Source organism: Caballeronia humi, from assembly GCF_001544475.1.
Taxonomy (GTDB): Bacteria; Pseudomonadota; Gammaproteobacteria; order Burkholderiales; family Burkholderiaceae; genus Caballeronia; species Caballeronia humi.
On record NZ_FCNW02000003.1, the window covers coordinates 56,579 to 114,249 of the forward strand.

43 protein-coding genes and 1 pseudogene (2 of these 44 running past the window's edge) are annotated in these 57,671 nt (G+C 65.2%); 24 read left to right on the forward strand and 20 right to left on the reverse strand.

From position 1 onward, the window contains the following. The 3 genes from purD to upp form a co-directional block, all read right to left on the reverse strand. A protein-coding gene (purD, locus tag AWB65_RS04925; protein ID WP_087666088.1) for a phosphoribosylamine--glycine ligase crosses the window boundary here: on the reverse strand, positions 1-292 show its beginning. It extends 998 nt beyond the left edge of the window; the window shows 292 of its 1,290 coding nt (coding positions 1-292); its start codon is at positions 290-292; its stop codon lies off the left edge, out of view. A 210-nt stretch (positions 293-502) separates the two neighbouring features. Then, positions 503-1,231 (reverse strand): YebC/PmpR family DNA-binding transcriptional regulator, encoded by a 729-nt coding sequence (locus tag AWB65_RS04930; protein WP_087666089.1) that lies wholly within the window; start codon positions 1,229-1,231, stop codon positions 503-505. A 378-nt stretch (positions 1,232-1,609) separates the two neighbouring features. Further along, positions 1,610-2,263 (reverse strand): uracil phosphoribosyltransferase, encoded by a 654-nt coding sequence (gene upp, locus AWB65_RS04935; protein ID WP_087656353.1) that lies wholly within the window; start codon positions 2,261-2,263, stop codon positions 1,610-1,612. Positions 2,264-2,542: 279 nt separating this feature from the next. Here upp and AWB65_RS04940 point away from each other — a divergent pair, with 279 nt between their 5' ends. The 5 genes from AWB65_RS04940 to kdpE all read left to right on the forward strand — a co-directional run bounded on the left by AWB65_RS04940 (position 2,543) and on the right by kdpE (position 8,708). Then, positions 2,543-3,322 carry an SDR family oxidoreductase gene (locus AWB65_RS04940; RefSeq protein ID WP_087666090.1) on the forward strand — a complete coding sequence of 260 codons (780 nt, stop codon included), beginning with the start codon at positions 2,543-2,545 and terminating at the stop codon, positions 3,320-3,322. 39 nt (positions 3,323-3,361) lie between these two features. Next, positions 3,362-3,751, forward strand: a complete 390-nt coding sequence (locus AWB65_RS04945; RefSeq protein WP_087656355.1) for a methylglyoxal synthase — start codon at positions 3,362-3,364, stop codon at positions 3,749-3,751. Positions 3,752-3,782: 31 nt separating this feature from the next. Then, positions 3,783-4,757, forward strand: coding sequence for a quinone oxidoreductase family protein (locus AWB65_RS04950; RefSeq protein WP_087666091.1), 975 nt, complete (start codon positions 3,783-3,785; stop codon positions 4,755-4,757). 445 nt (positions 4,758-5,202) lie between these two features. Further along, positions 5,203-8,013: a DUF4118 domain-containing protein gene (locus AWB65_RS04955; protein ID WP_087666092.1), complete on the forward strand. Its 2,811-nt coding sequence runs from the start codon at positions 5,203-5,205 to the stop codon at positions 8,011-8,013. Next, positions 8,010-8,708: a two-component system response regulator KdpE gene (gene kdpE, locus AWB65_RS04960; protein WP_087666093.1), complete on the forward strand. Its 699-nt coding sequence runs from the start codon at positions 8,010-8,012 to the stop codon at positions 8,706-8,708. The genes AWB65_RS04955 and kdpE overlap by 4 nt, the downstream gene beginning before the upstream one ends. Here kdpE and AWB65_RS04965 read toward each other — a convergent pair. The 8 genes from AWB65_RS04965 to AWB65_RS05000 all read right to left on the reverse strand — a co-directional run bounded on the left by AWB65_RS04965 (position 8,705) and on the right by AWB65_RS05000 (position 21,967). Beyond that, on the reverse strand, positions 8,705-9,355 hold the full coding sequence (locus AWB65_RS04965; RefSeq protein ID WP_087666094.1) for an SDR family oxidoreductase: 651 nt from the start codon (positions 9,353-9,355) through the stop codon (positions 8,705-8,707). The two genes, kdpE and AWB65_RS04965, sit on opposite strands and share 4 nt — an antisense overlap. Positions 9,356-9,426: 71 nt before the next feature. Then, positions 9,427-12,732 carry an efflux RND transporter permease subunit gene (locus tag AWB65_RS04970; protein WP_087666095.1) on the reverse strand — a complete coding sequence of 1,102 codons (3,306 nt, stop codon included), beginning with the start codon at positions 12,730-12,732 and terminating at the stop codon, positions 9,427-9,429. 4 nt (positions 12,733-12,736) lie between these two features. Further along, on the reverse strand, positions 12,737-15,856 hold the full coding sequence (locus AWB65_RS04975) for an MdtB/MuxB family multidrug efflux RND transporter permease subunit (RefSeq protein ID WP_087666096.1): 3,120 nt from the start codon (positions 15,854-15,856) through the stop codon (positions 12,737-12,739). A 19-nt stretch (positions 15,857-15,875) separates the two neighbouring features. Then, positions 15,876-17,246 carry an MdtA/MuxA family multidrug efflux RND transporter periplasmic adaptor subunit gene (locus AWB65_RS04980; protein ID WP_087666097.1) on the reverse strand — a complete coding sequence of 457 codons (1,371 nt, stop codon included), beginning with the start codon at positions 17,244-17,246 and terminating at the stop codon, positions 15,876-15,878. A gap of 335 nt (positions 17,247-17,581) precedes the next feature. Continuing rightward, positions 17,582-18,412, reverse strand: a complete 831-nt coding sequence (locus tag AWB65_RS04985; RefSeq protein WP_087666098.1) for an IclR family transcriptional regulator — start codon at positions 18,410-18,412, stop codon at positions 17,582-17,584. A gap of 478 nt (positions 18,413-18,890) precedes the next feature. Continuing rightward, positions 18,891-20,576 carry an L-lactate permease gene (locus tag AWB65_RS04990; protein WP_087666099.1) on the reverse strand — a complete coding sequence of 562 codons (1,686 nt, stop codon included), beginning with the start codon at positions 20,574-20,576 and terminating at the stop codon, positions 18,891-18,893. Positions 20,577-20,914: 338 nt separating this feature from the next. Continuing rightward, positions 20,915-21,223, reverse strand: coding sequence for a hypothetical protein (locus tag AWB65_RS04995; protein WP_087666100.1), 309 nt, complete (start codon positions 21,221-21,223; stop codon positions 20,915-20,917). A 162-nt stretch (positions 21,224-21,385) separates the two neighbouring features. After that, positions 21,386-21,967, reverse strand: a complete 582-nt coding sequence (locus AWB65_RS05000; RefSeq protein ID WP_087666101.1) for a DJ-1/PfpI family protein — start codon at positions 21,965-21,967, stop codon at positions 21,386-21,388. 243 nt (positions 21,968-22,210) lie between these two features. On the opposite strand from AWB65_RS05000, the gene AWB65_RS05005 reads away from it, so the two are divergent. Then, positions 22,211-22,651, forward strand: a complete 441-nt coding sequence (locus AWB65_RS05005) for a BCAL1086 family glycoprotein (protein WP_235007508.1) — start codon at positions 22,211-22,213, stop codon at positions 22,649-22,651. A gap of 128 nt (positions 22,652-22,779) precedes the next feature. After that, the gene (locus tag AWB65_RS05010) at positions 22,780-25,407 is read left to right on the forward strand and encodes a mechanosensitive ion channel family protein (protein ID WP_087666102.1); all 2,628 of its coding nucleotides are present in this window, start codon (positions 22,780-22,782) and stop codon (positions 25,405-25,407) included. Between the two features lie 9 nt (positions 25,408-25,416). On the opposite strand, the gene AWB65_RS05015 is transcribed toward AWB65_RS05010, so the two are convergent. Then, positions 25,417-25,944 carry a cysteine dioxygenase family protein gene (locus tag AWB65_RS05015; protein ID WP_235007509.1) on the reverse strand — a complete coding sequence of 176 codons (528 nt, stop codon included), beginning with the start codon at positions 25,942-25,944 and terminating at the stop codon, positions 25,417-25,419. A gap of 124 nt (positions 25,945-26,068) precedes the next feature. Between AWB65_RS05015 and AWB65_RS05020 the strand changes: the two genes are divergently transcribed. Further along, positions 26,069-26,554 (forward strand): Lrp/AsnC family transcriptional regulator, encoded by a 486-nt coding sequence (locus AWB65_RS05020; RefSeq protein WP_087656369.1) that lies wholly within the window; start codon positions 26,069-26,071, stop codon positions 26,552-26,554. Positions 26,555-26,648: 94 nt separating this feature from the next. After that, positions 26,649-26,840: a hypothetical protein gene (locus AWB65_RS05025; RefSeq protein ID WP_235007510.1), complete on the forward strand. Its 192-nt coding sequence runs from the start codon at positions 26,649-26,651 to the stop codon at positions 26,838-26,840. A 9-nt stretch (positions 26,841-26,849) separates the two neighbouring features. Here the strand turns inward: AWB65_RS05025 and AWB65_RS05030 are convergent, their stop codons facing one another. Continuing rightward, positions 26,850-29,375 carry an FUSC family protein gene (locus AWB65_RS05030; protein WP_087666105.1) on the reverse strand — a complete coding sequence of 842 codons (2,526 nt, stop codon included), beginning with the start codon at positions 29,373-29,375 and terminating at the stop codon, positions 26,850-26,852. Positions 29,376-29,586: 211 nt separating this feature from the next. Between AWB65_RS05030 and recC the strand changes: the two genes are divergently transcribed. From recC to AWB65_RS36635, 6 genes and pseudogenes are all read left to right on the forward strand, one after another. Next, positions 29,587-32,997, forward strand: a complete 3,411-nt coding sequence (recC, locus tag AWB65_RS05035; protein ID WP_087666106.1) for an exodeoxyribonuclease V subunit gamma — start codon at positions 29,587-29,589, stop codon at positions 32,995-32,997. Further along, the gene (gene recB, locus AWB65_RS05040; protein ID WP_087666107.1) at positions 32,994-36,683 is read left to right on the forward strand and encodes an exodeoxyribonuclease V subunit beta; all 3,690 of its coding nucleotides are present in this window, start codon (positions 32,994-32,996) and stop codon (positions 36,681-36,683) included. The genes recC and recB overlap by 4 nt, the downstream gene beginning before the upstream one ends. Next, on the forward strand, positions 36,680-38,818 hold the full coding sequence (locus tag AWB65_RS05045) for an AAA family ATPase (RefSeq protein WP_235007511.1): 2,139 nt from the start codon (positions 36,680-36,682) through the stop codon (positions 38,816-38,818). Before recB ends, AWB65_RS05045 begins: the two co-directional genes overlap by 4 nt. A 211-nt stretch (positions 38,819-39,029) precedes the next feature. Beyond that, entirely contained in the window at positions 39,030-39,437 is a 408-nt protein-coding gene (gene arfB / locus AWB65_RS05055) for an alternative ribosome rescue aminoacyl-tRNA hydrolase ArfB (protein WP_087656375.1), read from the forward strand. A 162-nt stretch (positions 39,438-39,599) separates the two neighbouring features. Further along, positions 39,600-39,656 (forward strand): annotated as a pseudogene (locus AWB65_RS36845) (hypothetical protein); the annotation flags it as partial. A gap of 222 nt (positions 39,657-39,878) precedes the next feature. Then, positions 39,879-40,382: an OmpA family protein gene (locus AWB65_RS36635; RefSeq protein ID WP_200821664.1), complete on the forward strand. Its 504-nt coding sequence runs from the start codon at positions 39,879-39,881 to the stop codon at positions 40,380-40,382. Between the two features lie 50 nt (positions 40,383-40,432). Here AWB65_RS36635 and AWB65_RS05065 read toward each other — a convergent pair whose 3' ends face one another. Further along, positions 40,433-41,707 carry a DUF3443 domain-containing protein gene (locus AWB65_RS05065; RefSeq protein ID WP_087666109.1) on the reverse strand — a complete coding sequence of 425 codons (1,275 nt, stop codon included), beginning with the start codon at positions 41,705-41,707 and terminating at the stop codon, positions 40,433-40,435. Between the two features lie 10 nt (positions 41,708-41,717). Continuing rightward, on the reverse strand, positions 41,718-42,179 hold the full coding sequence (locus tag AWB65_RS05070) for a DUF2844 domain-containing protein (protein ID WP_087666110.1): 462 nt from the start codon (positions 42,177-42,179) through the stop codon (positions 41,718-41,720). Positions 42,180-42,628: 449 nt separating this feature from the next. Between AWB65_RS05070 and bamC the strand changes: the two genes are divergently transcribed. Together bamC and AWB65_RS05080 are read left to right on the forward strand one after the other, a co-directional pair. Beyond that, complete coding sequence (gene bamC, locus AWB65_RS05075) at positions 42,629-43,837, forward strand: NlpB/DapX family lipoprotein (RefSeq protein ID WP_087666111.1); 1,209 nt, start codon at positions 42,629-42,631, stop codon at positions 43,835-43,837. A 446-nt stretch (positions 43,838-44,283) separates the two neighbouring features. After that, on the forward strand, positions 44,284-44,571 hold the full coding sequence (locus AWB65_RS05080; RefSeq protein ID WP_087666315.1) for a putative quinol monooxygenase: 288 nt from the start codon (positions 44,284-44,286) through the stop codon (positions 44,569-44,571). A 3-nt stretch (positions 44,572-44,574) separates the two neighbouring features. Here the strand turns inward: AWB65_RS05080 and AWB65_RS05085 are convergent, their stop codons facing one another. The 3 genes from AWB65_RS05085 to AWB65_RS05095 all read right to left on the reverse strand — a co-directional run bounded on the left by AWB65_RS05085 (position 44,575) and on the right by AWB65_RS05095 (position 46,170). After that, on the reverse strand, positions 44,575-44,835 hold the full coding sequence (locus AWB65_RS05085) for a DNA-binding protein (protein WP_087632160.1): 261 nt from the start codon (positions 44,833-44,835) through the stop codon (positions 44,575-44,577). A gap of 194 nt (positions 44,836-45,029) precedes the next feature. Then, positions 45,030-45,266: a hypothetical protein gene (locus tag AWB65_RS05090; protein WP_087666112.1), complete on the reverse strand. Its 237-nt coding sequence runs from the start codon at positions 45,264-45,266 to the stop codon at positions 45,030-45,032. A gap of 271 nt (positions 45,267-45,537) precedes the next feature. Beyond that, positions 45,538-46,170: a YdcF family protein gene (locus AWB65_RS05095; protein WP_235007512.1), complete on the reverse strand. Its 633-nt coding sequence runs from the start codon at positions 46,168-46,170 to the stop codon at positions 45,538-45,540. A 368-nt stretch (positions 46,171-46,538) separates the two neighbouring features. On the opposite strand from AWB65_RS05095, the gene AWB65_RS05100 reads away from it, so the two are divergent. Further along, a complete protein-coding gene (locus AWB65_RS05100; protein WP_087656384.1) occupies positions 46,539-46,850 on the forward strand; it encodes a hypothetical protein in 312 nt (103 codons plus the stop codon). Between the two features lie 305 nt (positions 46,851-47,155). Here the strand turns inward: AWB65_RS05100 and AWB65_RS05105 are convergent, their stop codons facing one another. Together AWB65_RS05105 and AWB65_RS05110 are read right to left on the reverse strand one after the other, a co-directional pair. Then, positions 47,156-47,413: a hypothetical protein gene (locus tag AWB65_RS05105; protein ID WP_087666113.1), complete on the reverse strand. Its 258-nt coding sequence runs from the start codon at positions 47,411-47,413 to the stop codon at positions 47,156-47,158. Between the two features lie 284 nt (positions 47,414-47,697). After that, positions 47,698-48,099, reverse strand: a complete 402-nt coding sequence (locus AWB65_RS05110) for a transposase (protein WP_087646514.1) — start codon at positions 48,097-48,099, stop codon at positions 47,698-47,700. A gap of 471 nt (positions 48,100-48,570) precedes the next feature. Between AWB65_RS05110 and AWB65_RS05115 the strand changes: the two genes are divergently transcribed. From AWB65_RS05115 to infB, 6 genes are all read left to right on the forward strand, one after another. Continuing rightward, positions 48,571-49,797, forward strand: coding sequence for a pyridoxal phosphate-dependent aminotransferase (locus tag AWB65_RS05115; RefSeq protein ID WP_087666114.1), 1,227 nt, complete (start codon positions 48,571-48,573; stop codon positions 49,795-49,797). A 396-nt stretch (positions 49,798-50,193) separates the two neighbouring features. Then, positions 50,194-51,120 carry an SMC-Scp complex subunit ScpB gene (gene scpB / locus AWB65_RS05120; RefSeq protein ID WP_087666115.1) on the forward strand — a complete coding sequence of 309 codons (927 nt, stop codon included), beginning with the start codon at positions 50,194-50,196 and terminating at the stop codon, positions 51,118-51,120. 122 nt (positions 51,121-51,242) lie between these two features. Then, on the forward strand, positions 51,243-53,126 hold the full coding sequence (rluB, locus tag AWB65_RS05125) for a 23S rRNA pseudouridine(2605) synthase RluB (protein ID WP_087666116.1): 1,884 nt from the start codon (positions 51,243-51,245) through the stop codon (positions 53,124-53,126). A 378-nt stretch (positions 53,127-53,504) separates the two neighbouring features. Next, positions 53,505-53,963 (forward strand): ribosome maturation factor RimP, encoded by a 459-nt coding sequence (rimP, locus tag AWB65_RS05130; RefSeq protein WP_087656389.1) that lies wholly within the window; start codon positions 53,505-53,507, stop codon positions 53,961-53,963. Next, complete coding sequence (gene nusA / locus AWB65_RS05135; protein ID WP_087666117.1) at positions 53,960-55,435, forward strand: transcription termination factor NusA; 1,476 nt, start codon at positions 53,960-53,962, stop codon at positions 55,433-55,435. The genes rimP and nusA overlap by 4 nt, the downstream gene beginning before the upstream one ends. Before the next feature lie 93 nt (positions 55,436-55,528). Continuing rightward, positions 55,529-57,671 carry the 5' portion of a translation initiation factor IF-2 gene (gene infB / locus AWB65_RS05140; protein WP_087666118.1) on the forward strand. It continues 821 nt past the right edge of the window, so only the first 2,143 of its 2,964 coding nucleotides appear in the window; the start codon lies at positions 55,529-55,531; the stop codon falls past the right edge of the window.

A 57,671-nucleotide genomic window follows, 5' to 3' on the forward strand; every position in this document is an offset into this window, starting at 1 on the left:
GCGCGGCTTCCTTCGTCGGGCCGAATATCTTCAGGCCGCGCGAGCGGAACAGGTTGACGATGCCCGCCGCGAGCGGCGCTTCGGGGCCGACGACCGTCAGCGACACGTGCTCGGCCTCGACGAAATCCGCGAGGGCGGCCGGATCGGTGATGTCGATGTTGCGCAGGCGCTCGTCCTGCGCGGTGCCGCCGTTGCCGGGCGCCACGTAGACGATCTGGACGCGCGGCGACTGCGCGAGCTTCCAGGCGAGAGCATGTTCGCGACCGCCGGAACCGACGACGAGTAACTTCATTTGAATCCCCGAAATACTTAAAAAGCCAGTGGCGGCGTCGCGCGAGTCGACGGTGCGGGTTGCTGCCGTTGGTGCTGGAACAAGGTTAATTGAGAAGGCGGCTCGCGCGAGTGTCTGCGGCGTCACGCACCTTCCGGCAACAATTTCCGTCTCACGCGATCCGGGTCAGTTCGGACAAGCGAAACCCGTTCCATGCGCGCGCAAGCGCCATTACGCGTCGTTGATCGCCGCGTTTGTATAGACTTCCTGCACGTCGTCGAGATTTTCGAGCGCATCGAGCAGTTTTTGCATTTTCGCCGCTTCGTCGCCGCTGAATTCGACTTCCGTCTGCGGCTTCATCGTGACTTCGGCGAGTTCCGCCTTGAAGCCGGCGCCTTCCAGCGCGCTTTTCACCTTCGGGAAATCGTTCGCCGGGCAGATCACTTCGATGCTGCCGTCGTCGTTCGTCACGACGTCGTCCGCGCCCGCTTCGAGCGCCGCGTCCATCAGCTTGTCTTCCGGCGTGCCGGGCGCGAACAGGAACTGGCCGACGTGATCGAACATGAACGACACCGAGCCATCCGTGCCCATATTGCCGCCGAACTTCGAGAAGGCGTGCCGCACTTCCGCCACCGTGCGCGTGCGGTTGTCCGTCATCGTGTCGACGATGATCGCCGCGCCGCCGATGCCATAGCCTTCATAGCGGATTTCCTCGTAGTTCGCGCCGTCGACGCCGCCGGTGCCGCGCTGGATCGCGCGGTTGATGTTGTCCTTCGGCATGTTGGCGTCGTACGCCTTGTCGACGGCGAGCCGCAGGCGCGGGTTCGTGTCGGCGTCGCCGCCGCCCATGCGGGCCGCGACCTGGATTTCCTTGATGAGACGCGTCCAGACCTTGCCGCGCTTCGCATCGGCCGCTGCTTTTTTATGCTTGATGTTGGCCCATTTCGAATGACCCGCCATTACCTTTTCTCCGTCCCGCGCGCAGGGTCGATGAACCGCGCGCCTTGTTTCAATGTGTCCGCCCGGCTGATGCGACCGGCTGATGCGACCGGCTTGGGCAAGCGACGATCGATGCGTGCTTTTTGCCTGGGTTTTGCCCGCTTTTGCCTCGGCGGTGCTGCTTCCCGCTTGGTTGGCGGCGTTTCCGGCAGGACTGATACCTGTGCGGAACGCCTGCGGCCGCGAGATTGAGCAGAAGGAAATTTTATCACGGCGCCCGATGCCGAAAGGCGCCGCCAGCCGCGAAAAACGGCTGCGGACAATCGGAAAACGCCGGAAAGCGGGGTATTCGCGGGACATTTGGGAATCGTCCCGCGTGCGGATGAGCCTCGGCCAGCTTCAGTTGCGGGTGCCGAACAGCCGGTCGCCGGCGTCGCCCAGGCCGGGGACGATATAAGCATGGTCGTTCAGATGCGAATCCAGCGACGCCACGTACAGCTTCACGTCCGGGTGTGCATCGGAGAAAACTTTCACGCCTTCGGGCGCCGCGACCAGCGCCACGAAGATGATGTTTTCGCCGTGCACCTTGCGCCGCTTCATCACGTCGACGGCGTGCACCGCCGAATAGCCCGTCGCGACCATCGGATCGCACAGGATGAAGACGCGCTCCTCCAGGTCCGGCGGCAGGCGCACGAGATACTCGACCGGGCGATGGTCGTCGTCGCGATACACGCCGATGTGGCCGACCCGCGCCGACGGCACGAGATCGAGCAGCCCGTCCGACATGCCGATGCCCGCGCGCAGCACCGGCACGATCGCGAGCTTTTTGCCGGCGATGACCGGCGCGTCGATCTCGACGAGCGGCGTTTCCACGCGTTTGGTCGTGAGCGGCAGGTTGCGGGTGATTTCATAGCCCATCAGCAGCGTGATTTCGCGCAGCAACTCGCGGAACGTGCGCGTGGACGTGTCCTTGTCGCGCATGTGGGTGAGCTTGTGCTGGATCAGCGGGTGATCGAGGATGAAGAGATTCGGAAAACGGCTGTCCTGTTTCATGGGATTCGCGCGCGAGGCGCTGCTGGAAGTGAGGTTCGGCCGACGGCGCTCGTGCCTTGCGATGCCGTGATGCTGTCGACGCCTGGAGCGCACATGCGTCGCGCTTAGGCGATCCCGCCAGTTTACCGAAATTGGGATGGACCATTGGCAAGATTCGACGAACGGCTGCCAACGCGTCGAGGATGCGTCCAACGTCCGCGCCCCGATTCTTCTAGAATTGCGCGAACGGGTCCGTCCCGGCATCGACATCTCGCCACAAGTCAACCGAAAGGAGCAACGATGGATATGGGAATCGCGGGGCGCACGGCCCTGGTTTGCGCCGCCAGCAAGGGACTCGGGCGCGGCTGCGCCGAAGCGCTCGCCGCCGAGGGCGTCAATCTCGTGATCACCGCCCGCACGAAGGAGACGCTCGAAGCCACTGCCGCCGACATCCGCGCGAAGTTCGGCGTCGACGTGACGGCGGTCGCGTGCGACATCACCACGCCCGAAGGCCACGCGGCGGCGCTCGCGCCGTGTCCGTCGCCGGACATCCTCGTGAACAATGCGGGCGGGCCGCCGTCGGGCGATTTCCGCCAGTTCTCGCACGACGATTGGATCAGGGCGCTCGACGCCAACATGCTCACGCCGATCGAGCTGATCAAGCGGACCATCGACGGCATGATCGACCGCGGGTTCGGGCGGATCGTGAACATCACGAGTTCGTCGGTGAAGGCGCCGATCGACGTGCTCGGTTTGTCGAACGGGGCGCGCTCAGGGCTGACGGGCTTTGTTGCGGGCGTCGCTCGCAGGGTTGCTTCGACCGGCGTCACAATCAATAACCTGCTGCCGGGCGCATTCGATACGGATCGCATCGCGGTCACGCTCGTGGCGCAGGCGAAGGCGGAGAACATCACGCTAGAGGAAGCGCGTGCGCGCCGCGTGAAAAGCCTGCCCGCCGGACGCTTCGGCACGGCCGACGAATTCGGCCGTGCCTGTGCGTTCCTGTGCAGCGTGCACGCCGGGTACGTGATCGGGCAGAACTGGCTGATCGACGGCGGGGCTTATCCGGGCACGTACTAACGGGCCCGCTCGATAAACATAAACAGGAGATACACCCTCATGAGCACACGCGTCGCTTTGATCGCGCACGACATGAAGAAGGACGACATCGTCGCGCTGGCGGGCGAATACGTCGATACGCTCGCGCAATGCCAGTTGCTCGCGACCGGCACGACCGGTTCGCGGATCGCGGCGGCGCACGGGCTGGAGGTTGAGCGCAAGCTCTCGGGCCCGCACGGCGGCGACTTGCAGATCGGCGCGGAACTGGCGGAAGGGCGCGTGGACGTCGTGATCTTCCTGCGCGACCCGATGACGCCCCAGCCGCACGAACCCGACATCAACGCGCTCGTGCGCGCCTGCGACGTGCACAACATCCCGTGCGCGACGAACATCTCGACGGCGCGCATGATCCTCGACGAGCTCAAGCTGCGCTTTTCGCGCGCGGCGTGACCGGCCAATCAGACAACGAACGGAGAGTCCCATGACAAAAGCGATTCGATTCGACAAAACCGGAGGCCCGGAAGTGATGAAGTGGGTCGACGTGGAGGTCGGCGAGCCGGGCAAGGGCGAGATTCGAGTGAAGCATCACGCGGTGGGCCTGAATTTCATCGACGTGTATTTCCGCAACGGGCTTTATCCGATGCCGCTGCCCGGCGGCCTCGGCATGGAAGGCGCGGGCGAAGTGACGGCGGTCGGCGAGGGCGTTTCGCAATTCAAGCCGGGCGATCGCGTGGCGTATGCATCGCGGCCACCGGGCGCGTATGCGGAGGAGCGGGTGATGTCGGCGGATTACGTCGTCGCGCTGCCCGATTCGATCGACTATGAAGATGCCGCGTCGATCATGCTGCAAGGGCTCACCGCGCAGTATCTGCTGCGGCGCACGTATCGCGTGAAAGCGGGCGATACGGTGTTGATCCACGCGGCGGCGGGCGGCGTCGGCTTGCTCGCGTGCCAGTGGGCGAAAGCGCTGGGCGCGACGGTGATCGGTACGGTCGGTTCGGACGAGAAGGCCGAGTTGGCAAAGGCGCACGGCTGCGATTACCCGATCGTCTATACGCGCGATAACTTCACGAAGCGCGTGCGCGAGATCACCAACGGCGCGGGCGTTCCAGTGGTCTACGATTCGATCGGGAAGGATACGTATACGGCGTCGCTCGATTGTCTGGCGCCGCTGGGGCTCTTTGTGAGCTTTGGGAATTCGTCGGGGCCGCTGCCGCCTATTGATTCGTCGGAATTCGCCGGGCGCGGGTCGTTGTACTTTACCCGGCCGACGTTGTTCAGCTATATCGCGAAACGCAGCGATCTGGATGCGATGGCGGCGGAGTTGTTCGAGGTGGTGGGCTCGGGGAAGGTCAAAACCAACGTTCGGCAGAAGTATTCGCTTCAGGAAGCGGCGCGGGCGCATGCGGATCTCGAAGGGCGGAAGACGACGGGGTCGACGGTTTTGCTGCCTTGAGGTTTGATACTCAGAAAGCGCAGCGGGCGCCGTTTTCATAATTCGCTACGTGAAATGCCCATGAGCTACGTCGTGGGCATTTTTTTGCGCCGCTACGACTAACCCGCGAACCAATTGCGGTGCAGTTCGTTTATCTGCTGGACGACTCTATCCCCGTCCTTGACATGAGGCTGGAAGATTTCACTGGACTTCGTAAAGCGATGTCCGACTCGAACAGCATAGGATTTGCATGCCCAACTGACAAAGCCGGGGTAGCAGCCTGCGCCGTCAACGTCCTGCCACTTGACGCCATTCGAGAAACGGTCCCAGGGCAGAATGCCGCGGCGAATCCAGACGCCGTCTCAATTGGTGTATATGTGGACGCTCCTAAGCCCTGGCGCTCGACGAAGCGCAGCCGCGAAGTTGAATCACCAGGCGGCCGCTTCGGCCCCGCGACCGACCGACCATGAGCCGCCCCGACCCCGACCAACTGCTCGACAAACTGCAACGCGAGGAAGAGCAGCGCCAGCGCGGACGCATGAAGATTTTCTTCGGCGCGTCGGCGGGCGTGGGCAAGACCTACGCGATGCTGCAGGCCGCGCGCCGCCGTCTCGACGAAGGCGACGACGTGGTCGTCGGCATCGTGGAGACGCATGGACGCAGCGAAACGGCGGCGCTGCTCGAAGGGCTCGACGTGCTGCCGCGCGCGACGATCGGCTATCGCGAGCGCACGCTGACCGAATTCGATCTCGACGCGGCGCTCGCGCGTCATCCGCAACTCATCCTCGTCGACGAACTCGCGCATTCGAACGTGCCCGGCGCGCGCCATCTGAAGCGCTGGCAGGACGTGTACGAACTGATCGACGCGGGCATCGATGTCTATACGACGGTCAACGTCCAGCATCTTGAAAGTTTGAATGACGTGGTCGGCCAGATTACCGGCATCCGCGTGTTCGAGACGGTGCCCGACCGCGTGCTCGACAGCGCCGACGAAGTGACGCTCGTCGACTTGCCGCCCGAAGAACTGCTCGAGCGCCTCGGCCAGGGCAAGGTCTACATGCCGCAGCAGGCCGAGCGCGCGGTCCACAATTTCTTTCGCAAGGGCAACCTGATCGCGCTGCGCGAGCTGGCGCTCAGACGCACGGCCGATCGTGTCGATGCGCAGATGCGGGAGTATCGAGCGGATCGTTCGATCGCGCACATCTGGCAGGCGCGCGAGCGGCTTCTGGTGTGCGTCGGTCCCGGCAGCGATGCGCCCGCGCTCGTGCGTGCCGCCGCGCGTCTCGCCGCGAGCCTCACGGCCGACTGGATCGCGGCCTACGTCGAAACGCCGCGTCTGCAGAAGCTGCCGGATGCGCGCCGCGAACGCACGATGCAGGCGCTTAAATTCGCCACCGAACTCGGCGCGGAAACGGTGACGCTCGCAGGCGACGATGCCGTCGCGACGCTGATCGGCTATGCGCAGGCGCGCAACGTATCGAAGCTGGTCGCGGGGACTTCGGCGCGGCGCGGGCTTGCGCGGCTGGTCCGGCGGCCGTTCAGCGAGCGCCTCGCCGAGCGCGCCGGCGACCTCGATCTCACCTTGATCCGCGCACGAGAGGGCGCGCGCCACGCACCCGCCGACTCACCGGATGCCGCCGCGAGCGCCTGGCGCGACGCGCTTTCGGCGGCGCGCGAGCAGCGCTCGCCGCCGAGAGCGTATGCGTACGCGGTCGCGATTTGCGCGACGGCGACGCTCATCGCGAGCGCCGTCAGCGATCGCCTCGATCTCGCGAACCTCGTGATGCTGTACCTGCTCGGCGTCGTGTTCACCGCCGTGCGGCTCGGGCGCGGTCCCGGCGTGATGCTGTCGTTCCTCTCCGTCGCCGCGTTCGATTTCTTCTTCGTGCCGCCGCGCATGTCGCTGTCGGTGTCGGATACGCAATACGTGCTGACCTTCGCCGGCATGCTGCTGACGTCGCTCGTGATCAGCCATCTCACGTCGAGCCTGCGGCGCGAGGCGCGCGTCGCCGAGAAGCGCGAGCGGCGCACGAGCGCGATGTACGCGATGGCAGGCGAACTGGGCGCGGCGCTCGCGACCGAGCAGATCGTCGGCATCGGCATGCGGCATGTGAGCGAAGTGTTCCGCGCGCAGGTCGCGATGCTCCTGCCCGACAGCGCCGACAAGGTGCGTCAGAAGCTCGATACGACCGCCGCCGATAGCGCCACGTTTTTGCTCGATGCCAAGGCGCTCGACACGGACGTCGCCCAGTGGGTCTACGACCAGCAAAAACCAGCGGGGCGCGGCACCGACACGCTGCCTGCCGCCGCGGCGCTCTACTTGCCGCTCAGGGCGCCGATGCGCACGCGCGGCGTGCTGGCCGTGTTGACTCGCGATCCGGCCGAACTCGACGTGCCCGAGCAAAAACGCATGCTCGACACGTTCGCCGCGCAGATCGCGCTTGCGCTGGAGCGCGTGCATTACGTCGATATCGCCCGCGATGCGCTCGTCAGCATGGAGTCCGAGCGGCTGCGCAATTCGCTGTTGTCGGCGGTGTCGCACGACTTGCGCACGCCGCTGACGGCGATAGTCGGCTTCGCTTCGATGCTCGGTCAATCGAACGGCGATGTGCGCTCGCCCGCGAACGCCGAGCTGATCGAAGCGATCCACGACGAATCGTTGCGCATGACGAGCATCGTCGCCAACGTGCTCGACATGGCGCGGCTGCAGGCGGGCGGTTTGCGGCTGAACCGGCAGTGGACGCTGCTAGAGGAAACGGTCGGCGCCGCGCTTCGGGCGTGCCGGCGAATGCTCGGCAATCGCGCGGTCGACGTGCACCTTCCCGCCGATTTGCCGCTCGTGCAGCTCGACGCCGTGCTGATGGAGCGGCTACTGTCCAACCTGCTGGAGAACGCGTCGAAATACACGCCCGCCGATGCGCGGCTTGCGATCGGCGCGGAGCGTATCGATATCGACGGCAAGCCGTTCGTGCGCGTGACGATCGACGATACCGGCCCGGGCCTGCCGCCCGCGATGGTCGATCGCGTGTTCGAGACGTTCACGCGCGGCGAGAAGGAATCGGCACAACCGGGGATCGGGCTCGGACTCTCGATTTGCCGCGCGATCGTCGAGGCGCACGGCGGTACAATCGGCGCGGCCAACCGGGCGGACGAAGGAGGGCGTGTCGAAGGCGCGCGCTTCTGGTTCACGCTGCCCGTCGATGCGCCGCCGCCCGCGCCGGCTCTCGAAGAAGACCCGGCGGTGCTTGAACCGCCCGTATCGAAGACCACGACATGACTGAGCCGACCGTTACCGTCGTCCTGATCGAAGACGAAAAGCAGATCCGACGCTTCGTGCGCGTCTCGCTCGAAGCGGAGGGCATTGCGGTGCACGAAGCGGAGACGGGCAAGCAGGGGCTCGTCGAGGCGGCGACGCGCAAGCCCGATCTCGTGATCGTCGATCTGGGATTGCCGGATACCGACGGCATCGACGTGATTCGCGAATTGCGAAGCTGGACCGAGTTGCCGGTGATCGTGCTGTCGGCGCGCACGCAGGAAGAAGAGAAGGTCGCCGCGCTCGATGCCGGCGCCGACGATTACCTGACCAAGCCGTTCGGGGTGTCGGAGCTGATGGCGCGGATTCGTGCGCATCTGCGACGGCGGAATCAGGCGGCGGGGAGCGAATCGCCGCGGGTCTCGTTTGGAGCGGTGGTGGTCGATCTTGGGCTGCGGCAAGTGACGCGCGACGGCGCGCCCGTGCATCTGACGCCGATCGAATATCGTCTGCTCTCGACGCTCGTGCGGGACGCGGGGCGCGTGCTGACGCATCGGCAATTGCTGCGCGAGGTATGGGGGCCGTCGCATGTGGACAGTAACCACTACCTGCGCATTTATATGGCGCATTTACGGCAGAAGCTCGAGCGCGATGCCGCGCAACCCGAGCATATCGTGACGGAGACGGGGGTGGGGTATCGGTTGGTGGGGGCGTCCTAGCTGGCTAGCGCTTCGAGTTCATCCAACACGTCATCGATCGCCGCGTCCCCGCCGATAAACCCGACCACTTTATCTTTCACCCTGCGCTTCACGCTTTCGACCGCGATCCGCGCCACATCTTCGCGCGACACCGCAGGCACATTCGCCGAACGCTCGCTCGCCAACGCGATCGTCCCGCTGGCCGCTTCATCCGACAGCGGACCCGGCCGCAGGATCACATACGGCACGCCGCGCTTTTGCACGTAGTCGTCGCTTTCGCGCTTCATTTTCGCGTAATGCTTCAGCGCCAGCGGATTTGCCTCGGGCCAGTACGCCGAGATCGCGCTGATCACGACGAGTTGCTGTACGCGCCTGCGCTTTGCGTAATCGGCGGTGCGCTCGACGGCGTCGCGATCGATCGCGCGCTCCTCGTTCACGCCCTCCGTTTCCGCCGATCCGGCGGCGTAGATGACGTGCGTGATGTCGTCGAAGGCGTGCGAAAAATCGTGCGTGAGATCGCCGAGCACGATCTCGGCGCCGAGCGCGGCGAATTCGGGTTTGTGCGCGGATTTGCGCAACAGTGCCTTGAACGCAATGCCTTCATGTTGCAACTGCCGCGCGATGTGGCGGCCCGTACGGCCGTGCGCGCCGATCAGCAGGACTTTCATTGAAAACGCTCCTTGTGAGGTTGGAGTGTCTAAACGTTAAGCGATTTTTTCGAATCCTGCTGTCCGGACTATTACTCCGTCGCGCTTGCCGTTTGTGTGCCCCCGCCTTTACGCGCCCGCCGCTCCTCCGCCCGCACCCGAAACCGGTCCATATAAAGATAAACCACCGGCGTCGTATAAAGCGTCAGCATCTGGCTCACGATCAACCCGCCGACGATCGCGATCCCCAGCGGCGCGCGCATCTCCGACCCTTCGCCCGTGCCGAATGCGAGCGGCAGCGCGCCCAGCAACGCGGCGGCAGTCGTCATCATGATCGGCCGGAAACGCAGCAGACACGCCTGCTCGATCGCCTCGCGCGAGGTCGTCGCTCCGTGCCGCGACGCCTCGATCGCGAAATCGACCATCATGATCGCGTTCTTCTTCACGATGCCGATCAGCAAGATCACCGCGATCATCGCGATGATGCTGAACTCGGTCTTGAAGAGCAGCAGCGCGAGCAGCGCGCCCACGCCAGCCGAAGGCAGCGTCGAAAGAATCGTGATCGGATGGATGTAGCTCTCGTACAAAATGCCGAGCACGATGTACACCGCCGCCAGCGCGGCGAGAATCAGCAGCGGCTGGTCGTTCATCGACTGCTGGAACGCCTGCGCCGTGCCCTGGAAACTGCCGTGGATCGTGCTCGGCACGCCGATGGTCGCCATCGTCTCGTAGATCGCGGCGGTCGCATCGGACAGCGACTTGCCGGGCGGCAAATTGAACGAAATCGTCGAGGCGACGAACTGGCTCTGATGATTCACCGACAGCGGCGTATTGCCCGGCCCGAACTTCGCGATCGCGGAGAGCGGGATCATCGTTTCCTTCGACGTCGATACCGCCGCGCCCGATGACGATCCCGACTTGCCGCTCGCCGCGATCGAGTTGGTCGCGGAGTTGCGCACGGAGTCGAGCGAAAGCTGCGTGGCGGTATCGGTCGTGGTGCCGGTGGTGGAGGCGGTCGCGGCAGTCGAGTTCGACGTGGTGGTCGAATTCGTCGATGCCGCGCCGCTCGCCGTTCCGCCCGACGTGCTGACGTAGATCTGCTTGAGCATCTCCGGGTCCTGCCAGTACTTCGGCGCGACCTCCATCACGACGTGGTACTGCGACAGCGCGTTGTAGATCGTCGATACCTGGCGCTGGCCGAACGCGTCGTAGAGCGTGTTGTCGATCTGTGCGGGCTTGATGTTGAAGCGCGCGGCGGTCGCGCGGTCGAACGTGACCATCGCTTCCAGGCCGCCTTGCTGCTGGTCGGAGTTGACGTCGGTGAGTTCGGAGCGGCGTTGCAGCGCCTCGGTGAGGAGCGGTCCCCATTTGTAGAGATCGGCGGTGGAATCGGAGAGCATCGTGAACTGATATTGCGCGTTCGACTGCCGCCCGCCCACGCGAATATCCTGCACGGCCTGCAGGAACGTGCGCGCGCCGGCCACGTCCGCGAGCGGTTTGCGCAGGCGCTGGATCACGGTATCCGCCGAGTCGCCGCGCACGCTCTTCGGCTTGAGCGACACGAACATGAAGCCCGAATTGGTCTGCCGCCCGCCGGTGAAGCCCGCGACGCTGTCCACGGCGGGATCGGCCTGCACGATGCGCATCATTTCGGCGAATTTCACCTTCATCGCCTGGAACGACGTGCTCTGGTCAGCCTGAATCCCGCCGACGATGCGCCCCGTATCCTGTTGCGGGAAAAATCCTTTCGGCACGATGATGTACAGATAGACGTTGAGTCCGATCGTCGCGAGCAGCACGACGAGAATCAGCCGCGGATGCGCGAGCGCCCAGCCAAGCGTGCGCGCGTAGCCGCGCTGCATCCGGTCGAACTGGCGCTCGAGCCACGCGCCGACGCGCCCCGGCTTTTGCAACTCGTGCGGCTCCTGTAAAAGGCGCGCGCACATCATCGGCGTGACGGTCAGCGAGACCGCCAGCGAGACGGCGATCGCGAGCGACAGCGTCAGCGCGAACTCGCGAAACAGTCGCCCGACGATGCCGCCCATCAGCAGGATCGGCAGGAACACGGCGACGAGCGACACGCTGATCGACAGCACCGTGAATCCGACTTCCTTCGCGCCGAGAATGGCGGCCTTCATGCGTGGCACGCCGTTCTCGATATGACGCGTGATGTTTTCGAGCACGACGATCGCGTCGTCGACGACGAAGCCGGTCGCGATCGTCAGCGCCATCAACGAGAGGTTGTCGAGCGAGAAGCCGAGGAGGTACATCGCCGCGAACGTGCCGATGATCGAGATCGGCACGGCCACGCTTGGAATGAGCGTCGCGCGCCAGTTGCGCAGGAAGAGGAACACGACCATCACGACGAGCGCGACCGCGATCGCGAGCGTGAGCTCGGTATCGTGCAGCGAGGCGCGGATCGTGGTCGAGCGGTCGGCGGTCGGCGTGATCTCGACGTCGCGCGGAAGCGCGGCCTGCAACTGCGGCAGCATCGACTTCACGCGATCGATCGTCTCGATGATGTTCGCGCCCGGCTGGCGATACAGGATCACGAGCACGGCGCGCTTGCCGTTGATGAGGCCGAGATTGCGCAAGTCCTCAACCGAATCGACGACTTCGCCCACGTCCGAGAGCCGCACTGCCGAGCCGTTGCGGTACGCGACCACCAGATCGCGGTATTGATCCGCCTTGCTCGCCTGATCGTTGGTGTAGAGCTGAAAGCGCGTGCCCTTGAACTCGATCGCGCCTTTCGGGCTGTTCGCGTTCGCCGAAGCGAGCGCGGCGCGCACGTCTTCCAGCCCGATGCCGTAGTGAAACAGCGCGCCCGGCTCCAGCTCGACGCGCACGGCCGGATTCGCGGAGCCGCTCACGTCGACTTCGCCGACGCCCGGCACGGTCGAAAGCGTCTGCTGGAGCACGGTCGCGGCCGAGTCGTAGAGCGAGCCGGCCGTGCGCGTCGGCGACGAGAGCGCGAGCACGAGGATCGGCGCGTCGGCGGGATTGACCTTGTGGTACGTAGGATTGCTCTTGAGCGACGCCGGCAGGTCGGCGCGCGCGGCGTTGATCGCGGCCTGCACGTCGCGCGCGGCGCCGTCGATGTCGCGGTTCAGGCCGAATTGAAGCGTAATGCGCGTCGAGCCGACCGCGCTCTGCGACGTCATTTCGGTGACGTCGGCGATCGAACCGAGATGGCGTTCCAGCGGACTCGCGACGCTCGTCGCGACGGTCTCGGGGCTCGCGCCGGGAAGGCTAGCCTGCACGGAGATCGTCGGGAAATCGACTTGCGGCAAGGGCGCGACCGGCAGCTTCACGAACGCGAACATGCCGGCGAGCGCGACGCCGATCGCAAGCAGGGTCGTCGCGACGGGGCGGGCGATGAAGGGGCGCGAGAGGTTCATCGCGTCACTCCGCTTCGCTGACCGGACGCGGCGGCGCCCCGCGATTAAAGCGCTCCCGCACGCGGCGGCCGAGCGAATCGAATGCGAGGTAGATCACCGGCGTCGTGAAGAGCGTCAGCAACTGCGAGACGATCAGCCCGCCAACGATCGCGATCCCCAGCGGATGGCGCAGTTCAGACCCTGCGCCCCAGCCGATCATCAGCGGCAGCGCGCCGAGGAGGGCGGCGAGCGTCGTCATCAGGATCGGGCGGAAGCGCAGCAGACACGCCTGGAAAATCGCGTCGCGCGGCGACTTCCCTTCTTCGCGCTCGGCTTCGAGCGCGAAGTCGATCATCATGATCGCGTTCTTCTTCACGATGCCGATCAACAGCACGATGCCGATGATCCCGATGATGTCGAGATCGTGCCCGGTGATCATCAGCGAGAGCAGCGCGCCGACGCCTGCTGACGGCAACGTGGAAAGAATCGTGATCGGGTGAATGAAGCTCTCGTATAGCACGCCGAGCACGATGTACATCGTGACGATCGCGGCGAGGATCAGGAACAGCTCGTTCGACAGCGACGCCTGGAACGCGAGCGCCGCGCCCTGGAACCGGATCTGGAACGCCGCGGGCAGGCCGACTTCCTGCTTCGCCTTGTCGATTGCCTTTACGGCCGCGCCGAGCGAGGCGCCGGGCGCGAGGTTGAACGAGACGGTCGTCGCCGGGAACTGGCCCAGGTGCGTGACGAGCAGGGGCGCCGCGCGCTCGTGGAACTTGGCGATGGCCGAGAGCGGCACCTGTCCGCTCGACGCGGTGGACGAAGGCAGGTAGATGCCGTTGAGCGTCTCGCTGTAGTGCGCGTCGCTCGGTTCGGCTTCGAGAATCACGCGATACTGGTTCGACTGTGTGAAGATCGTCGAGATGATCCGCTGGCCGAACGCGTCGTAGAGCGCATTGTCGACCGTGGCGGGCGTAATGCCGAAGCGCGCGGCCGTCGCCCGGTCGATCTCCACGTACACGGACTGGCCGTTCGCCTGCAAATCCGTCGCGACATCGGCGAGTTCGGGCGCGTGCTGCAGGCGCTCGACGAGCTTCGGCACCCACTCGGCGAATTCCGCCGCGTTCGGGTCGGTCAGCATGAACTGGTATTGCGTCGGGCTGACGGTGGAATCGATCGTCAGGTCCTGCACCGGCTGCATGTAGAGCCGGATGCCGGGAATATTAGCGACCTCGTTCTGCAACGCGCGGATCACGTCGCTCGACGTGCTGCTGCGGTCGTCGCGCGGCGTCAGGTTGATCAGCATGCGGCCGCTGTTCAACGTGATATTCGTGCCGTCGACGCCGATGAACGACGTGAGACTTTCGACATCCGGATTCTTCAGGATCTGCGCGGCGAGCGCCTGCTGCTGCTCGGCCACCGCCTGATACGAGGCGGCCTGCGGCGCCTGCGTGATTGCCTGGATGACGCCCGTGTCCTGCGTCGGGAAGAAGCCCTTCGGAATCACCACGTACAGGAGCGCCGTGAGGAAAAGCGTCAGCACCGCGACGAAAAGCGTTGCGCGCTGGCGCTCCAGCACCCACGTCAGCGCGACGGCATAGCGCCCGATCACGTAGTCGATGAACTGGTGCGCGCGCGCCTCGAAGCGCTTGCTTTCCTTCGGCGGCGTGTGGCGCAGGAGCTTCGCGCAGAGCATCGGCACGAGCGTGAGCGAGACGACCGCCGAAATCACGATCGTCACGGCAAGCGTGATCGCGAACTCGTGAAAGAGCCGGCCGACCACGTCGCCCATGAAGAGCAGCGGGATCAGCACCGCGATCAGCGAAACCGTCAGCGAGATGATCGTGAAGCCGATCTGCTTCGAGCCCTTCAGCGCAGCCTCGAGCGGCGGATCGCCTTCCTCGACGTAGCGCGCGATGTTCTCGATCATCACAATGGCATCGTCGACGACGAAGCCGGTCGCGATCGTCAGCGCCATCAGCGAGAGGTTGTCGAGCGAGAAGCCGCACAGGTACATCACGGCGAGCGTGCCGACGAGCGATAGCGGCACCGACAAGCTCGGAATCAGCGTCGCCCAGACATTCGCGAGGAACAGGTAAATCACAAGCACGACGAGCACCACGGAGAGCGCCAGCTCGAACTGCACGTCGCGCACGGACGCGCGGATCGTGGTCGTGCGGTCGGTGACGATGCGCACGTCGAGCGCGGCCGGCAGCGCCTGCTGCAACTGCGGCAGGATCTTCTTGATGCCGTCGACCACCTGGATCACGTTCGCGCCGGGCTGGCGCTGCACGTTCAAAATGATCGCGGGCGTCGAATCGACCCACGCGCCGAGCTTCGTGTTCTCCGGCCCTTCGACGATCGTCGCGACATCGGTCAGCATCACCGGCCGGCCGTTCTTGTACGCGACCACCGCGCTCTGGTAGGCCGCGGCGTCGGTCAACTGGTCGTTCGCGTTGATCGTGTAGGAGCGGGTGGGGCCGTCGAAACTGCCCTTCGGCGTGTTGACGTTGAGATTCGAGATCGTGGTGCGCAGGTCGTCGATGTTGAGCCCATACGACGCAAGCGCGCGCGTGTTCGCCTGAATCCGCACGGCGGGGCGATTGCCGCCGCTCACCGACACGAGGCCGACGCCTGCTACCTGCGAGATTTTCTGCGCAAGACGCGTGTCGGCGAGGTCCTGGACTTGCGTCAAGGGCAGCGTCTTCGAACTGATCGCGAGCGTGATGATTGGCGCGTCGGCGGGATTGACCTTCGCGTAGATCGGCGGGGCGGGCAGGTCGGACGGCAGCAGGTTGCCCGCCGCGTTGATCGCGGCCTGCACTTCCTGCTCGGCGATATCTAGCGGCAAGTCGAGGCTGAACTGCAGCGTGATGACCGATGCGCCCGCCGAACTCTGCGACGACATCTGGTTCAGGCTCGCCATCTGGCCGAACTGCTTTTCGAGCGGCGCGGTGACGGACGACGTCATGACGTCGGGCGAGGCGCCGGGATAAAACGTCTGGACCTGGATGGTCGGGTAATCGACGGCAGGCAGCGCGGAGAGCGGCAGGAAACGCAGCGCGACGAGCCCGACCAGCATGATCGCCGCCATCAGGAGCGCCGTGCCGACCGGGCGCAGGATAAAAAGGCGTGAGGGATTCATGCTCTACGTGCCCGGCCGTTCATGGCTGCGACTGCTGATGACGGCGGCCGGCGTGATGCGCGCCCGAGGCGCCCGAAGCAGCCGATGCCGGAACCGCAGCGGAAGCACTTGAAGCACCCGAAGCACCGGTCGGCTTATCGGCGGGGATCGTGATCTTCGCGCCTTCCTTCAGCCGGTCCGAACCGTCGATCACCACGCGCTCGCCCGCTTGCAGACCGGTCTTGATGCTGGTGCGCTCGCCATCGACCGGGCCGATTTTCACGTTGCGCACGGTCACCGTGTTGTCCGGCTTCACCACATAAACGAACGCGCCCGACGAGCCGTTCAGCACCGCCGAAGTCGGCGCGATCGTCGCGTTCTTGATGACATCGACGAGCAGCTTCGTGTTCACGAACTGATTCGGGAACAGTATGTTCTGATGGTTCGCGAAGGTCGCGCGCAGCTTGACAGTGCCGGTCGTCGTGTCGATCTGGTTGTCCACCGTTTCGAGATAGCCGGCTTCGAGCGACGTGGTATTGGCGCGGTCGTAGGCCGTCACCGACATCTTCACGCCCGCGCGCATCGGCTTCATGATCGCGGTGAGATTGTCCTCGGAGGTCGTGAAGATCACGCTGATCGGCTGCAATTGCGTAATCACGACGACACCGTTCGTATCGCCCGTGGTGACGTAATTGCCCGGATCGACCTGCCGCAGCCCGACGCGCCCCGACACCGGCGCCGTAATGCGCGCGTAGGTCAGATCGAGCTTGTAGGTATCGACGTTCGCCTGGTCCGATTTCACCGCGCCTTCATATTGCTTGACGAGCGATGCCTGCGTATCGACCTGCTGCTTCGCGATCGAATCTTGTGACAGCAGCGTCTGATAGCGCTGCAAGTCGAGCCGCGCGGTTTGCAGCAGCGCCTGGTCCTTCGCGAGCGTGCCTTGCGCGTTGCGCAGCGAGATTTCATAGGGGCGCGGGTCGATCTGCGCGAGCAGGTCGCCCTTCTTGACCATCTGGCCTTCCTTGAACGCGACATCGACGAGGATGCCGTTCAGCTGCGTCTTCACGGTCACGTTCGCGAGCGGCGTCACCGTGCCGAGCGAATTGATGACGACGGGCATCTCGCCCGTCTTGACGGTAGCCACATGCACCGGCTGCGGCTGGTTCGCCTGATTCGCGCCGCCGCGCCGCCCGCCCCCAGTCGACGATCCCGCCTGCTGCGCCTTCGCTGGATCGTTGCGGCTCCACGGATGCCACCACGCGAGCGCCCCGCCGATGATCAGCAGCGCGACGATCAGCCATCCGAAGCGGCGCCGCGCGGGGCGGGGAGAAGTGGCGGAAAGCGAGGGGTCGGTCGTGCGCGGCGGCGGCGTTGGCGTTTGCGTCGGAGAATTTTTCTGGTCGTCCATCGTGTGGTGGCTTGCGTGTTTCGGTGATGTCGTTCGGGGCGCGGAGGGCGGTCGGGCGCCCGTGGACGCGAGGCGCCGGCGAATTCGATCGATGTTGATTTTCCCGCGCGAAACCCGGGAGGTCTTCGTCTGGAAAGCTTTGAAAGCCGGGGCCCGGGCCCGCGAAGCATGATGCTACGTCCCGCCCTTCGTAACAGTCCAGCTATCTTTCTTTCGGATGATTACGAGTGTTACATCGTGCGCGGTGCGGCGGCGCGCAGGATTACAGGCGCTCCGCATGCATCACGCGGCGCATCACGCGTTTTCATGCGATGACGCCGCGTGGCAAAGACCAACTATTCGGCGAGGCGCGCAGACGGTGTCCCGCCGATCTCGTGGACGATCTTGTCGACGTAGCCGAGCAGCGCCGGCGCGACGGTTTCGATCAGCGTATCGCGCGGGCACTGATGCGCCGCGCCACCGCAGTTCACGGCGTAGCGCTGTCCCGACGGTCCGACGAAGCCCGCCGCGACCGCGTTCAGCCCGTGGTGCCATTCGCCGGTCGAGATCGCGAAGCCGAGCGTGCGCACGGCGTCGAGTCCGGTCTGCAAGCCGCCGATGATGCTCGGCCAGTCGTCGCCGGCTGCGGTCTGGACGCTTGCAATCAGCGTCTGCCGCTCGGCGGCCGGCAGCACTGACAGATACGCGCGGCCCACGGCGGTCCGGCACAGATCGATCCGTCCGCCCACTTCCAGACGCGACACAAGCACGGCGGAGCGCGGCCGGATGGCATCGATCACGACCATCTCCAGCCGGTCGCGCACTGCGAGATGGACGCTCAGGCCCGTCAACTCGGCGAGCTCGATGAGAAACGGCCGCGCGCGGGCGCGGATATCGAAGTTACGCAGGAACCCGTTGCTCAGTTCCAGCACGGAAGCGGTCAGCACGAAGCGCTCGCTGTCTGGCAGCCGGAACAGCAGCCCCGTGTTGACGAGCGTCGCGGTAATTCGCGAGACGGTTGGTTTGGGGATGCCGGTCCATTCGGTCAGCTCGCGATTGCTTACCGGCGCATCGGCGCCGGCGATGCGGCGCAGGACATCCAGTCCGCGCGCGAGCGCAGTGACTTCCTCGCCATCTCTTTCCTTGCCTTTTTCCCGACCGGAGGGTCGGCTCTCGGGTTTGTTCATTGTTTTTTTAAAACATCGTTTTGTTTGGGGCTTGAAGCTTGGATGATACGCGAACTCTTTTTTTCAACTTTGCAGGGCATGCAAGCCTTACGAAAAGGTGCAGATGCCGCGACACTTTTCCACTTTCGCACTTTCCAGTAAGCATGTTGGGCAGATGCCCAAGTCACGAAATTTTGCTTGACTTAGGCAGCGATAACATAAAAAATGGAACCCGATTTCGAAAGCACGACCGCGCGACGATTTCCCGCTGGACGGTCCGCTTCGGATACAGGCTCTCAGGTTCTAGCACGGCCCTCGGAATGGCTAGAACTTTTAAGGCGCTGCGGCAACGCAGCGCCTTTTTTTTGTCTGTTTTGCGGCGCGGGAGAAATTTGCGCATGGGGCCGCGCGCTGAGCGCCCGGGAGCCACTCCATAGCCGGATTCTATCAACGCGCCAAAGACGGCGCCGTCAACAAACAGGCGCGTCGTCCGGCAACGTCAGTGAATCACCATCGCGGTGAACGGATAGACGTAGGCCTGCAGCGTGACGAAAAGTCCGACGAGAATCGCCAGCGCCAGCGAGTGGAAGAACACGAAGCGCAGGATGTCGCCCTCGTGTCCGTACCATTTGGTTGCGGTCGACGCCACGACGATCGACTGCGCGTCGATCATCTTGCCCATCACGCCGCCCGAGCTGTTGGCCGCCGCCATCAATACGGGCGAGAGCCCGAGTTGCATCGCGGTGGTCTTCTGCAAGCCGCCGAACAGCACGTTCGACGACGTATCGGAGCCTGTCAGCGCGACACCCATCCAGCCGAGCATCGTCCCGAAGAGCGGATAGAACACGCCGGTGTGGGCGAATGCGAGCCCGAGCGTGCTGTCCACGCCGGAGTAGCGCGTGAGGAAGCCGATCGCGAACATCGCGCAGATCGTGATCAGCGACAGCCGTACCGTGACGATCGTGTTGAAGAACTCCTTGATGAGCCGCGGTATTGAGTAGCCCATCAACAACCCGCCGACGATCGCCGATACCAGAATCCCGGTGCCCGCCATCGACAAAATGTTGAACGAGAAAACGGCCGCTTCGTGCACCGGTTCGGGCACCACGGGAGGCATGCGGACCACCAGCTTGTCGAGGCCGGGAATCGCGTATTTGAGGGACCAAAGGGCGTCGGCGGCCTTGCGGAACTGCGGCGTGCCCCACGCGAAGACGAAGACCGTCAGGATGATCCACGGCATCCACGCTTTCATTACCGACGGCCGCGCGCCGCCGGCGGACGGCGCCTGCTGCGTCTCCCGTGGAGGAATGTCCGCGTTGGTCGCGACGGTCGAATCGTCGGCGCGACGGTGGAGCTTGGTCGTCGTCCAGACGCTTTTCGGCGACCACACCTTGAGGAAGCCGGCGAGGCTCGCCATCGAGATCAGCGCGGAAATCACGTCGACGAGCCACGGTCCGTGATAGTTCGACACCAGGAACTGCGGTACCGCGAAGCTGACCCCCGCGACGAGCGCGGCCGGCCAGATTTCCAGCATGCCGCGCCAGCCCGCGAACGCCCACACCACCCAGAACGGCACGATGACGGAGAAGAGCGGCAATTGCCTGCCGATCATCGCGGAGAGCGTCAACTGGTCGATGCCCGTCACCGCCGACAATCCGATGATCGGCGCCCCCAGCGCGCCGAACGCGACCGGCGCCGTGTTCGCGATCAGCGCGAGGCCGGACGCCGCGAGCGGCGAGAAGCCGAGCCCGATCAGGATCGCGCCCGTCACGGCGACGGGCGTTCCGAAGCCGGCGGCGCCTTCGAAGAACGCGCCGAAGCTGAACGCGACGAGCAGGACCTGAAGCCGCCGATCTTCGGTGATGCGTCCGATGCTCGACTGCAGTACCTGGAACGAGCCGTTCAGCGTGGTCAGGCGGTGCAGGAAGATGATGTTGAGCACGATCCAGCCGATCGGAAAGAGGCCGGACGCGAAGCCGAGCCCGACCGCCTTGCCGGCCATCGCGCCCGGCATGCCGAACACGAACACCGCGACGAGAATCGCGACGCCGACGGCCGCCAGCGCCGCGACGTGCGCCCGCACATGAAAAGCCGCGAGCGAGATGAGGAGCACCGCGACGGGCAGGGCGGCGGCGAGCGTCGATAGAACGGGACTTCCGAGTGGGTCATACACCTGTTGCCACATCTCGCCTCCTGTTATCGGATGGTTTTTTCGCCGACATCAGCCGTGTGTGGTGCGCTCAGGGATGCCGTCGTTCGTGCTCGTCCCGCCCGAATCGCTGGTTAGTCCCCAGGCGGAAGGCGGTTCTGTCGCAGTTTCTTGCAAATTGATAATGGGCGGCCGATCGTTCGCGCGCAAGGTGGAATTTCACTTGGCGGTGCAAAGGGCGGGGGCGGGCGTTGCTCAGGAATTCCGCAGCCGATTGCAGCAGCGCGAAAACAAGACAGACGCAGCGCCGGGTGCACTCGGCGCTGCGTCTTGAGGGGAGGGGGATAGAAGGGGCAACCGCCCCGTTCGACGCCTTAGCGTCGTTCCGCGAACATCCGCAGCGGTTTCATCAGGCGCTTGCCGCGCACCATCCAGTAGACGCTCGCGAGAATCAAGGCAGCCGCGACGCCGAACACGAGCATCGGCGAAATATGCTGAGGAGCGGGGTGACTCGTCGCGACCATCATCGCGGCCGTGAACGCGACGCCCGCCTGCAAGTACGAGCGTCGCGCGCGGCTGCGGCGCGCGGAAAAGCGCATCGAGCGCGAGACGGGCGCGCGCGTGAAGGGTTCGAAAAGGATCACTGCGGCGACGAGCGCGACGACGAGGTTCATCAGGGTCATGACGGGATTTCTGGTATAGGGCGGGATTTGACCCGCGACTATACGAATCCCGCCGCGTCGGGATAACTGGAAACGTCTTAAAGATTGTGACGGATTAAAGCGGCGGCGACCCGCGTGGGCACTTATCCACGCGACTCGCCGCCGCCCGCGCCGTTCACATTCCTATAACTCGATGCGCGTGCCGAGCAGCGCCACGAACTGCCTCAGCCAGTCCGGATGCGCGGGCCATGCCGGCGCCGTGACGAAATGGCCGTCGGTGATCGCGGAATCGACAGGGATATCGGCGTATTCACCGCCCGCGAGCCGCACTTCCGGCGCGCAAGCCGGATAGGCCGAAATGCGCCGCCCTTCGATCACGCCCGCCGCCGCGAGCAGTTGCGCCGCGTGGCAGACGGCCGCGATCGGCTTTTTGGCCTCGGCGAAGTGGCGCACGATGTCGAGCACGCGATCGTTCAGCCGCAGGTATTCCGGCGCCCGGCCACCGGCGATGGCGAGAGCGTCGTAGCTGGCCGGATCGATTTCGTCGAAGGTGGCATTGAGCGCGAACAGGTGGCCGGGCTTCTCGGTGTAAGTCTGGTCGCCTTCGAAATCGTGGATCGCGGTCTTGATGCGCTCGCCGCTCTTCTTGCCGGGGCAGACGGCGTCGACCTTGTGGCCGATCGCCTGCAGCGCCTGGAACGGCACCATCGTTTCATAGTCCTCGGCAAAATCGCCGGTGAGGAAGAGAATCTTCTTTGCTGCCATCGATAACCTCCGTTTTGTGGAAGTCCGGCTGCGCCGGACGAGTCGAGCCACCGACGAGTCTACACGCGCCGCTCTGACAGTTTCGCGTCGCTGAAACGAGGCTCATCGAGCACATCACGTATCATTTGGGCGTTTTTGAGATTAGCGGATTGCTTGGCGCCCGGCGCGGCGATCCGGTCTGAACCGTGCGCGGAATCCCGCGCACGCCTAATGTGGATGGGCCCGACGATGCAGAACCAACCCTTGAAACGAATCGCGATCGCGCTCGCGGCGCTGGCCGTGCTCGCCGCGTGTGAAAAGCACGACGCCACGGCCGGACAGGCCGCGAGCGCGCTCAACAACCTCGCGAGCCAGACGAACCAGAAGTTTGACCAGGCGGCGAGCTACGTCGGCCAGCACGTCGATGCCGCGAAGCAAGCCGCGCAAGATAATCTCGACAAGGCGGGCACGTTGCCCAGCGTGTCGGCGAGCGGCGTCGCCGAAACGGCGCGCGCGAATTTCGAAGGCGCGGCGAGCGCGACCAACGCGGCGATCGCAAACGCAGCCAGTTCGACGGGTGCCGGGCTCGAAACCGCCGGTAAAAAGCTCCAGCAATGGTCGGCGAAGGATGGCATGGGAAATCAGGGCGCGAGCGCGTCGTCGGCTGCGGAATCGAGCGAGACCCGTACCGATATGGACAAGTAATCAACGACTTGCAGCGTGTTTTGATGAATTATCAGACGGAAGGCGCATAACATTCGGTTACGTCCGCGCGGCGCGTCGGCGGGGGCTGAAGGGCTAAACTGGCGGTCTTTCGGATTCCACTGACCGCTATGCAATCAAGCACTCTGGCGATCGTCGCGATCCTGTTTTCGACTTTTGCGGCCGCCGTCGCCCGCCGCATGCGTGGCCGCGCGGCGATTCTGCTGTTCGCCGCTTTCCTCGCGCCCGCCGCCCATGCCGCCGGCCCGACCCTCGCGCTGCCCACGTTCCAGGAACTGCTCACGCCGCCTGCACCCGCGTCCGCGCCGGCCGCTGCCTCCACGCCCGCCGTCGATGATGCCGAGATGGTCCGTTCGCTCGACAGCATCATCACCACGCTCGACAGCGACAAGCAACGCACCGCGCTCGTCGCGCAACTGAAAAAACTGCGCGACGCGAAGCGCGAGGCCGAAGCGGCGGTGTCGCAAGCTCCGGCCGCCACCGCAGTACCCGCGAGCGACGGCGCCAGCGCGCCCGCCGCCGCGAGCGCGAGCGCCACGCAGACGGCGGCATCGTCGGCGGTGGCGGCGATCGCTCAGAACGCGGGGCTGCTCGGCGCCATCGCGTCGGTGCTGACGAACGTCGAGGCCGACATCAAGCGCGGCAAGACGCCCTTCGCCTACTGGGGCGGCCGCTTCAACGCCGCCGGCAACGAACTCTTCACGATCGTGACGAGCCACAGCCGCGAGTCGTTCGGCCGCACGGCGCTCAATTTCTTCCTGACGTTCGCCGGCTGGGGCGCGTGCGCGTACCTGCTGCTGTACATCCAGCGCCGCATTCACGCGCGCTTCGGCATCGAGGCGCATCTGCGCCCGAACCCGACGACGCGCGAGCTGCTTCTCTTCGCGCTCCGCCGCGTGGCGCCGTACCTCGTCGCGTTCCTCGCCGCGCTCACGTTCGCGCGCATCATGCCGCAGTCGCTCGGACGCACGCTCGCGATGGTCACCGCCTACGCGATCGTCGCGGGCGCGATATTTTCGTCTATCTGTCTGATCATGTTTTCGCTGTTCGGCTCGGCGCACCGGCGCGTCGCGGTCGATATCCTGATCCATCACGCGCGGCGCCTGCTGTTCCTGATCGGCACGCTCGGCGCCCTCGGCGATGCCGCCTCGAACTACGACGTCGCCCAGCAACTCGGCACGAATCTCGCGGCGCTGATCTCGACGGTCGCGAACATGGGCGCGGCCGTACTGACCGCGTATTTCGCGCTCGCGTTCCAGCGGCCGGTCGCGCACCTGATCCGCAGCCGCTCGTACGAATTGCGCCACAGCCGGCGCGCGGCGACGGAAACCTTTGAGTTCGTCGCGTCGCTGTGGCAGGTGCCGATGCTGCTGCTCGCGGGCGCGTCGGTGGTCGCGACGCTCGCCGGCATCGGTACGTCGGAAAACGTCTTGCAGATGGCAATCGCGACGGCCGGACTGCTTGTCGTGGCGTTCTTCCTCTCGGCGGTCGTCGTGCGCATGACGCGCCCGAAGGCGCACCGGCCGCGCCGGCAATCGGCGTACGTGCGGCGGCTCGTGAAATTCGTCGGCACGCTGTTCGTGCTCGGCATCTGGCTCGCGTTCTTCGAGGGGGCGTCGCGCTTCTGGGGTCTTTCGCTTGCGAAGCTCGCCGAGGAAAGCGTCGCGGCCCGCGGCATCACGCACGCCGTGAGCGCGATCATCATGACGTTCTTCATCGTATGGCTGATCTGGATCCTGATCGATACCGCGATCCAGGAAGCGCTCAACCCGAACGCCGCGCGCGGCAAGTCGCGCGGGCCGAGCATGCGCGCCCGCACGATGCTGCCGCTCGTGCGCAACGTCGTGTTCGTCGCGCTGCTGGTGATCGCGGGCATCGTGACGGCCGCGAATCTCGGGCTGAACGTGACGCCGCTGCTCGCCGGCGCGGGCGTGATCGGCCTTGCGGTCGGTTTCGGCGCGCAGTCGCTCGTCGCCGATCTGATCACGGGGCTTTTCATCATCATCGAGGACACGATTTCCGTCGGCGATTCGATCGAGGTCGACGGCGGCCACGCGGGCACCGTCGAGAGCCTGACGATCCGCACCGTGCGCCTGCGCGACGGGCAGGGCGCGATCCACGCGATCCCGTTCTCGCAGATCAAGATCGTTAAAAATCTGTCGCGCGATTTTGCTTATGCCGTGTTCGAGGTGCGTGTGCCGTTCTCGGCGGACGTCGACAAGGTCACGCAGATGATTCGCGAAGTCGGCGCCGAGCTGATGGCCGATTTCCGCTACCGGCGCGAGATGCTTGGGCCGATCGAGGTGTGGGGGCTTGACCGGTTCGATCCGAACTGGATGGTCGTGAAGGGGCAGATCAAGACGCGACCGCTGCAGCAGTGGAGTGTCGCGCGGGCGTTCAACGTGCGCATCAAGCGCAAGATGGACGAGGTCGGCATGGACGTGCCCGTGCCGCAGATGCAGGTGCAGATGTCGCGCGAAAAGACGGTTTTCGCCGCGCCGCATTCCGAAGAACACGAGTTCGACGTGCTGGAGGAGCTTGAATCGGCGCGCGCGGCTGCGGCGGTGGAACCGGTGGAGGCGCCGCCGCAGCCGGAGCCGTTGTCGCCGGCGGTGAAGAGCGCGGTGTCGAAGGCGCGCGACGTGTCGCACGAACCGCGGCCCGCGCCGCCGCCGACGGACCAGTCGGTGCAGATTCCACCGCAGATTCCGACGGCGACCGAGCCGGGCAAGGGCTGACGGCCTGAATCAGACGGCGACGAGATCGTTGACGTGCGTTGCGATTTGCGCGGCCGCTACGCCGTAGACGTGCAGCGACATCGCGCGCCGGCCCGAATCCGGCGGGTTGCCCAACTGATGGATCGCGCCCCGTCCCGCGCCGACGTACGACACGGCGCCCGGCTCGCGGGCATGGCGGCGCGTTTCGATCGCGCGATTCGTGGCCGGGTCCCAGCGGAAGAGCGTTTCGGCGAGCGTGCCTTCGATCACCGCGTAGGCGCACCACGTCTGGTGGCCGTGGACGGGGCTCGCCTGGCCCGGCTCCCAGACGAGCGCGGCGATGGCGTAGCGGCCGTGCGGATCGGCAGCGAGTAGATGGCGCGTGTAGGTTTGCGGGTCGCTGGTTCGCTGAGCAGGCGACAGGAGTTGCCTATCCTGCGATGCCGCGAGCAGAGCCGCGCGGATACGTTGCGGGAAGTCGGCGGGAGCGGCGAGGGCGGCATCGAGTTCGCTTGACAAGCGTGTCAGCGCCTGGAGGGAAAGGGCATCGCGGATCATGATTCGGGTTCGTTTTTGTCGTTGCGTCGTAGATCCATTTATACCCATTTGCATCCGGAAATAGTTTCCATATAATTCCGTGCAATCATCCAAAAATAGAATAATTTCCTATCAGGTGGGCGGTATGGGAATGGACCTCATCGATCGCAAGCTGCTCGAACTGCTGCAGACCGACGTCACGATGCCGATCGCGGAACTCGCGCAGCGCGTCAATCTCTCGCAGACGCCGTGCTGGAAACGCGTGCAGCGCCTGAAGGAGACCGGCGTGATCCGCGCGCAGGTGGCGCTCTGCGATCCGAGAAAGCTCGGCGTCGGGACGACGGTGTTCGTCGCGGTGCGCACGAATCAGCACACGCAGTCGTGGGCGGAGGATTTCACGCGCGCGGTGCGCGACATTCCTGAAGTGGTCGAGGTGTACCGGATGAGCGGGGAGACGGACTACCTGCTGCGGGTCGTGGTGTCAGATATCGACGATTACGACCGCGTCTATAAAGAGCTGATTCGCGCCGTGCCGCTTTATGACGTGAGTTCCAGTTTCGCGATGGAGCAGATCAAATATTCGACGGCGTTGCCGGTTCGGCCGCCGCCTTTAGCCGACCTCGGCCGTTAAGACATAGCAATCCATCTGAAACCCAGCCCGGGTAACATGGCGCCTTCTTCCCACGCGCCACGCCCGAGCCTCCTTCATGTCAGATGACCGCCGCATGCCCCGACGCCCCAAGAAAAACCCGACGCGCGCGATCAGCGTGTTCATCGTCGTGGTCGTGCTGCTGGTGCTCGGGACGTTGCTCTTCAACGCGATCCGCGAGAAGCGCGAGTTCGAGCGGCAGAACGCGCAGCCATCGGCGGCGAGTGATGTGAAGCGGGCGACGCCTGTGATCGGCGCTTCGCAATAACGCTCAAGCCTACGCCGGCAGCCGGATCAAACTCGCGTCCTTGCGAATCAGGTTCGACGCGGCAAGCATCTGCTTGCATTGATGCGCGAGCAGCTTCAGATCGTGAACAGCATCGCTCGGCATCTTCTCGGCACGTTCGGCCGCGACCACCATCGCATCGAGATCGCGCCTGAGTTGCTTCACTTGCTCGCCGTGATCGTCGGGCGGCGCGACGCCTGCCTGCGCCTGCGCCAGATTCTCCCGGACGACGCCGAGTCCTCGCTGCACCGGATCATTTGCAAAGCCCTCGACGTTCGCGAGCGACTGCAACAGCGGCGCGGCCGCCGTGATCTGCGAGGCGAGGACGTGACTCTGCACGAGCAGATCGTTGAGTTCCGCGACGAACCTCTGCTGCGCCTTCGGCTCGAGCATCATCCGCTGGAACGCCTGCCCGAGATTCGCAAACGCGATATGCACATTCTTGCGCGCAAAGCGGTAGCGGTAATCGCGATCGAGCGCCGTTGCCGCGACCGTCGCCGCCGCCGATGCCCCCGCGCCCGTCGCAGCAGCCGTGCTTTCCCCGACGCTCACCGATGACAGTTTCGCCGCCGTGGCGTTGGCTGTCTTCATCGCGGGCGTTTCCTGGGCGGCCGCGGCGCTTTCCGCAACGCGCGGCGGCGCGGCGACGGCGACGTCGCCCGCCTGGCCCTCGGGCGCGGCAAGAACGGCCGCGCCCGCATTGCTGTCCGCGAACACGGCGGCGCCCGATTGCGTTTCGGCAAGCGCCTGCGCGGCCCGTCCGACGCCCGCCTCGGCCTTCTCGCCACGCCCACCCGACGGCTTCGCATTCCACCACCAGCTCGCTTCGAGATAGCTGCGCATCGCGGCGATCATGTCGTTGACGAGCTTGCCCATCAGCCGGTACTCCCAGTACGGGAACAGATGGCTCGCGGCGATCGCGAGTGCAGACCCGACCACCGTATCGATCGCCCGCTCGCCGATCAGGCTCAAGCTCCCCGGCGCGAGCAAGTGGAACATCAGGAGCACGAACGCCGACGTGAACACGACGCTCGCCGTGTAATTGAAAAGCAGCAGGCTGTAGCTCATCACCATCGACGCGAACATGACGATCAGAAGCAGATGCGGCTCCTTCACGAACAGGATCAGCGCGACGCTCGCCGCGCAGCCGATCGCCGTACCGATGATCCGCTGCGTGTTGCGCTGCTTGGTGAGCGAATAGCCCGGCTTCAGGATGATGACGGTCGTCATCACGATCCAATAGGCGTTGGTGAGCGGCAAAATGCGCCCAAGCCAATAGCCCACGCCGACTGCGATCGTCACGCGCAGCGCGTGCCGGAAGCTGGGCGATGCCATCGTCAGGTTCGAGAAGATCTGCATGAACGGCACGCGGCGGCTCGAAATGAAACGCGAAATCGCGTGGTCGATCTTCATCTCGGTCTCCGTCACGTCGACGTCACTGCGCGTGTGGCGGCGCATCCTGTCAATGAGGCGCGTCGCGCTCCAGAGCCGCCGGAACACCGCCGCGACCGCCGCGTAGGCTTCCGGATTCTTGTCAGGCAGGGCGTGCTTGCGCATCAACTCGAGCTCGTATTCGATCGCGCGAAGTTCTGCCTTCACACTGATTCGCGAGCGAGCGGGCTGGTTTTGCAGCACGGCGAGGCCGATTTCCTCGAGATCGACGGCGGCCTTGCGCATCAGATCGCGATAAAAGATCAGCAGGTCCGAGCCGCCGAACGTGTTGCGCACGAGCGGGTAGTCGGTATGCGCGCCGACGAAGAACTCGTGCAGATCGACCACGTTGACGAACAGATTGAAGAGCTTCGCGCGCCGTGGCTGGAGCTTGCCTTTCTGCAGCTTCGGCAGATTGCGCAGGACGATGTCGCGCGCGGCGTCCTGCCGCTCGACCGCCGCGATCTGCTTTTCAATCAGCTTTCGATAACACTCGTCGAGATCGGCGTCGGGATCGTAGAAATCCGCGCGCGCCATCAGGTATTCCGCGCAACTGAAGATGCTCTCGGCGAGCGCCTGCTGCTCGATCCGGTACACCTGCCAGTGGCTGATGAGCGTCGCCCAGTAGGTGTACCAGAGGCCGCCGAGCAGAATCCACGACGCGTTGACGAGCGCCTGCATCGGCGTGAAGTGTTCTTCCAGCGTCACGATCATCATGAAGAGTGTCGCGAAGCTGATCTGCGGCCAGCGGTTGCCGTAGACCACCACGAGCGACAGCACGAACGTGAGCGAGAGCACCGTGATCCACAGCGCGAGCACGTGGGCCGTGGCGATGCCGGTCGCCAGCGCGGCGACGAAGCCGATCACCGTGCACGCGAGCATCTCGTTGTGCTTGTACTTGAGCGGGCCGGGCATGTCGACGACGCACGCGCCGAGCGCCCCCGTCGCGATCGTGAAGCCGAGTTCACGATTGTGAAAAACGATCAGCATCAGGACGGCCGGAAGCGAAACGCCGAAGGCAATGCGCAGGCCGCCGAAAAAGTACTGGCTGTAGATGAATTTCCTGATTTCGATCGAGTAGGGCATCGACTTCCTGTTTGCTGCTTTTTTCGTGTAACGGGCGCTTCCGGCGACCGGCTCGCCCAAAAGTGGCTTCGAGTCTAACGCAACCGGAGACGGTTCTGACCTCGTCCGATCGGACAGGTTCTGCGCGCGTTCGGCCTTTGTTATGCTGTCGCATCAATTCGGAAACGTCCGATCCAACGCTGCAATCTCAGCGCAATCCGCTCCAGGCTCCATGCTCGAACTGTTCTATTCGAATCGCCACGAAACGCTGTCGCAGGCGCTTTTCGACGACCTCGCCGCGTTCTCGATGCAAAACGGCGATCCGTTCGCGAGCCAGCCGGTGATCGTGCCGAGCGCGGCCGTGCGGCGGCGCCTCGAGCTCGATGTGGCCGAGCGCTTCGGCATCTGCGCGAACGTGGAGTTCGGCTATCTCGCGCAGTGGCTCTGGGCGCAGATCGGGCGCGTGATGACCGTGCCCGTGCATTCGCCGTTCGCGCCGGACCGGCTTGCGTGGCGCTGCTACCGGCTGCTGTCGGAGCCGTCGTCGGGGGCGTTTTTCGAGGATAAAGCGCGGCTCGCGTCCTATCTCCACGCCGCCGACGATTCGATGCGCTACGAACTCGCGCGCCGCATCGCGACGGTCTTCGACCACTATTTGACGTATCGCCCCGAGTGGCTCACGCAGTGGCAGCACGGCGGCTCGATCCTGGCGACGCCAGGCGCGGGCGAAATCGATCTGCGCGGGCCGCGTCTGCAAGGCGCAAGCGAGATTCAGCGCGAGGACGAGCGCTGGCAGGCCGAGTTGTGGCGTGCGCTGCTGGCCGACCTGACCGCTGGCGCCGATGAAACCGGCTACGACCCGACGCCGCCTGCGTATCGCTTTCTCGCGGAGTCGTCGAAGCTCGATCTCGATGCCGTAATGCGCGCCGAGTGGCCCGGGCGCATCAGCGTGTTCGCGCTGCCGACCATGCCGCCGCTGCACATCGCGCTCTTGCGCGAGCTGTCGCGCTGGATCGACGTGCGCATCTACGCGATCAATCCGTGTCAGGAGTTCTGGTTCGACATCGTGAGCGTCGCGCGCGTCGAGCAACTGGAGATGAAGGGCGAGCTCGACTATCAGGAGGTCGGCAATCCGCTGCTCGCCGAGTGGGGACGGCAGACGCAGGCGCAACTGCACATGCTGCACGAATTGACGGAGAGCGCGGCGTCTCGCGAGGCGAGCGTTTTCGAGCCGAACCCCGCGCCGACGTGGCTCGCGCGCGTGCAGAACGCGATCCTCGAACTGAGCGATCCCGTCGATGACGGCGACGTCGATGAAACAGGCATCGAAGTGCATGCGTGCCACAGTCTCTCGCGGCAGCTCGAAGTGCTGCACGACCGCCTGCTCGGCTGGTTCGATTCGATCGAAGGGCTGGAGCCGTCGGACGTGCTGGTCGCGTTTCCGGATCTCGCGGCGGCCGGTCCGCTGATCGACGGCGTGTTCGGCACGGCGCCCGCGGGCGTCGCGAACGATCGGCGGCGGATTCCGTACCGGATCACAGGCTTGCCGCCATCGCAGGCGAACCCGGTCGCGCGCGTGCTGCTCGACTGGCTTGCATTGCCGGAACGCAGCGTCGGCGCGCCGGATCTGATCGAATGGCTGCGCGTCGATGCGATCGCGGCGCGCTACGGCATCGATGCCGCCGCGCTCGAAACCGCGCAGGCGTGGCTCGCGGCGGCGGGCGCGCGGCGCGGCCTCACGCCGGCCGAGGTGTCGGCGGAGTACGTGCCGAGCGCGCGCCACACGTTCTCCGACGCCCTCACGCGCCTCTTTCTCGGCTACGCGCTGCCTGATGGCGGCGCGCCCGTCGACGAGTGGCTGCCGGTCGAAGGCGCGAACGGCTCGGACGCCGAACTGCTCGGGCGCCTGACGCGTTTCATCGACGACATCGATGCCTTCGCCGAGCGCGTCTCGACGCCGCGCACGCCGCGCGCGTGGGGCGAGTTGATGCTCGACTCGCTCGAACGCTTCTTCCACCCGGGCCTTGCGTTCAGCGATTCGGTCGCGGACGTGCGCGGCACGCTCGACGCGCTGATCGTCGCGATGAGCGAAGGCGCGGGCGAAGCGGAAGTTGCGGCCGCCGTGCTGCGCACCGCGTTTACCGACGCCCTCGACGACCCCGCGCGCGGCGGCGTGCCGTGGGGCGGCGTGACGTTTTCGTCGCTCACGAGCTTGCGCGGGCTGCCGTATCGCGTCGTCTGCCTGCTCGGCATGGATGACGGCATGCTGCCGAGCCTCGCGCGCGCCGACGAATTCGACCTGATGGCGAAGTTCGGCAAGCTCGGCGACCGCCAGCGCCGCGACGACGAGCGCAATCTCTTTCTCGACCTGTTGCTTTCCGCGCGCGACCGGCTGCTGATCGCCTACACCGGCCGCAGCATCCGCGACAACGCCGCGCTCCCGCCCGCCGCGCTGATCGACGAACTGCTCGACTATCTGGCGGAATCGGCGGCGGGCGCGCATGCCTCGCCGGGCGAAGTGGCCGAACAACGCGCTCGCTTCGTCTTCGAACATCCGTTGCAGCCGTTCGCGCCCGAGTACTTCGAGCCTGGCGCGCCGCTTTTCACTTACGAGCCGGAGCGCGCCGAACTCGCGCGCACACTGGCGCTCGGTCGACCGGAACCGGCGGTGACGTTTTTTGCCGAGCCGCTGCCCGCCGAGGAGGAAGCTGAGCCCGTCGCCTTCGACGATTTCGTGCGCTTCTGGCGGCATCCTGCGCGCGCGCTTTTGCGCGACCGGCTGGGCATCGCGCTCTTCGACGCCGAGAGCGAACTCGGCGACACCGAGCCGTTCGAGCTCGACTTCAGCGGTCGCGATGCGCTCGCTGAGCGCGTGCTGCCGGCGCTCCTCGACATGACCGATGACGACGAGAGCGCCGCGCGCGAGCGGGCGCGGCGCGTCGCGAGGGCGAGTCCCGAGATGCCGGGCGGCGCGACGGGCGGCGTCTGGCAATCGCAGGAACTGCACGCGCTGCATCATCTGGCAAACCGCGTGCGCACCGCGACGGAGGAGGGCACGACGCGCCTGCCGTTCACGCTCGATATCGCGCCGCGCTGGCCCGACACGGGGGGCGTCGCGCTTTTCGGCGCGCATGACGAGGCGCTCGCCCGGGACGCGACGCAACACCTGCAACTGCGCGGCACGCTGAATCTGCTGACTCCGCAAGGACAGGTGATCTACCGATACGACGCGCCGCGTGCGCGCGATCACCTTTCGGCGTGGCTCGCGCATCTCGCCTACTGCGCGGCGCTGCCCGACGGCCCGCGCCGCACCGTGTGGCACGGACGCGGCGCGAAGTCGTCGAATTTCGAGTTGACGCCTGTCGACGATCCCTTGAGCCATCTCGCCACACTCGCCGCGCTTTATCGCGCGGGGCGCCGCATGCCGCTGCGGTTTTTCCCGAAGAGCGCGTGGCTCAAGATGACCGAGGGCGACTCGAAGGCCGAGGGCGCGTGGCTCTCGGATCGCACGCGCAGCGAGTCCGACGACGCCGCGCTGCGCATCGCGTTTCGCGGCACGAGCCTGACGCTCGACGAAACCTTTGCGACGCTCGCGAAACTCGTGTTCGAGCCGCTGATCCTGCACCTGCGGAGCGACGCATGAACGGCGCCCTGCATCTGAACGTTGAAGAACTCGACGTCTTCGCCTGCCCGCTCGACGGCGTGAACCAGATCGAGGCATCGGCGGGAACGGGCAAGACGTGGAACATCTGTGCGCTCTACGTGCGCCTGCTGCTCGAAAAGAAGCTCGCCGCCGACCAGATTCTCGTCGTCACCTTCACGAAGGCCGCGACCGCCGAATTGCACGAGCGCATTCGCGCGCGTCTGGCCGAACTTGCGCACGCGATCGAGAACGGCGATGCCTCGGGTGATCCGTTCATCGAACGCCTTTTCGAGACGACGCTCGCCGAAGTGCATCACGACGAGGCGTTGAAGCGCATCCACATCGCGCTGCATACGTTCGACCAGGCCGCGATCCACACGATCCACGCGTTCTGCCAGCGCGCGCTGCAGGAGGCGCCGTTTGCCGCCGCGATGCCGTTCGCGCTGGAGATGGAAGCCGACGACAGCGCGCTACGCTTCGAACTCGCCGCCGATTTCTGGCGCGAGCGCGTCGAGCCGGCGGCGGCGCGCGAGCGCTCGTTCGCGTCGTGGCTGGTGGCGAAGGGCGCGGGACCGGGCTCGCTCGATGCGCAACTCGCGCGACGCCTGAAGAAGCCGCTCGCTGCGCTGCGCTGGGGCGATCTGGAAGCGGTGGCATCGGCGGACGCGCAAGCCATCTTCGATACCGCGTGCGCGCTGTGGCACGCGGAGCGCGACGGCATCGCGAACCTGCTGCTGGAGGCCGAGGCGAAGCTGAGCAAGACGACGCACAAGCGCGCGCTGATCGAAGCCGCGATCAAGGCGTGGGGCGAGTATTTCGCGAACGCCGACTGCTACGCGCCCCCGCCGCAAGAGGCGCTCAAGCTCACCGCGACGGCGCTGAAGAAAGGCACGAAGGTCAGGCACGAGCCGCCGGAGCACGCGTTCTTCGATCACGCCGATTCGCTCGCCGCCGCCGCGCAGGCGGCCGAGGCGGCGCAGCGCGCGTTGTGGCTCGACATCGTGCGCGAATGGCTCGACTACGCGCCGGGTGAACTCGCGGCGAGGAAGCGCACGCGGCGCGTCGTGTCGTTCAACGATCTGCTCTCGAACCTGTACCACGCGCTGACGAAGCACGCGTGGCTTGCGGATGCTTTGCGCGCGCGCTATCCGGCCGCGCTCATCGACGAGTTCCAGGACACCGATCCGCTGCAGTTCGCGATCTTCAACCGAGTGTTCGCGCCGGCCGGTCCGCTCTTCCTCGTCGGCGACCCGAAGCAGGCGATCTACAGCTTCCGCGCCGCCGATCTGCACACGTATCTGGCGGCGCGCGAGGCGGCTTCGGCGCGTTACACGCTCGCGGTGAACCAACGCTCGACGGCGCCGATCATCGATGCCTGCAATCGCGTGTTCAGCGCGAATCCGGGCGCCTTCATCCTGGAAGGGCTCGACTACCAGCCGGTTCGCGCGGGTACGCGCAAGCGGCCACCGTTCGTCGACAACACGCCGGTTGCAGCCTGGTCCGATACCGCCGACTTCTGCGTGTGGATGCTGCCGCAGGGCGACTCGGTGCTGGCCAAGAACCGTGCGCAACGCGACGCCGCCGAAGCATGCGCCGCCGAAATCGTGCGGCTTTTGCGCGGCGCGCAGAAAGGCGAGGTGACGATCGGCGACGAACCGCTTTCGCCCGGACGCATCGCCGTGCTCGTGCAGACGCACAAGCAGGGCAGCCTCGTGAAGCGCGTGCTGGCGGCGTGGGGCGTCGGCAGTGTGGAACTGGCGCAGGCATCGGTGTTCGGCACGCTCGACGCCGAGCAGATCGAGCGCGTGCTCGCCGCCATCGATACGCCCGGCGACTTGCGGCGCCTGCGCGCGGCGCTCGCGACCGACTGGCTCGGGCTCGATGCCGCCGCGCTCTGGCGCCTCGAACACGCCGATTCTGCCGATGCCGCAAGCGACGCGATGAGCTGGGTTGAGCGTTTTTCGCGCTATCGGACGCTGTGGCACGAACGCGGCTTCGCGGTGATGTGGCGCACGCTCGCGCGCGAGTTGCGCATCGCGGAACGGCTCGTCGCGGGCGTCGATGGCGAGCGCCGGCTCACCAACGTCAATCACCTCGCCGAGCTGTTGCAGGCGCGCGGCGCGGCGCAGCCGGGCATCGCGCCGACGTTGCGCTGGCTCGCGGCCCAGCGCGCCGAGGAAGGCACCGCCGACGAAGCGCAGTTGCGCCTCGAATCGGATCGCAATCTCGTGCAGATCGTGACCGTGCACAAGTCGAAGGGGCTGGAGTACGCGGTCGTGTTCTGTCCGTTTCTGAACGACGGATCGTTGCGCGAGCCGCCGTCGTCGGGACTGCCGGACGCGAAGGAGTATCACGACGACGCGGGCGATGCCGTGCTCCACTACGGCATCGACGAAGAAGCGGAAAAGCGCGCGAAGGCGAGCATCGCGCGGGAGGCGGCGGCGGAGCGCGCGCGGCTCGTCTACGTGGCGCTCACGCGCGCGGTGTATCGCTGCTATGTGGTCGGCGGCGTCTATCTCGTCGGCAAGCATTCGACGAAGGAGGCGCGCCGCAGCGTGCTGAACTGGCTCGTCGCGGGGAAGGGGCACGAGTTCGGCGCGTGGATCACGGAGCCGCCAGAAGAAACGGACGTGCTTGCCGGCTGGCAGGCGCTCGCGACGCAGTCGAACGGATCGATCACGCTGGAGCCGCTGCCCGTGATCGAGGCGCGCGAGCCGCTCGTGAACCCGCGCGGCTCGGAACACGCACTGGCCGCGCGCACGAGCCGGCGCTTGCTGCGCGACCGCTGGCGGATGGCGAGCTTCAGTTCGTTGATCGCGGCGGGCGCGCGCGACGAATCGAACCAGCCGCAGCCCGCCGACGCGCGTCCCGATCACGACGAACTCGTCGATGCGATCGACGCGCTGCAGGCGGGCGCCGAGCCGCCGCGCGAAAAAACCGTCCTCGCCGACGATGACATCCTCGCATTCCCACGCGGCCCGGCGGCGGGCGAATTGCTGCACCGGATGTACGAGCTTGCGGATTTCACCGCGCCCGAGACGTGGCCTAAGGCGATCGACCGGGCGTTGCGCGAGCATCCCACGCCAGCGCCCGAAGCCATCGGGCGACATTTGCCGTCGATGATGGCGCGCCTCATCGCCGACACGGTCGCGACCGAACTCGTCCCCGGCATGCGGCTTGCATCGATCGGGCCGAAGCGCCGCATGAACGAGCTGGAATTCCTGTTCCCGGCGCAGGCGCTCGATTTCACGGCACTGCGGCGTCTGCTCGCCGCGCACGGTTTTCCCGACGTCGCGCTGGAGGCGGGCACGCTGCGCGGCTTCGTCAAAGGATTCATCGACATGATCGTCGAACACGACGGGCGCTTCTGGATCATCGACTGGAAGTCGAATCATTTAGGCGATACCCCCGCCGACTACGACGCCGCCTCGCTCGACGAAGCGATGGCTTCACACGCTTATCACCTGCAGGCGCTGTTTTACGTGGTCGCGCTGCATCGTTACTTGCGCTCGCGGCTCGCGAGCTACGCGTACGAGACGCACATCGGCGGCTACTTGTATCTTTTCGTGCGCGGCGTGCGGCCCGGCTGGCTCGACGGGGAGCGTTCGGCCGGCGTGCACGCCGCGCTCCCGGCGCGCGAACTCGTCGAGGCGCTCGACCGGTTGATGTCGGGAGGAGCGGCATGAACTCGCGCGCTACTTCCGCCGCCATCTCCGCCGACGACGGCATCGCGCTTGCCGAAGGCTTCGCGCGCAGGATCGGCGCGCTTGCCCGGCGCGTGGGCACCGATCCGCACGGCGCGCGGTGGGCCGAGCGCGCTGCGTTCGCGGTCAGCCGCGCGACGGCGCAGGGGCACGTGTGCGTGTCGCTCGTTGCGCTCGCGCAGCGTTACGGCGAGAGCGTCGCGGCGGCGCGGGCGGCATTGCTCGCGAGCGGCGTCGCCTGCGACGGCCAGGGCGCCGCGGCCGACTTGCTGCCGCTCGTCATCGACGAAGGGCAGCGCATCTATCTCGCGCGTTACTTCGATTACGAGCGGCGTCTGGCACAGGCGCTCGTCGCGCGATCAGGACACGCGCCTGCGGCCGTGACGGCGACCACAGCGCTCGGTCCCCGCATCGCGCGCTTTTTCGGGCCGCCTCAGGACGACGATATCGACTGGCAGCGCGTCGCGGCACTCGTTGCGCTTTCCGGGCGGCTGACGATCGTGAGCGGCGGCCCCGGCACAGGCAAGACGACGACGGTAGTGGGCGTGCTGGCCTGCCTGCTCGACGAGAACCCGAACTTGCGCATCGCGCTCGCGGCGCCCACCGGCAAGGCCGCGCAGCGCATGCAGGAAGCGCTGATCGAGCGGGCGGTTCTGCTGCCGGCAGAGCTTGCGGCACGCTTGCCGCGCACGTCGTTCACGCTGCAGCGGCTGCTCGGCACCCAGATCAATGGTCGTTTTCGTCATCATCGCGACAATCCGCTGCCCTATGACGTGATCGTCGTCGATGAAGCGTCGATGATCGACGTCGCACTCGCCGCGCATCTGCTCGAAGCGGTCGCGCCCGACGCGCGGCTCGTGATGCTCGGCGACAAGGACCAGCTGGCTGCGGTCGAAGCGGGCGCGGTGTTCGCGGAACTGAGCGCGCGGCCCGTGTTCAGCGACGAGGGCGCGGCAAGGGTCGCGGCGGGGTTGTCCGTTGCGCCAGCGCGGTTCGTGGCGGCGTTGCCGCGTGAGGCGGCCGCATCCGCTCTGGATGCGCAAGAAGCCGATTCCGATTACCTGTTGATCGATGAAGGCTACGTCGCATTGCACGAAACGGAACCCGAGCCGTGGCATCCGGTGATGGAGGACGAAGGGCGAGGCAATCCGCTGACCGATTGCGTCGTCTGGCTGGAGCGGAACTATCGCTTCGGGCTGGATTCGGATATCGGGCGGCTGTCGATCGCGATCCGGCGTGGGTCGCCGCAAGGGGTGCTGGAAGTGCTTCATGTGCTCGATCCACGAGGGGAAGGGGAACGCGCGGGGCGGGGTTTGCCGCGAGCGGCTTATGAGGCCGGAGAGAGCACGGAACGTGTCGGACATAGCGCGCCGCTGGCGATGCCCGAGCCCGGTTTGCCGCGCGCATCGCATGCCGCCGAAAGCGGCTCACACGCCGCCATCCTGATCGACGACAGCGCGCCGGTGCTCTCCGACCGCACACTCGCGCGCCTCACCGCCGGTTTCGCGCCCTACGCCGACGCGCTGGCCGCCGCGCTCGACGGCGCGTCGGACCCGGCCGCGCTCTTCGACGCGCTTAACCGTTTCCGCGTGCTGTGCGCGACGCGCGAAGGCGCGCGCGGTGTCGACGAGATCAACGCGCGCATCGCGGCGAAGGTCCGAGAGCGTTCGGGCGCCGCGCTCGCGCTCGGCGCGCAGTGGTTCGCGGGGCGGCCGGTGATCGTCACGCGCAACGACTACGCGCTCGGCCTCTTCAACGGCGACATCGGCATCGCGATGCCCAGCGCCGCTGACGGCGCGCTGCGCGTCGCGTTCCGGATGGCCGACGCGACGCTGCGCTACGTCTCGCCCGCCGCGCTGCCGCCCCACGACACCGCGTTCGCGCTCACGGTCCACAAATCGCAAGGCTCGGAGTTCGACCACGCGGCGCTCGTCTTACCGGCGACGTTCAATCGCGTGCTGTCGCGCGAACTCGTCTACACGGCGATCACGCGGGCGAAGAAACGCATCGACGTGATCGGCTCGCCGGGGATTTTCGCGCAAGCGGTCGCGACGCCGACGCGGCGCGATTCGGGACTCGCGGCACGGATCGCGAAGATTGCGGGGGACGGGCGATGATGCCGGGGTCACGGCCAGACGCGTCGCATGCTGGCATGGTGCAAATCGTGGGCGCAGGGTGCCTGGCGATGACGTCCTGCTCATTGGCACTGGGGGTTTGTCATGCCGGCGTGATGCGAGTCAGGGCTCGTCGCGCAAGCGGCGCAAGCGCGCCCGGCTCGCTGGATCAAGCGCTCGCCATACGCAGGGTTTGCCGAGCGGAGCCCCACCCATGACACACAGCTATGAGATCCCGCCGAACGAAGTCGAACTGACGGCGGTGCGCGCCCAAGGCGCGGGCGGGCAAAACGTCAACAAGGTGTCGAGCGCGATCCATCTGCGCTTTGATATCCGCGCTTCGTCGCTGCCCGAGACGATCAAGATGCGCCTGCTCGCGCTCTCCGACAGCCGCGTCACGCGCGATGGCGTCATCGTCATCAAGGCGCAGGAACATCGCACGCAGGACATGAACCGCGCCGCCGCGCTCGCGCGCCTCGACGAACTGGTGCGAAGCGTCAGCGTCACGCGGCGCACGCGCGTCGCAACGAAGCCGACGCGCGCGTCGCAGGTTCGGCGCGTCGAAGGCAAGGTGCGGCGCGGCGCGATCAAGGCGGGACGCGGGCGCGTCGAGGGCGACTGAGCCGGCGCCGCGCGGGTATCGACCGCAGGCCACTATTCGTAATCAAATCTCCGCGAGTGATCCGGCGACACCGACGAGCGCTTCAACAACACCGATAGCCAGATCCGAGATCTGGACCGCAACACGCGCAAGGGCATCGCGGCGGCATCGGCGCTCAACGTGGTGACGCCTTACTTGCCGGGACGCACGGCGTTGAACGCGGGTGTCGCCGCGCATCGCGGACAGGCGGCGCTTGGGATCGGCGTGTCGCGCTGGATGAGAAAGGCAACTTCAACTTCAACTCGGGCGTGTCGTCGTCGGGAGCAACAGCACCATCATTCGCGTGGGCATCGGCTACGTGTTCGGCAGCTAAAGAGGTTTGAGCCAGAGCCATTTCCCAGCTGTCATTCACCGGGGCACGACGCGTGGGCGCGCAACTTCGATGCGTCGCAGCGGAAGGTCATGGGCGTCGAGGATGCGATGACCGAGGCGCAGCAACATCTCGCTACGTGCGGCGTGCCGCAGGCGCCGCCGCCTGTCGCACCACCACCTCCGCCTCCTCCACTGCCGCCTATGGTCACGCTGTCGACGGATGCGCTGTTCCTATTCGATCGCGGAGACATCGCGGCGATCACCGACGGCGGCCGCTCGAAGCTCGACGCCGTGATCGACGACCTCAAACGCGCGGGCGACGTGACGAGCGTCTCCATCGCAGGCTATACCGACCGGCTGGGCAGCGCGTCGTACAACCGCGCTTTGTCGCAGCGGCGCGCCACGAGCCTGCAGCGCTATCTTCAGAGTCATGGCGTCAAGGTGCGGATTCAGGCGCACGGTCACGGGCCGGCATCGCCGGGAGCACAGTGCACGATGAAGAACCATCGCGCGCTCGCTGATTGCCTCGCGGGCGACCGCCGTGTCGAGTTGCGTTTCGCGCGCAAGGGTGAGCGGATCGACTCGGACGAGTAGGCGCTTCGGCGATCGGGCCGCCGCGCCGGCCTGATCGCCGGCCGTCCCGGCTAAAACGCGTAGTACGGGCCCTTGCCCGCAGGCGTCACGCGGCCCTCGAACGCTGTGAACACGCGCCGTCCGTAGAAGAACGGCAAACCCCAGTCGAAGTAATTGCCGACCGGCCCCGCGAGGTTCGAAAATGCGTTGTTGCCGCTGGCGAAGAGCGTCGTCGATGTCGAGACGGCGAAGCTCACGTCGCGCGTCACGCCGCTCGCCGAGCGCAGCGTCGCGGTAAGGCTCGTCGGCGACGGCGGGCAATACCAGAAGCCGCACGTCTTCAGGTCTTTCGACGGGAAGAAGAGCCCGTTCGATCCGCTGTCGATGAAGCTCGTCGAGAACGTGCTGCCGTCGAAGTTCGTGCTTACAAAGCCGGAAAGCGCGCTGCCCTTGAGCACGGTGGCATCGCCGAGCAGGTTGTTCGACTGCGAGCCGATGCCGAACGTCATTGTCCCGGCCACTGACGATGCGCCGCCGTCCGGCACGGCGGGCAGTTCGATAAGCACGCCGTTGTTGTCGGCGGGGAAGCGCGCGACCGGGTTCGTCACCTGTTGCACGACGGGCAGCGTGCTCGCGGTGCAGTTCCCCGATGCGCACGCGTAGTACCAGCGCGGCAGCGCGGCGCTCGCGCAGGCGCCGCCGCAATCAGCGCTGAACGGGCCGACGCCGAGGATGCCGTTGCTGCGCAGCCGGTCGACGGAGAGCATGGGCAGGCCCGACTTCGTGCAATCCGCGGCGGCGGCGGGCACGGCCGGATCGGCGATCGCCTGAATCGACGTCGCGCGGGCGACGTGCCCGGCGAGCTTGATGTCGGCGGTGCGCACCGCGCCCCAGGTGTAGCCCGAGCCGAACACCGTGCATTGCGCGGCGTTCGAGCCGTCGGAGGTCGTGACGGCCGGCAGCGCGAGCGGGGCGAGCGCCGACGCAAGGATGCGCAGGCCCTGCGAGCCGGTATCGACCTGGATGTTGTCGATGATCTGGCAATCGTCGGTGCCGGGCACGCACACGGTGACGCTCGTCATCAGGATGTTGCGCGTATTGGTCACGAGTTTCGAAACGCGGATCGGCTGGACGTTCGGCGTGGTCGATTGCGCGACGGTGTTGTCGGGCGGTGGGGCGGGCGGCGCTGGTTGGCTGGCGGACGCGGCGGTGGGGCTGGATGCGGGCGCCGCGCTTGCCGGTGCCGTGCTGTTGCTGCCATCACTTCCGCCGCCTCCGCCGCATCCGGAAAGCATGACGGTCGAAAGAATTGCGGCTGCGAGCAGGAATCGTCGATGAAATTGCATGGCGCCGCTCCTATTCGATGTCCGAGGCTATGGCGCCGGCAGGCATCGCGCTCGTCAGCCACGCGCGGCCGATGAATTCCCGCAGCCGCACTCCGCTTTCGACAACCAGATCGCCTTGCGACACCCGCGACGCGTGCAGGCCGTTGTCGGCTTGCGACGTGCTGGCGCTGTTCCGATATCGCGCGTAGTGGCTTCCGAGCAGCACCTCGACGTCGGGCATCGCGGGGCCGTGCCAGCTCACCGCGTAGACGTCGCCGGCAGAACTCACGTACTGGCGCACGCAGATACCGTTGGCGTCGATCGATTCCTGGAACGAAAGCTGACCGTTTTGCGTGTGCTGCATGACCGCCGCATGCGAAGGATCGGAGGGCTTGACGATCGTCGAGCCGAGTTGTGCGTATGCGGTGCCGCCCAAGATCGACGCGCATAGCGCGATCGCCCGATAGCAGTGAGGAGTTCTGATGCGTGTCATGGTCTTTCTCCGTTCTCAAGGTAATTCTTATTTTTGAGATGCAATTTTAGGATTGCGAGAAGCAGAAGCCGCGCGATGGTGGATCGCTTTGAGGGGTTTTTTGAGAAGTCTTTTTGATTACTTAATAATGCTTAGTAAACAAGGACTTGTTGGATTAAGAAGGATCTGAGCAACCAGAGAGAAATGTCATTAATTGTCGCGAGCCAAGCGACCGGAGATTATTTCGAGACAAAGCGGGCATCTCGGATCGGACAACAGCGGGTGCGGGTTGTCCGGTGAAAGTGTGATTTATCGCGCGGAGGAGGGCGGCGAATCAGCAAGGAAACATCCACGCGCGCGCCGAGCCAGCACCGAACCGGTGCTCTTTTTGCACGGTGGCGCGTGGGACCGGTAAAATACTGGGTTGATCCACGGAAAACACCGTGGCGTAGCGGAAGGACTTCCCAAACATGACAGATTTTCGTGTGACCAAGCGGTTGGCAGCACTTCTGATGGCGGCCGGCTTCGTGGCCGGATGCGGTACGTCGTCCCCCACCGCGATCAACTACAAGAGTGATTCACGCTCGAAGCAGGCGTCGCTTGCCGTTCCGCCGAACCTGATCGATGAAGTTTCCGATCAGCGCTCCTTGCCGCCGCAGGGCGGCCAGGCCACGCTGTCGGACCTGCAGCAAGTCCAGAAAGCTGCCCCGAGTACGCCCACCGTGGTTCCGCCGGTTTCCGGCATGCATATCCAGCGTGACGGCACGGAGCGCTGGCTCGTCGTCGACAACAAGTCGCCTGAGCAGGTCTGGCCGCAAATCCGCCGTTTCTGGCAGGAGCAGGGTTTCCTGCTCGTCGTCGATTCGCGCGACAAGGGCGTGATGGAAACCGACTGGAACGAAACGCATCCGCAGATTTCCGACGGCCTGATCCGCAATACGCTCTCGAAGGCGACCGGCAACTCCTATGTCACCGCCGAGCGCAACAAGTACCGCACGCGCCTCGAAGTTTCGCCGAACGGCGGAACGTACGTGTTCGTGAGCCAGAAGGGCCTGCGCGAGGCGCTCACGGGCGTCAACAACGATTCGAGCCAGTGGCAAGCCCGCCCGAACGATCCCGCGCTCGAAAGCGAATACCTGAGGCGTTTGATGGCGTCGCTCGCGCTGGCTGATTCGCGTCAGGCGTCGGGCGCGCCGCTCGACACGCTCCTCGCCGACAAGGCGGCTTCCACGGGCTCGGCGCCCAAGGCCGGCAACGCGGCGGCAGCGACTACAGCAGCGCAGAACGTCAAACTGTCGAGCCAGACGGCGCTTCAGAACGACACCGTGCCCGAGGCGTCGTCGGCGGAACTGACGCTGCCCGAAGCGTATGACCGCGCGTGGCTGCGCGTGGGCATCGCGCTTGATCGCAGCAACTTCACGGTCGACGACCGAGATCGCGCGAAGGGAATCTATTTCGTGCGCTATGTGGATCCGAAGGACATGACGTCGGTGGAGCAGGGCTTCTGGAGCCAGGTGTTCCACGGCAAGAAGGAAAAGGTCGCGAAGCAGTACGCGGTCAACGTCCGCGCGATCACGGAGCAGCAAACGCGCGTGTCGATCGTCGATGACAAGGGCCAGGTCGATTCCTCGCCGCAAGCGCGCCAGATCATGGCATTGCTCGCCGATCAGATCAGCTGAATCCAATCCAGCCGATTGGGCTGACATGAAAACCCGCCTCACGCCAAGGCGGGTTTTTTTTCGGCCGGAACCGGGCAGCAGAAGGCTCTCGATAACCGAGTGACCTTTCTACGAGTTGTGTGCGGGAAAGCTTACAAGGAACGATGGCTTGGCAAGTAAAGTGTGCTCATGGCATGCCTTCCGCACGCTCCACGCATCAGCACTGACTGAAATACACCACTTGCACGGGCGCTGCGAGCCCCTTCCCGGACACGAGTCCGCGCGTTTGCGCGGGCGCCGGTGGCCCCGTCGCCTATCCTCGTAGGGCGACGGTTTTAGCCCGCGTTTCGAAGAAACGCGGGCTTTTTCTTTGCTTCGCCGATAGCCGCGTGGGTCAAGCGATCGCGTTCGGCGAACAATCCGCGGCGCAGTTATCCTTGACCCTCTTTCATTCGAGGAAAACGCTCATGTCGGAAATCGCCGTTGTCGCCACGTTCGTCGCGAAGCCGGGCCAGGAGGAGAAGCTGAAGGAGGCGTTGCAGGGTCTCGTTGCGCCGACGCTGAAGGAACGGGGCGCCTTGCAGTACGATTTGCATCGCGATCTGAAGGAGCCGCGGCGTTTCGTGTTCTTCGAACGTTGGGAGAGTGAAGCCGCGCTCGAAGAGCACGGCCGCGCGCCGCATATCGAAGTGCATCGCCGCAACGCGCCGGATCTCGTCGAGCACGGCGAGATTCACGTCGTGGCGAAGTTATAAACGTCAGTGCGTTTCGTGCGGGACGTCGAGAATCAGGATGATGGTCCAGTCGGCGTCGCCTTCGTGGTGATACTGCCGCTCGGCGACGATAAACGGTTGCTGCTTGCCCTCCGGCCCGAGAAAGAGCACGTCGCCTTCCATCGGCAGGCATTCGACGGGCGGGAGCGCGAGATAGGCGTCCTTGTTCGCGCTGCGCGGCATCAGTTTTTCGATCTTGCGTGACGCGGCTTCCGTCCATTCAATATCGAGCTGGATATTGCTCATGCTGTCCTCCGCACCTGCGTGCGTTCGCTGTTTGAAACGTGTAAAAAGGGATATCAAGCGGGGTCAAAATTTGTCGATGCGCAATGTAGCATACCGCCGCGCGTGTCATGAAAGCGCCAAATGAAAAAGCCGGAAACCTCGCGCGTGGCGCGGCTTCCGGCTTCATATTCTGAGAATGCCTCGGCTGTCGGCGATTACTGCGCCGGCGCCATTTGCTTCGAGCCCTTTTTATGATGACCGGACTTGTGTGCCGGCGCAGCGGGCATCTTTTCCATGTCAGCCTGCTTCGATTGCAGATTCTGCGCACGCATTTCGATGTCGGAGATCTTGGCGGGATCGGTGCTCATCGTCACGCCTTGATCGGCCTGCGCGAACGCGCCCGTCGCGACCGCGCTCAGGGACAACAGAACAGCGAGGGAGATTTTCTTCATTGTTTCCTCCTAGTAAAGGTCGAACCCGGGAACAGCCTGTCCTAAACGGTGTGACATCGCCGGTTGAACATCGCTTATGTCTGAGCAAAATCCGCTCCAGCTAGGCCGGCGGCGTCGACGAAATCCGCGAATCGCAACACGTTTCGAACGTCCTTTTCCCGTCAGTCGATGACTGAGCGCGTGATCTTACCGATGGCGCCCGCCGGTTTCTAGTCCTTATTAATTAGAGATGAAAGGCATCGAACGCGCGTCGATGCGGCGCTTCGACAATTCAGTATAGATGCAGCCATCGATACACATGAAAGCGCATGATCCCGACCGCCTCGTGGACCGCGATTTCAGCGGTCTTGAATCCGTCAATACTGGGAAAGAGCGTCCGTTTCGCCGTCCACACGTTGGACACGAAGGCCTGCGGCGCGAAGCCGAACGCCTCGAATGCGAGCATGACACGCGCCATGTGATACGACGATGTCACGACGATTACGGTTTCGTCACGCTCCGGACGCACAAGGGCGGCAACATTGCGTGCGTTCTGATACGTATCGAGACTGCGGTTCTCGAGCGCGAGATCGGCCGCGCCGACGCCGCGCGCGAGCAGATAGGGCGCGTAGTTGTCGGCTTCGGCCTCGCCGTGGTGCTGCGGATCGCCGCCGCTCACGATGACCCGGCACGCAGCGCCCGTACGCCGGCACTCGCGATACAACTCGGCGGCCGCATCGATGCGCTGGATCGAATCGCGCTTGGGCACGAGGCGCGATTCGCGGTCGCGATCGGTGCCGCCGCCGAGAAGCACGATGATCGTGCGCGGCGCGAAGTCCGGCTGCATCGACCGGTCGAAGCCGTACTGGACGTAGTCGAGAATGGGCGATGACGTCCAGCCCGCTCCGAGCGACCAGAAAAGCAAGAAACAGACGATTGCGATTACGCGTCGCTTACGTCGCCAAACCACAAATAACGCAAAAAAAAGCAGCAATAAAGTGAATAGAACCAATTTGATTGGGGTAACGTAGAGTTTTCGAGACAATCCGCAGCGACGGCGCATTCTTTTGAACGCGCCAGCGTGAGCGGGGAAAAGCGTGTGATCAGCACGCCTGTAACGGGGGCTTGAAATAAAAAGCAGCACCTAGCGCAAGCGGCGGCTGCGAGTTCCGGTCCTGGGCCGCTAGGCGGCATGGGAACCGGCGGGGCATGCCGCGTTTAGTCGGTGCCGCCGGCAGTCTTCTGACTGCTTACGCGCGGTGCCGTCATGGCTGCACAGGAAGAAAGAACGAAATGACCACGTATTCTAACGAAGCCGTACTCGAAGCGCTCCGGCGAGCTCAGTATCGCCAGGTCCCGTGGGCGAAACGCCCCAACGTTTTCGATCATCTGCGTGCGCTCGGCATGCTGGAGCTCGTACGCCAGCGCACCGTGGCACCGGCGCCAGGGTTCCATGCGCCCGTCGACATCGCGGTCGTCACCGAACTCGGCAAGCTCGAATTCAACCGCCTCGCACGCGACGAACGATCGATGGATTGGGATCTGCATCGCAACCAGCCTTACGCGATGGCCACGCACGAGCCGGTGCTCGAAGCCCGCGTCTGACGCGTCGGATCGGGCGTTTCAGTCGGGAGGCGCGTGCTTCCCCTTTAGTGCATTCGACACGGGCGAACCGCAGCCACCCGTACCGCGCAGCGACAGGTTTCGGCTCCTGGACCGAAGGTTGCGCTGTCGCCTCCAATGCCGGCGTAGCGAAAGAGCAGGGCGAAAAAAAGCCCGTATCACGAGGATACGGGCATACCGGATCTTACTGCTGCCACGCTGTGCTCATGGCATTTGATGGGACCGGCCAGACTCGGCAGTGGTTCCCCATCGATTCGTCGGAGTGAATCCAAAGTCCTCGAACCGTCTCAACGATGCCGCCCGTGATTCCCGCGATCCGGCTCAGGACGCGTATGCGCGTTGCTCGCGATATCGCCGCGCAAGTCGCCACGCGGCGCGGGCGGGCTGAAATCCCTCGCACGCGATAGGTCCTGCTGGGTCGGCACGACCGACCGAGCGCTGGCCTGCACGCTCAGGTCGGCGGGCTGCAACTGCGCCTGCGCAATGGCCGCTCCACATAGCAATGAAACGCCAACGCCGCACGCGAGCCGTGACATTGGTTTCATGGTGAGCTCCCTCCAGGTTTCGATTGAAGCCTGTTTGTCAGCTAACCAACTTATGCCTGTGCGCGCGATAGCGCTGTAAATAATGGTAAGGAGTTGTTTCGTTCAAGAAACAGCGCGCGACGAAGCTATCGACTGCGATTGCTCGCATCGTGCGGTAACGGAAGTTGGGAAGTCGTCGAGGATTCACCCGGCACGGAGTCCGGACGAAACCTCGAAGGGGTGAAGCCTCGCGATACAGCGCCCCAAAACTTTTTGGCGACTGTATCGTGCTGAAGAGTTGTCGCTCAGGCCATCTTGGCCGGTGCGCGCCACGATTCCGGATTGGTCCAGAACGCGCCACGCAGACGATCGCGGCTCGGCGGCGCCGGCGGCTTCGCGGCGGTCGATCCGATGCGGCCGCGCAGCGACACTTCGCGACCATTGCTGCCGAGGCGCTTTACGATCTCGGCCAGGGTGCCATCGGCTTGCCACTCGTCGAACCGGCGACGGCACGTCGGAGGCGACGGATAGCGGCCCGGCAGTTTCGACCAGCCTTCACCGGTCGAAAGGACCCACAGCACGGCGTTCACCACCGCGCGCGCTTCGACGCGCGGACGGCCGCGGCGTTCGCTGCGTGCCGGTTCCGCGCAGAAAAGGGCTTCAACCAGCGCCCACTCGTTATCTCTCAAATCGTCGAACAGCATCATGTTTCACCTCAGCGAAGCTAACCCCGGTGCGCTGCCCCGCGCCGCGCACTCTGGTCGGAATCCGAAGAACGAATACCCAGGCAGGCTGGAAACCGCTGCGGCGGACGATTTGCTTTCTGACCGCAGTCGATCCCAACCCTGTGCGCAATGAAATGCGAGAACCGTGCCATGTGAGTAGCAAACACCGGGAAACCCACATGGCAGTAGGCTGGCGCGATGCCAGCATGGCCAGTATCAGACCCGAAATGCAGTGTTCGCGAAATCGGGACAATCACCAATCCTGTGCAAGAGGCCCACACAGCGTGCGTCCGGACGCTTTTGTTGCACCGCAGCGAAACCTCGGCGGTGCTTGCTGCGTTCCTAAAATCGGCTTTGATCATGAACGTTCGCGATGTGCGGGGCGCCGATGTCCAGGCGTCTCGCAAAAATCGCTTGCACGTTAGACTTCCCTTTTTATCGACGGGGCGGGCAATGAGTGAATCGGCGGGAGCGGTATCGGCGGAACTGGGGGCACTGACGGGCAGCGAACGCGGCCATGCGCCGAACGCACGAGATGCCGTGCGTGGCCTGCGCCCATCGCAGATCCGCGAGGTGGCGAACGCCGGCTTCGGCATTCCCGATGTCCTCCCGTTCTGGTTCGGCGAATCCGACCGCGTGACGCCGCAGTTCATCCGTGACGCCGCAAGTCGCGCGCTCGCCGATGGCGCCACTTTCTACACGCACAACCTCGGCATCGCGCCACTGCGCGAAGCGCTCGCCGGCTACGTCGGCGAATTGCACGGACCGACTGCGCCCGGCCACGTCGCCGTGACGAGCGCCGGCGTGAACGCGCTGATGCTGGCGGCGCAACTGGTGGCGGGCGCGGGCGATCGGGTGGTCGCGGTCACGCCGCTCTGGCCGAACCTCGTCGAGATTCCGAAGATCCTGGGCGCGCACGTCGACACCGTAGCGCTGACGTATGGCGCCGACGGCTGGATGCTCGACGTCGAGCGCCTGCTCGCCGCGCTCACGCCGGCCACGCGGATGCTGATGATCAACTCGCCGAACAATCCGACGGGCTGGACCATGACGCGCGACGAACAGCGCACTGTTCTGGCGCATTGCCGCCAGCACGGCATCTGGATCGTCGCCGACGAGGTCTACGAGCGGCTCTATTACGGCGCTGACGGCCGCGTCGCGCCGTCGTTTCTCGATCTCGCGACGCGCGAAGAACGCGTGATCGCGGTGAATTCGTTCTCGAAGGCGTGGCTGATGACGGGCTGGCGTCTCGGCTGGCTCGTCGCGCCGGCCGCGCTGATGGACGATCTGGGCAAGCTCGTCGAGTACAACACGTCGTGCGCGCCGTCGTTCGTGCAGCAGGCGGGCGTCGTAGCGGTGCGGGAGGGCGAGGCGTTCACGCGGTCGCTCGTCGCCGATTTGCACGCGAGCCGGGATCACCTCGTCTTAGCGCTGCAGTCGATTTCGGGCGTAGACGTGCGCGCGCCGCTCGGTGCCATGTATCTGTTCTTCTCGCTGCCCGGCGCCGAGCACAGCCTGGAACTGTGCAAGGCGCTGGTGCGCGAAGCGGGCCTCGGGCTCGCTCCCGGCAGCGCGTTCGGTTCAGAAGGCGAAGGTTTCGTACGCTGGTGCTACGCATGCGACCCGGCGCGGCTGGACGTCGGTGTCGAGCGTCTACGCGCGTTTCTGGCGTCGCGATAAATCGCTCACTGGACGGCGAATCAAGCGAATAAAAGCCGCCAGGCTGTCCGACGTGAGCAATCGAACGTCGAAATGTTTCACCTTTACGCACTGGTTCTTTTTGCGTAATATGGCGCTCAGTCACGCGCTTGCGCCTTGCAAAGCGCGCTTTTCGTCCGGCTGGGATGGCCCGGTGATCCGCCAGAAGTATCGCGATGTTCTCGTCGCACTGGCCGGTTCGCTCGATTCGGTTCCCCCCGGTGCGTGCTCCCAATCAATATGACCGATCAAATTCGGGCGAGCGCGTTTTGAAATTCCGCGTCCAGTTTCATCGTCCGCAGCGTTTGCCCGGGTCTTAAGGCCCGCTCGATTCCGATTGATCCAGTTCATTGACCATACAGGGTCTGACCTAGCTGCATGAATACCCAAGAGGCGAAGATCGTCCTCGAGACTGCTTTGATCTGTGCGCAGGAACCGCTGAAGCTCGGCGAGTTGCGCAAGCTCTTCGCCGACGATATTTCGGCAGACACCGTTCGCACGCTGCTCGAAGGCCTGAAGCAAGACTGGTCGGGGCGCGGCGTTGAACTGGTGGCGCTGGCGTCGGGATGGCGTTTTCAAAGCAAGCCCGCAATGCGGGGTTATCTCGATCGGCTGCACCCCGAAAAGCCGCCCAAATATTCGCGCGCCGTTCTCGAAACGCTCGCGATCATTGCGTATCGGCAACCGGTGACACGGGGCGATATCGAAGAGATTCGCGGCGTCACCGTGAACACGCAGGTTGTGAAGCAACTCGAAGACCGAAGCTGGATCGAGGTGATCGGTCATCGTGACGTCCCGGGACGCCCGGCGCTCTACGCGACGACCAAGCAGTTTCTCGACGACCTCGGCCTGACCGCGCTCGACGAACTGCCCGCGCTCGATAACCCGTCGGCGCAGTTCGAGGCAGCGCTGCTGGCGCAGCATTCGATCGAGTTCCCGGTCGGCGATGCGGCGGCGTCGATGGAAGACACGCCGGCGCAGGTTTCCAGCGATTTCGACGCGGCCGGGGAACACAGCGTGCAGAACGAAGTCCACGGGGAAGGCGCATTCGATGTGGGCACGCGGCCTGCCTCGGTCGATGGAGCCGCGCAGCAGGACGAGGCACCGTCCAGCGAAGAGCCCGAAACCGCCGAAACCGGCGCCCCGATTCAAGCAGTACCCCCGACCGATCCGGCGCAGCACGCGTCCGGATCGACCCCGGTGCAGGCGGACGAAGCGCATCCGATCGATCGCGATACCCCCGTACCGGACGCAAACACGCTGACCGACGACGATTCCGACGAACGGGAAGCACGCCGCGCCTGATGCAATTGCACGGACCCTGATCCGGCTGTCCATAAAGATCAGTTCACACGATCAGCCGAGACGATCAGCGGATTTTTGGCGCGCCCGCGACGGGCGCGCGACTCGACACATTTGAGGTTGTTTTGACACATTCCCACGACAGCGATTCGCCCGAATCCGAGCGCCCCGTTCGTGCCACGGACGCACAAGACCCGTCCGACGCCGGCGAGCGCGCGCGCACCGACGATTCCGCCGAGGGCGACGATCGTCCGCGTCGCGGTTTGCGTCGCGGGCCGCGCAGCCTGATCGCACGGCGCCGCGCCGTCGCGAAAACGAAGGGCGACGAAGGCGCGCCGGAAGCGGGCGTCGTGACGGAGGCGCCGCCGGATGGCGTCGTCGCCGCGCAGGTGCGCATGCCGCGCAAGGACGCAAGCGCGCGCACGCCGAAGAGCGGCGCGGCCAAGCGCGAAGCGGGCGCGGGTCGTGAGGCGGCCGCACGTGCGCCGCGCGAGCCGAGGGAGCCGAAGGAGGGCGGTCGCGGGCGTGCCCAAAACGCGCAGCAAAAGCGCGGCAAGCGCGACGACGCCGCGGCGGCGCCGGTGCCGAGCGCAGCGTCCGCCGCCGTTGACGACGTGTTCGCGTACGTGACATCGCCTGCTTTCGATGCCGACAACGGCACGGGCGGCGTGCGCGCGCCGATGCTGCGTCGCGGGCGCAACGCTCCGCAGCAAAAGCGCGTACTGGAACCGGACGACGACGCGCCGAAGCTCCACAAGGTGCTCGCCGAGGCGGGCATGGGCTCGCGCCGCGACATGGAAGAGCTGATCATCGCGGGTCGGGTGTCGGTGAACGGCGAGCCGGCGCATATAGGCCAGCGCATCATGCCGACCGACCAGGTCCGCATCAATGGCAAGCCGGTCAAGCGCAAGCTCTCGAGCAAGCCGCCGCGCATCCTGCTGTACCACAAGCCGACTGGCGAAATCGTGAGCCACGCCGATCCGGAAGGCCGCCCGTCGGTGTTCGACAAGCTGCCGCCGATGAAAACGGCGAAATGGCTCGCCGTCGGCCGGCTGGACTTCAACACCGAAGGCCTGCTGTTGCTCACCACCTCCGGCGATCTGGCGAACCGCTTCATGCATCCGCGCTACAGCGTCGAGCGTGAGTACGCGGTGCGCGTGGTCGGCGAACTGGCGGAAGGCATGCGGCAGAAGCTCCTGAGCGGCGTCGAACTCGACGACGGCCCGGCGAACTTTCTGCGCATCAAGGACGGCGGCGGCGAAGGCACGAATCACTGGTATCACGTCGCGCTCGCCGAAGGGCGCAATCGCGAGGTGCGCCGGATGTTCGAGGCGGCGGGGTTGATGGTCAGCCGGCTGATCCGCACTCGCCACGGCCCGATCGCGCTGCCGAAGGGCCTGAAACGCGGCCGCTGGGAAGAACTCGAGGACAACGAGGTGCGCAGCCTGATGGAATCGGTCGGGCTGAAGGCGCCGGTCGAGGAGCGGGGCGGCCGCAACACGCCGCAACGCGTGCAACCCGATCCGATGCAGACGTCGATGGGTGTCATCACGCGTGAGCCTGTATTGAGTTCGCATCTGCGCATGACGCAGACGCAGACACCGGCGCGCGGCGGTCCGGGCGGGCGGCGCGGCGCGGCGGGCGGTTTCGGCGCGGGTTCGGCCGGTGGCTTCGGCGGCGCGAGCGGCGGTGGTTACGGCGCACGCGGCGGCAGCGGCGGCGGTGGTCGCGAACCGAACGGCAATCGCGCGGGCGGCGAGCCGAATGGCAATCGTGCGAATGGTGGCCGTCCGGGCGCAGGTCCGCGTGGCGGCCGCGCGCAAGGCGGATTGCAAGGCGCCGGAGCAGGCGCGGGCGGTGGCGGCAAGCGCGCACCGGGAGCGGGCGGTGCTCGCACGGGTGGCCGGCAGGGCGCTCAGGGCGGCCCGCAAGGCAAGCCGGGCAACACGGGCGGCGCGGGCCGTGGTCCGCGTCCGGCAACGCCGCGCAATCGCACGCGCGGACGCTGATCCAGCCTGTTGGAACTCAAGAAAAGGGGCACGTCAACGTGCCCCTTTTCAATAGCGCCGATAAAGCGCGCTACAGGCGATTGCCCCGCCAACCCGGCGCAAACAGCAGCGAAACAGCATCGAAATGGATGCAAACCTGCCGCCGTCCGGCCTAGTCCGTTTGCGTTTATCCCGAAAAATGGCTAAAATCACAAAGTCGCTGGGCACGCAGTTTTGTTTCGCCGCCCGGATGCGACCTCGGTAAAAAGAATTTGGGCGTTGCGCCCATTTTTTTTTGGCCAATCGGTTCGGCATCTTGGGGCAACAAGTGCGCGCCGGCTCAAGGCGCAGCCCGCAGGTGTTTCGGCGTGGAGTGCGCGCGAACACCTTGGAGTCACTGTGCAACTGACGGAATTGATAGAAACCACGGTCTCGGGCCTCGGCTACGAGCTTGTCGATCTCGAGCGTTCGGGAGGCGGCATGTTGCGCGTCTCTATCGACCAGCCCGCCGGAATCGCCATCGAAGACTGCGAGAAAGTCACGCGCCAGCTTCAGTATCTGCTCGAAGTCGAAAACATCGATTACGACCGGCTCGAAGTGTCTTCGCCGGGTCTCGATCGTCCGCTCAAGAAACTGGCGGATTTCGAACGCTTCGCGGGCAGCGAAGCCGTCATCACGTTGAAAAAGCCGCTGGACGGGCGCAAGTCGTACCGGGGCATCGTGCATGCGCCGAACGGCGACACGATCGGTTTGGAATTTGAAGGGAAGGACGGCGCCGCGATGCTCGATTTCACGCTCGCAGACCTCGATAAAGCACGTCTCGTCCCCAAGGTTGACTTTAGGAGCCGCAAACAATGAGTCGCGAAGTTTTGATGCTGGCGGATGCGCTGGCGCGCGAAAAGAACGTCAACAAGGACGTGGTGTACGCAGCGCTCGAAGCTGCGCTTGCTTCGGCAACGAAGAAGCTGTTCGAGGAAGATGTCGATATCCGCGTCGCGATCGATCGTGAAAGCGGCGAGCACGAAACCTTCCGCCGCTGGCGTGTCGTGCCGGACGAGGCGGGCCTGCAGGAGCCGGATCAGGAAATCCTGTTGTTCGAAGCAAAGGAAGACAAACCGGACGCCGAAATCGACGATTTCATCGAGCAACCGATTCCGTCGATCGAATTCGGCCGCATTGGCGCGCAGGCGGCCAAGCAGGTCATTCTTCAGAAGGTTCGCGACGCCGAGCGCGAGCAGATCCTGAACGACTTCCTCGAGCGCGGCGAAAAGATCATGACCGGCTCGGTCAAGCGTCTGGACAAGGGTAATTTCATCGTCGAATCGGGTCGTGTCGAAGCGCTTTTGCGCCGCGACCAGTTGATTCCGAAGGAAAACCTGCGCGTCGGCGACCGAGTGCGCGCCTACATCGCGAAGGTCGACCGCACGGCGCGCGGCCCGCAGATCGAACTCTCGCGCACGGCGCCCGAGTTCCTGATGAAACTGTTCGAGATGGAAGTGCCTGAAATCGAGCAGGGTCTGCTCGAAATCAAGGCGGCCGCGCGTGATCCTGGCGTGCGCGCGAAAATCGGCGTGATCGCTTATGACAAGCGGATCGACCCGATCGGCACCTGCGTCGGCATCCGCGGTTCGCGCGTGCAGGCGGTGCGAAACGAGCTCGGTGGCGAGAACGTCGACATCGTGCTATGGTCAGAAGACCCCGCCCAGTTCGTGATCGGCGCCCTCGCGCCGGCTGCCGTACAGTCGATTGTCGTCGATGAAGAAAAGCATTCGATGGACGTCGTCGTGGACGAGAACGAACTTGCGGTCGCCATCGGCCGCAGCGGCCAGAACGTGCGACTTGCCAGCGAATTGACCGGCTGGCAGATCAACATCATGACGCCGGATGAATCCGCGTTGAAGCAGAACGAGGAGCGCGGCACGTTGCGCGGCCTGTTCATGGCGCGTCTCGACGTCGATGAAGAAGTGGCCGACATCCTGATCGACGAGGGGTTCACGAGCCTCGAAGAGATCGCGTATGTGCCGCTCAACGAAATGCTCGAAATCGAAGCCTTCGACGAAGACACGGTTCACGAACTGCGCAATCGCTCGCGTGACGCGCTTCTGACGATGGCCATCGCCAACGAAGAGAAAGTCGAAGGTGTCGCACTCGACTTGAAGAGTCTCGAGGGCATGAGCGACGAATTGTTTTCGAAACTTGCAGAAAACCAGATCCAGACGCGCGACGAACTCGCGGAGCTGGCTGTGGATGAGCTGGTCGACATGACCGGCATGGAAGAGGATGCCGCTAAGGCGTTGATCATGAAAGCACGTGAACACTGGTTCCAGTGAGAAATGACCATGGCGCACTGATATATCGCGGCCAGTTCGGCCGCATGACCCGATCTAACAGCAAGGAAATTGTCCTTGCATAACGAGGAATGAATGGCGAGTAACAACGTAGCCCAATTTGCCGCGGAACTCAAAATGCCTGCAGGCGTACTGCTCGAGCAGTTGCAGGCGGCTGGCGTTCAGAAAGCGAGCGCTGACGACGATTTGTCCGAAACGGACAAAGCGCGTCTGCTCGATCATTTGCGCAAGTCGCACGGTTCCACCGACGCTGACAAACGCAAGATCACTCTGACCCGCCGGCATACGTCGGAGATCAAGCAATCCGACTCTACGGGTAAAGCTCGCACCATTCAGGTCGAGGTGCGCAAGAAGCGTGTCTTCGTGAAGCGTGACGAACAAGGCGCGGAACAGGTCGTCGAGGCGCAGGCCCAGGTCGAGGACGAAGTCGACGAAGCCGAATTGCAGCGTCGCGAGGAAGAAGCGCGGCACGCGGCCGAACTGCTCGAGAAGGAAGCGCAGGAGCTCAAGGAACGCCAGGAACGCCTCGAGCGTGAAGAGGCGGAGCGCCGCGCACGCGAGGACGCGGCGGAAGCCGAGCGTCGTCGCGCCGAAGAGGAAGCCGCGAAGCGCGCCGCCGCCGTGAAGGAAGCGGCGGAAGTGTCGCGCGCGGCGTCGGCGGTTCGTCAGGAACAGCGCGCCGAAGCCAAGGCTGAGAAGCCGGCCGAGGAACCCGCGAAGGTCGACACCGCCGCGCAGCAAAACGAAGAGAAGGCCGCTGCCGAGCGCGCCGCTCAACGGGAAGCCGCCAAGAAGGCGGAGGACGCCGCACGCGCCGCGACTGAAAAGGCGCGCGCCGAGCAGGAACAGATCGCGAAGCGTCGCGCGGCGGCCGAGGCCGAAGCACGCGCGATCCGCGAAATGATGAACACGCCGCGCAAGGCGCAGCAGGCAAAACCGGCCGAGCCGGCGCCTGTTGCCGCCAAGCCGGCCGAAGCGGCGAAGGCCGCCGAGGCGAAGGGCACGCTGCACAAGCCGGCCAAGCCGGAAGGCTCGGTGTCCGCGCGTCCGGCAGCAGCCAAGAAGCCGGCGGCAGGCGCGCCGGCACCGGCGGCACCGTCGTCGCCCGACAAGAAGAAGGCGGGCGGCAAGGGCGGCTGGCAGGACGACGCAGCCAAGCGCCGCGGCATCAAGACGCGCGGCGACACGAGCGGCGGCGTCGATCGAGGCTGGCGCGGCGGTCCGAAGGGTCGCGGCAAGCATCAGGACCAGACCACGTTCCAGGCGCCGACCGAGCCCATCGTGCGTGAAGTGCACGTGCCGGAAACCGTCTCGGTCGCCGATCTGGCGCACAAGATGTCAGTGAAGGCGTCGGAAGTCATCAAGGTCATGATGAAGCTCGGCCAGATGGTCACGATCAACCAGGTGCTCGATCAGGAAACGGCGATGATCGTCGTCGAAGAACTCGGGCACCGTGCGGTCGCGGCGAAGCTGGACGATCCGGAAGCGCTGCTCTCCGAAGGCGAAACGCAGGAAGAAGTGGGCGAACGCCTGCCGCGTCCGCCGGTTGTCACGGTCATGGGTCACGTCGACCACGGCAAGACGTCGCTGCTCGATTACATCCGGCGCGCGAAAGTGGCGGCGGGCGAAGCGGGCGGGATCACGCAGCACATCGGCGCGTATCACGTCGAGACGCCGCGCGGCGTCATCACGTTCCTCGACACGCCGGGCCACGAGGCCTTCACGGCCATGCGTGCGCGCGGTGCCAAGGCGACTGACATCGTGATTCTCGTGGTCGCAGCCGACGACGGCGTCATGCCGCAGACGAAGGAAGCGATCGCTCACGCGAAGGCGGGCGGCGTGCCGATCGTCGTCGCGATCAACAAGATCGACAAGCCGGATGCGCATTCCGAACGCGTGAAGCAGGAACTCGTCGCGGAAGGCGTCGTGCCGGAAGAATACGGTGGCGATTCGCCGTTCGTCGAAGTGTCGGCGAAAACGGGTCAGGGTATCGACGATCTGCTGGAAAACGTCTCGCTCCAGGCCGAAGTCCTGGAACTGACGGCACCGGTCGAAGCGCCGGCCAAGGGTCTCGTGATCGAAGCGAAGCTCGACAAGGGCAAGGGTCCGGTTGCAACGATCCTGGTTCAGTCGGGGACGCTCAATCGCGGCGACGTCGTGCTCGCGGGCAGCGCCTACGGTCGCGTCCGTGCGATGCTCGACGAAACCGGCAAGCCGA

Excerpts from the sequence above, each read along its gene's own strand:
- AWB65_RS04940 (WP_087666090.1), top strand. The coding sequence starts at position 2,543 with ATGGATATGGGAATCGCGGGGCGCACGGCCCTGGTTTGCGCCGCCAGC.
- AWB65_RS05070 (WP_087666110.1), bottom strand. The coding sequence starts at position 42,179 with ATGACACGCATCAGAACTCCTCACTGCTATCGGGCGATCGCGCTATGC.
- AWB65_RS04985 (WP_087666098.1), bottom strand. The coding sequence starts at position 18,412 with ATGAACAAACCCGAGAGCCGACCCTCCGGTCGGGAAAAAGGCAAGGAA.
- AWB65_RS04990 (WP_087666099.1), bottom strand. The coding sequence starts at position 20,576 with ATGTGGCAACAGGTGTATGACCCACTCGGAAGTCCCGTTCTATCGACG.
- AWB65_RS05080 (WP_087666315.1), top strand. The coding sequence starts at position 44,284 with ATGTCGGAAATCGCCGTTGTCGCCACGTTCGTCGCGAAGCCGGGCCAG.
- kdpE (WP_087666093.1), top strand. The coding sequence starts at position 8,010 with ATGACTGAGCCGACCGTTACCGTCGTCCTGATCGAAGACGAAAAGCAG.
- AWB65_RS05030 (WP_087666105.1), bottom strand. The coding sequence starts at position 29,375 with ATGCCCTACTCGATCGAAATCAGGAAATTCATCTACAGCCAGTACTTT.
- AWB65_RS04950 (WP_087666091.1), top strand. The coding sequence starts at position 3,783 with ATGACAAAAGCGATTCGATTCGACAAAACCGGAGGCCCGGAAGTGATG.
- AWB65_RS05015 (WP_235007509.1), bottom strand. The coding sequence starts at position 25,944 with ATGATCCGCGATGCCCTTTCCCTCCAGGCGCTGACACGCTTGTCAAGC.
- AWB65_RS05110 (WP_087646514.1), bottom strand. The coding sequence starts at position 48,099 with ATGATGCTGTTCGACGATTTGAGAGATAACGAGTGGGCGCTGGTTGAA.
- scpB (WP_087666115.1), top strand. The coding sequence starts at position 50,194 with ATGAATACCCAAGAGGCGAAGATCGTCCTCGAGACTGCTTTGATCTGT.
- AWB65_RS05025 (WP_235007510.1), top strand. The coding sequence starts at position 26,649 with ATGCCCCGACGCCCCAAGAAAAACCCGACGCGCGCGATCAGCGTGTTC.
- AWB65_RS04975 (WP_087666096.1), bottom strand. The coding sequence starts at position 15,856 with ATGAATCCCTCACGCCTTTTTATCCTGCGCCCGGTCGGCACGGCGCTC.
- AWB65_RS05100 (WP_087656384.1), top strand. The coding sequence starts at position 46,539 with ATGACCACGTATTCTAACGAAGCCGTACTCGAAGCGCTCCGGCGAGCT.
- AWB65_RS04995 (WP_087666100.1), bottom strand. The coding sequence starts at position 21,223 with ATGACCCTGATGAACCTCGTCGTCGCGCTCGTCGCCGCAGTGATCCTT.
- AWB65_RS05065 (WP_087666109.1), bottom strand. The coding sequence starts at position 41,707 with ATGCAATTTCATCGACGATTCCTGCTCGCAGCCGCAATTCTTTCGACC.
- AWB65_RS04945 (WP_087656355.1), top strand. The coding sequence starts at position 3,362 with ATGAGCACACGCGTCGCTTTGATCGCGCACGACATGAAGAAGGACGAC.
- AWB65_RS05090 (WP_087666112.1), bottom strand. The coding sequence starts at position 45,266 with ATGAAGAAAATCTCCCTCGCTGTTCTGTTGTCCCTGAGCGCGGTCGCG.
- AWB65_RS36635 (WP_200821664.1), top strand. The coding sequence starts at position 39,879 with ATGGGCGTCGAGGATGCGATGACCGAGGCGCAGCAACATCTCGCTACG.
- AWB65_RS05010 (WP_087666102.1), top strand. The coding sequence starts at position 22,780 with ATGCAATCAAGCACTCTGGCGATCGTCGCGATCCTGTTTTCGACTTTT.
- nusA (WP_087666117.1), top strand. The coding sequence starts at position 53,960 with ATGAGTCGCGAAGTTTTGATGCTGGCGGATGCGCTGGCGCGCGAAAAG.
- arfB (WP_087656375.1), top strand. The coding sequence starts at position 39,030 with ATGACACACAGCTATGAGATCCCGCCGAACGAAGTCGAACTGACGGCG.
- AWB65_RS04980 (WP_087666097.1), bottom strand. The coding sequence starts at position 17,246 with ATGGACGACCAGAAAAATTCTCCGACGCAAACGCCAACGCCGCCGCCG.
- AWB65_RS04965 (WP_087666094.1), bottom strand. The coding sequence starts at position 9,355 with ATGAAAGTCCTGCTGATCGGCGCGCACGGCCGTACGGGCCGCCACATC.
- upp (WP_087656353.1), bottom strand. The coding sequence starts at position 2,263 with ATGAAACAGGACAGCCGTTTTCCGAATCTCTTCATCCTCGATCACCCG.
- AWB65_RS05020 (WP_087656369.1), top strand. The coding sequence starts at position 26,069 with ATGGGAATGGACCTCATCGATCGCAAGCTGCTCGAACTGCTGCAGACC.
- AWB65_RS04955 (WP_087666092.1), top strand. The coding sequence starts at position 5,203 with ATGAGCCGCCCCGACCCCGACCAACTGCTCGACAAACTGCAACGCGAG.
- recC (WP_087666106.1), top strand. The coding sequence starts at position 29,587 with ATGCTCGAACTGTTCTATTCGAATCGCCACGAAACGCTGTCGCAGGCG.
- AWB65_RS05105 (WP_087666113.1), bottom strand. The coding sequence starts at position 47,413 with ATGAAACCAATGTCACGGCTCGCGTGCGGCGTTGGCGTTTCATTGCTA.
- AWB65_RS05045 (WP_235007511.1), top strand. The coding sequence starts at position 36,680 with ATGAACTCGCGCGCTACTTCCGCCGCCATCTCCGCCGACGACGGCATC.
- AWB65_RS05115 (WP_087666114.1), top strand. The coding sequence starts at position 48,571 with ATGAGTGAATCGGCGGGAGCGGTATCGGCGGAACTGGGGGCACTGACG.
- AWB65_RS05085 (WP_087632160.1), bottom strand. The coding sequence starts at position 44,835 with ATGAGCAATATCCAGCTCGATATTGAATGGACGGAAGCCGCGTCACGC.
- AWB65_RS05000 (WP_087666101.1), bottom strand. The coding sequence starts at position 21,967 with ATGGCAGCAAAGAAGATTCTCTTCCTCACCGGCGATTTTGCCGAGGAC.
- bamC (WP_087666111.1), top strand. The coding sequence starts at position 42,629 with ATGACAGATTTTCGTGTGACCAAGCGGTTGGCAGCACTTCTGATGGCG.
- AWB65_RS04930 (WP_087666089.1), bottom strand. The coding sequence starts at position 1,231 with ATGGCGGGTCATTCGAAATGGGCCAACATCAAGCATAAAAAAGCAGCG.
- recB (WP_087666107.1), top strand. The coding sequence starts at position 32,994 with ATGAACGGCGCCCTGCATCTGAACGTTGAAGAACTCGACGTCTTCGCC.
- AWB65_RS04970 (WP_087666095.1), bottom strand. The coding sequence starts at position 12,732 with ATGAACCTCTCGCGCCCCTTCATCGCCCGCCCCGTCGCGACGACCCTG.